Raw genomic sequence first — 55208 nt, forward strand, 5'->3', positions numbered from 1 at the left:
CAAACAACAAACGATGGCCTACCTGTACCCCTTCGAATACAAGTAAAGCTTAAAGTGTTGCTGTCTTATCGACAGCTGTAACGTGGGCCGGGCGATTATAAGTGAAGTTGCCTTAAATATCACCTGCTAATTTCACTGCCATGAAACCCGCAAATGTCGCCCGGCCCTACCTGCCGCAGATGCCCATCCGACTGGCAGGCGCGGTATTGTGACTAAGGAAGGTGCACTCTGGCAAGGTATTCGTGCGATTGCATTTCCTGAAGCCGCGAAAGACAGCGTTGGAATTCGAAATTCAGCAGCCCTTCGCCGTAGAGTTCTGTCATGGGAACCGCCGCCGACATGATGAGTTTGACGTGCCGTTCGTAGAACTCATCGACCATGGCAATGAAGCGGCGAGCCGCGTCATCTGTGCCTGTGCCCATTGGCTGAACATTGGCCAGCAGAATGGTATGGAACAGTCTGGCCAGCTCGATATAGTCGTTCTGGGAGCGGGGAGTACAGCAAAGTTGCTCAAATTCCATATAGAGCACCCCTTCCCCCATCCCGAGCGACCTCAGCTGACGATGATTGACCTCGAACGCCCCCTCGCAAGCCGTGTGCCCACCGGTTAATTGCTGAAAATAGTGGTCAAGATTGGCTTTTGCCTGCAAGTCCAGCGGGCAGTGATAAATCTCCGCTTGTTCCAGCGTACGCAGGCGATAGTCGATACCGCCATCCACGTTAAGTACCTCGCAATGACGCTCGATAAGCTCGATAGCAGGCAGAAAACGGGCTCGCTGCAGCCCGTTGCGATAAAGATCCTGCGGCGGAATATTTGAAGTGGCGACCAGCACGACACCGTGACCAAACAGCTCCTGGAACAGCGTACCCAGCAACATGGCATCGGTGATGTCGGAGACAAAAAATTCGTCGAAACAGATGATGTCTGTCTCGCTGGCAAGCTTGCTGGCCACCAGCTTGAGGGGATCGGACTGCCCGCTCAGCCCCTGCAGTTCATCGTGAATGCGGTGCATGAAACGGTGGAAATGGCTGCGCATCTTGCGCGTCCCAGGCAGGCTGTCGAAAAAAGTATCCATCAGCCAGGTCTTGCCTCGGCCCACTCCGCCCCACATATAGATACCGAGGACGGGCTCCGGCGGCTTGGGCTTTTGCAGCCAACCCAGCAGCCCTCGAGATCTGGTCGGAGTCGGGCGCCGTAGCAAATCCTGATACAGTCGCTCCAGCCTGCTAATGGCCATACCCTGCGCGGGGTCGGCCACAAAGCCGGGGCGCAGCAGATCCTGCTGGTATTTTTGCTGCGGTGTCATCCTTGAGCGCCTCTCCAAGTCCCTGAATCGAGGACAAAATGGTATCACGGCCTCAGGACGCACGGTATAGTGCCATCAAGGCATGGCGGTTATGACGACCGCATAAACCCACTCTGTTTTAGCTGTAACAAGGAGCATCTATGAGTCTGTTAACTGGGATCCTGCTGGCTGTCGCGGCCTTGATTATCGGTATCGTTCTCGGCCGTTTTTCGGTGCGTAGCCGCGATGCTGGCCGTCTGGAACAGGAACTGAAGAAGGCCCACAAGGAGCTCGAGAGTTATCAGGGCCAGATCAACACCCACTTCGCCGACAGCGCCGCCCTGATGGAGCAACTGGCCGAGCAGTATCAGACCCTCTATCGCCACATGGCCGAGCAGAGCAAATTCCTGGCCAAGGCACAGGAACCGCTGTTCCGCGAGTCATTGGTAGAAGAAGCCCCTGCCAATGTGGCAGAAGAGCCGGGCGTTCCGCCTCGCGACTATGCTGGCGCCTCTTCCGGACTGCTCAAGCAACCAAACTAGTTCCTCGCGGAACTAATTGGCCAATCCCGTGGTCTGACCTTGACGATTGCAATGCAACTTTTTCTGGGAGCTGTTTTTCATATGCGTAAACCTCTTTCCATGCTCAGTGTGCTAGCCCTCAGTGTCGGTATCGCCATGTCTGCGGCCCCTGCTCAGGCTGCACTGCCTTCCCTGTTAGGTTCAAATCAGGAGATGCCAAGCCTGGCGCCTGTTCTCGAACAGGTCACCCCGGCGGTGGTCAATATCTCGGTTTCTGGCAAAAAAATTACCCGTCAGCGTCTGCCGGAACAGTTCAAGTTCTTCTTCGGCCCCAACATGCCCGATGAACAGGTGAGCGAGCAGCCGTTCCAGGCGCTCGGCTCCGGTGTCATCGTCGATGCCAAGAAGGGTTACGTGATCACCAACGCCCACGTGGTGCACGAGGCGGACGAGATCAAGGTCAATCTGAAGGATGGTCGTGAGTACGCGGCCAAGAAGATCGGTGAAGACAAGCAGTCCGACATCGCCCTGCTGCAAATCAAGGCCGAGGATCTGGTGCAGATCAAGTTCGCCGACTCCGATGAGCTGCGGGTGGGTGACTATGCGCTGGCCATCGGCAACCCGTTTGGTCTGGGCCAGACCGTCACCTCCGGTATTGTCAGTGCGCTGGGTCGCAGCGGCCTCAACATCGAGAATCTGGAGAACTTCATCCAGACCGATGCGGCCATCAACTCCGGTAACTCCGGAGGAGCCCTGCTCAACCTGCGTGGCGAGCTGATCGGTATCAACACCGCGATTCTGGGCCCGAATGGCGGCAACATTGGCATCGGCTTTGCCATCCCTTCCAACATGGTGCGGGATCTGACCGAGCAGATCGTCAAGTACGGTGAAGTGCGTCGCGGCCAGCTGGGTATTACCGGCACCGAGCTCACCTCCGACATCGCCAAAACCTTCGGTTACAACAAGAAGGATGGTGCCTTCGTCAATCAGGTCATGCCTGATTCGGCGGCCGACAAGGCGGGCATCAAGGCCGGCGATATCATCGTCAGCATCGATGGCAAACCGGTTCGCTCCTTCGGCGAGCTGCGCGCCAAGATTGCCACCATGGGCGCTGGCAAGCAGGTCGAACTGGGGCTGATCCGCGATGGCAAGTCACAAACTGCCAAAGTGACCCTGAAGCAGGCCGATGACAGCGAAGTACGCGCCAGCGCGCTGCATCCGGCACTGGAAGGGGCCAAGCTGAGCACCACTACCGACCCGGTCTCCGGTGTTGCGGTGGCTGACATTGATCCTCGCTCTCCGGCTGCCGCTTCCGGCCTGCAGAAGGGTGATATCATCATCGGGGTCAACCGCCTGCGCATCAACACCCTGGGCGAGCTGACCAAGGCGCTCAAGAACAAGCCTGACGTGCTGGCGCTCAACATCCAGCGTGGCGACTCCTCGCTCTATCTGGTGATCCGCTAACACCCGGGTTGTTCGCCAACACCTCTATCACCCGCGGCCTTCACCGCGGGTGATTTTTATCCATCGATAGTGTTATTCTCTGCGCGCAGCCTGTACGGATGAGAATGACATGAAAATCCCCCCTTTAGTCAGTTACTTGGGCAAGTCTGTCGGTTTTGGATTGACCGTCGCGGCGCTGCTGTTGCTGCTGTTTCCCCATTTTCGCGGTGGTGCCCAACTGCCCGGCATCATCACCAATGCCCGTGAACTGAGTTTCTCCTATGCCGCCCATCGGGCAGGCCCTGCCGTCGTCAACATCTACACCCGCAGCTTTGCCCCCAATCAGGGCAATCAGGGGGAACTGCGCCCGCAAGGGCTGGGTTCTGGCGTCATCATGAACCAGCGCGGCTATGTACTGACCAACTACCACGTCATCGCCGATGCCGACCAGATCATCGTCGCGTTGCAGGATGGCCGGGTCTTCAGCGCCGAACTGGTCGGCACCGATCAGCTCACCGACCTCGCCGTGCTCTATATCGAGTCAGACAACCTGCCGGTGATCCCGCAGGATCCCGAACGACTGCCAGAAGTGGGAGATGTGGTGCTCGCCATCGGCAACCCCTACAACGTCGGCCAGACCATCACCCAGGGCATCATCAGTGCGACCGGCCGCACCGGCCTCTCCAGCATGGGGCCCGACAGCAATGGCCGTCAGGATCTGCTGCAGACCGATGCCGCCATCAACGAGGGCAACTCTGGTGGCGCGCTGGTCAACGGCCGTGGCGATCTGGTGGGTATCAACACCGCTACCTATCACCTCAACGGTAATCAGGAGAGCTACGGCATCAGCTTCGCCATCCCCTACCGGCTGGCAAAACGGATCATGGATGAGCTGATCGCCAACGGCCGGGTGATCCGAGGCTACCTCGGGATCTCCAGTGTCGAGATCAACCCCATAGTCGCGCGGATGATGAACCTCGGCGACCTGCGTGGTCTGGTGGTGGAGAGTCTGGATCCCAACGGCCCGGCGGCCAAAGGCGGCCTGCAGCGAGGGGATGTGCTGCTCAAGATCAACGGAGAGGCCATCAGTGGCGTACGCAGCGCCATGGACAAGATTGTCGAGAGCCGCCCCGGCACCAAGCTGACCATCTCGGTATTCCGCTCCGGCAAGCCGCTGGAAGTGGTGGTCACTATAGAGGAAGACCTGCGCTATCAGCAGAGAACGGCCAGCTCGAGCGCAGCATCGGCCAGCTAGCGTCACTCCTTTTAATGAGAAGGGCGGGAAACCGCCCTTTTCCATATCTGCCCTCTCGGCAACGTCTCTTACCGTGAGATGACTCACAGTTTCCCGCAACGCTTGCCCTGCCCCCGCCCCCCGATTTGTGCGCTACCGATCACACAAAACCAGCTTCAATAAGCACTCTTTTTGCCTTTTCAGTATCCAAACGATCACTTCGGGGCCATTTCCTCAGGAATTTCCGCTTCGAATCGGAAAAACGCTGCCTCCTCCACATCGACGCGCAGGCTTAGGGTAACGCCATACCTTCTGCCAGCCTTGGAGAGCAGACATTGCAAACAGAGACTCACGACCAGACCCTGACCCCGAACAGCCCGGAGTTGCTGCGCCAGACCGATCATATCCTCGCGCGCATTTATCCCCTGCTGGCCGAACAGGGCATCATCCCCAACGAGGTGCAACGGCAGATGCTGGCCTCCCATGTCAAAGCCATGGTGTGGCGCTCCCACAGCGGCGAGCCCCTGCCGGAGGTTGACCTCAGCCTGTTTGAAGAGATCTCCCCCCTCTCACTGCGTCTCGCCGAACAGGTCGTCAGCTGGCTGGATCAGCTTGCTTATGAGGAGGCACACCTCTTATCCGTCCATTTTGAAGTCGCCAAAGAAAACGAACTCAGCTCGGTGCAGAACCCGTAACTCAAGGAGAAATCGATATGACAGCCATCAAACTCGTGATTGGAGACCGTCTCGGCAAGGGTCAGAAAGTGGGCGCAGGCGCGGAAGCAGCCGGGGCCAGCGTGACCATCATCCCCGGCATGGCCGCTGACATGAAGCTCGGCGATGTGATGAACAAGGAGCAAGCGGATCTCGGCATCTCCTTCTGCGGCAGCGGCGGCGCCGGGGCGATCACCGCCCAGACCAAATACGGCTACAAGTGCCGCTACGGCATGCGCTCTGTTGAAGAGGGCGTCACCGCCATCAACGAAGGTTGCGTGGTGCTGGGCTTCGGTTTCATGGACAAGGAAGAGCTGGGCCAGAAGCTGGTCGAAGCCTTCGCCAAGAAGCACGGACGCGCCTGATGAAAGAGAACTTCACCACCCAGGTCATCGTCAACGGCAAGGGGACGACCCGCCAGCAGGCGTTTGCCTCCGCCCTCAGCCAGGTGCAACCCACACTGCTCAAGGACAACCAGCAGGTACTGCTGCGTATTGAGCCGGTCGATGTACAGGTGCTCAAAGCCGAGGAGTCGGTCCGGGTGGAGAAGTTCCTGTTCTTCTTCCTGCCGCGCCAGCGCTGCGAATACCGCGTCCAGCTGGAGATCAAGGTTCAGGTCACCAGTCTGGATGTCGCCAAGGTGACGTTCACCCAGGTGTGATGCAGGCACAACCCCACAAGAAGGATACGTTGGATGTTTCTAATCATTTTTATCAAGTCACTCATCATTGGCGGCCTGGTTGGCGTCGGGGTGGGGGCCGGCGCGGCGCGGATGTTCCACGCCCCGACCGTACAGGGCATGGGTGCCTTCCGCACCCTGGGCGAACTCAACTCCTGCGAGGGGGATCCCGCTTCCCACTTCTCGTTTGGTCTGGGCTTCTTCTTCAACGCCTGGGCCTCGACCGTGGCGGCTGGCGCCTTCACCCAGGATGTGGATCACCGCATCATCCCGCACTGGGCCACGGCGGCACTGCTGTTCAAAAATCGGGATCTCGCCACCACTCTGCACGACCCGAAAAAGATGGCCATCGCCGGCGGCATCATAGGTGCCATCGTGGTTGCCTTCCTCAACAGCACGGCCGCAGCCGTCCCGGCCGCCCTGCAGGTCACTGCGGTCAAGGTGCTGGTACCGGCAGCCAACCTGCTGGTCAATACCGTCATGCCGGTGATCTTCTGGCTGGCTGCCATCGAAGCGGGCAAGAAATCCGGTTTCTGGGCCACCATCTTCGGCGGTCTGGCACAGCTCATCATGGGCAACGCGGTACCGGGTCTGGTGCTCGGCATCCTGATCGGCAAGGGTGTGGAAGAGAGCGGTTGGAACCATGTCACCAAGGTGATGATGGCAGCCATCGTCCTGCTGTTCGTGCTGAGCGGCTTCTTCCGCGGCTTCGACATGAAACTGATTGAATCCTTCCATATGGGCGTCCCCCTGTGGCTGGAAAACGTCCATAACCTGCTGAGCGGCAAATAAGGGGTCACACCATGGATGAGAAATTGAAAAACAACTTCTGGTATGCCGACTGGTCATTCCCCATCTTCGTCGGCCTGCTCTCGGCCGGGGTCTTTGCCGGTACCCACATGTTCTATCTGTACGGGGTCGGGGCCTTCAACGAGGTAGCCTTCGTCGCCATGCTGAAAGCCGGAATGGACACGGGTGCCTACGGCGCAGTAGCCGCCTTCGGTGCCAGCTTCCTGTTCGCCCGCATCATCGAGGGATCCCTGGTGGGGATCCTGGATATCGGCGGCGCCATCCAGACCGGGGTCGGCCTCGGAGTGCCAGCCCTGCTGCTGGGGGCTGGCATCGTCTATCCGGTGGAGAACTTCGGCGCCTCGTTGGCAACTGGCATGGGGATTGGTCTGGCCATCGGCTACGTCATCATTCTGGCGCGCAAGTTCACCATCAACCAGAGCAACTCCACTTACGGTGCTGACGTGATGATGGGTGCTGGCAACAGCTCTGGCCGCTTCCTCGGCCCCCTCATCATCCTCTCCGCAATGGGCGCTTCCATCCCCATCGGTATCGGTTCCCTGCTGGGTGCACTGCTGTTCTACGTGTGGGGCAAACCCATCACCGGCGGTGCCATTCTGGGAGCCATGCTGCTGGGTACCTTCTTCCCGGTCGCCCTTGTGTAAGTACCAGCCGCCCTGCGGGGCGGCTCGCCAGAGGTTATCAGCATGTACGACATGATCATCAGAGCCGGGCGTCAGGGAGATGGCCAGCTCGTCGATATTGCCATCAGGGAGGGCAAAATCGCCGCCATCGGCTCCCTGCCGGAGACGGCAGCGGCGCAGCAGACACTGGATCTCGGCGGCCGGGTGCATATGAGCGCTGGCTGGATCGATGGCCACACCCACTGCTACCCCGCCTCCCCCATCTATCACGATGAGCCGGACAAGGTGGGCGTAGAGTCCGGCGTCACCACCGTCATCGACGCCGGCAGCACCGGAGCCGATGATGTGGATGACTTCCAGCAGATCGCTGCGGGCTGCAAGACCCGGGTGCATGCCCTGCTCAACATCTCCCGCATCGGTCTGCTACGCCAGAACGAGCTGGCGGATAGCCGGGACCTCGATATGGATCTCGCCTCGGCAGCCATTCGCCGCCACCCCGACTTTATCGTTGGCATCAAGGCGCGAATGAGCGGTAGCGTGGTCGGTGAGAACGGCCTGCAACCGCTGCGCATGGCCAAGGCCCTGCAACAGGCTCACGGCCAGCTGCCGCTGATGGTGCACGTGGGTAACACACCGCCGAATCTGGACGAGATCGTCGCCCTGCTGGGGGATGGCGATCTGCTGACCCACTGCTTCAACGGCAAGCCGAACCGCATCCTGACTCCGGCTGGCGAGCTGCGGGTCGCGGTGCGCGAGGCGATGAAACGGGGCCTTTTGCTCGACATCGGCCACGGCGGCGCCAGCTTCAGCTTCGAGGTGGCGGAGCTGGCTATCCGACAGGGGATCCTGCCCCGCACCATCAGCTCCGACATCTACTGCAAGAACCGCATCAAGGGGCCGGTCTACAGTCTGGCTCACGTGATGTCGAAGTTTCTCGCCATCGGCATGACGCTGGAACAGGTGCTCGCCTGCGTCACCCATCAGGCCGCTGATGCCCTGCGCCTTTCCGGCAAGGGGCGGCTCGAGGTGGGCGCCGATGCCGATCTGACCCTGTTCGAGGTCACCAGCGGCCCGACCCTGTTTATGGATACCGAAGCCCAGTCCCGCAGCGGTGACCAACAACTGCAGCCTCTCGCCGCCCTGGTCGGTGGCGAACTGGTTCTGACTCACTATGGGAAATCACACCATGCCTTCTGTTTATGAGAAATATCAGCTCAAACCGGTGATCAACGCCTCCGGGCGCATGACCATTCTCGGCGTCTCCACCCCCGAGCAGGAGGTGGTCGATGCGGTCAATTTTGGCCTGGGCCACTACTTCGAGGTCAAGGATCTGGTCAACAAGACCGGCGCCTATCTGGCTGGTTTACTGGATGTGGAAGATGCAGTAGTGGTCTCCTGTGCCAGCGCCGGCATCGCCCAGTCAGTCGCCGCCATGATAGTACGCGGCGATCCCTATCGCCTCGAGCACCTGCATGCCCATCACCATGAGGTGCCGAGTGAAATCGTGCTGCCCAAGGGGCATAACGTCAACTTCGGCGCCCCGGTCGGTACCATGGTCAATCTGGGTGGCGGCAAAGTAGTAGAAGCCGGTTACGCCAACGAGTGCTCCCCTTCCCAGCTGGCCGCCGCCGTCAATGCCAACACAGCAGCCATCCTCTACATCAAATCCCACCACTGCGTGCAGAAGAGCATTCTGTCGGTGGCAGAGGCCGCCGAGGTCGCCAAGACCCATGGGCTCCCGCTCATCGTCGATGCAGCTGCCGAAGAGGATCTGCGCCTCTACTACAACCAAGGGGCGGATCTGGTCATCTACAGCGGAGCCAAGGCCATTGAAGGGCCCACCAGTGGGCTGGTGCTCGGCAAGCGTCAGTACGTGGAGTGGGTCAAACAGCAGGCCAATGGCATCGGTCGCGCCATGAAGGTGGGCAAGGAGGGGATCCTCGGCCTGACCCACGCTATCGAGCGCTATCTGGCCAAAGAGAAAGAGAGCGGCGCCGCCATGGTCGCCAAGATGAGCCCCTTCATCGAGCGCCTCAACCAGCTGCCCGGCGTCACCGCCAAGGTGGTATGGGACAGCGCAGGACGTGACATCGCCCGCACCGATATTGCCTTCGACCACCAGCAGATCGGCATGACCACGGTACAGGTCGTTAGCCGCTTGCAGCAGGGTAATCCTGCCATCTACTGCCGTGGCTACAAGGCCAACGAGGGGCACATCGAGATCGATGTGCGCAGCGTCACCGTGCCCCAGCTCGACCAGATCCATGCCGCCATTACCAACCTCGTACAGGAGAATCGCTGATGTCCCTTACCCCCAACTACTACCGTGATCGGGTCTGTCTCAACGTGCTGGCTGGATCCAAGGAGAATGCCGTCGAGGTGTACGACGCAGCCGAAGGCCACGTGCTGGTCGGAGTGCTCTCCAAAAACTACCCGGATATTCCCTCCGCAGTTGCCGATATGAAGGAGTACGCCAAGCTTATCGACAACGCCCTCTCCATCGGACTGGGCGCCGGCGATCCGCGCCAATCCGCCATGGTGGCCGAGCTGGCCTGCCAGCTGCAGCCCCAGCACGTCAACCAGGTGTTCACCGGTGTCGGCGCCAGCCGGGCGCTGCTCGGCCAGTCAGAGACACTGGTCAACGGGCTGATCTCCCCTACCGGCATGCCGGGCATGGTAAAGATCTCCACCGGTCCACTCAGCGCCGGGCAGCCCGATGGCATCGTGCCCATCGATACCGCCATTGCCCTGCTCAAGGACATGGGCGGCAGCTCGGTCAAGTTCTTCCCCATGGGTGGGCTGGCCTGCCGCGACGAGTATCAGGCAGTGGCCGAGGCTTGTGCCCGCCACGGCTTCTGGCTGGAGCCCACCGGCGGCATCGATCTGGAGAACTTCGAGGAGATAGTGCGGATTGCGCTGGACGCCGGAGTCGAGAAGGTGATCCCTCACGTCTACAGCTCCATCATCGACAGCGCGAGCGGGCACACTCGCCCCGAGGATGTGCGCACTCTGCTGGCCATAGTGAAACGACTGTTGGCCTGATGGCAGCCACGGGCACCGGTTCAATCACTGACCGGTGCCTGGCTTGTTGATGACCCACTTGTTAACATCGACCCTTTATCTCGCAACAGGAGTCTTGCATACCCCCTATGATCAAGCTGCCACACCCCAGGCTCCATCAACTGCTGATCCAGCTCCATGCCGAACCACTGCCACAGGAGGAGCTGGCTCGCCGCCTCAATGTCTCCACCCGCACGGTGCGCACCGATGTGGCGACCCTCAACGAACTGATCGCCACACACGGCGCTCACCTGATCCACCAACGTGGCAGCGGCTACCAGCTCAAGATCTACAATCAGGGACTGTTCGACGCCCTGCTGGCTGCCCAGGGTCAGGATAGCGGCCTGCCACGCACCAGCCGCGAGCGGGTGCTGCACCTGCAGATCCTGCTATTGACGGCAGAGCAGGGGATCAAGCTCGATGAGCTGGCTGATACCTGGTATCTGAGCCGGGCGGCACTGCAGGGGGATATGGCGGAAGTCCGTGAACAGCTCAGCCACTTCAGGCTCAGCGTCGAGAGCAAACCCCGCCTGGGGATGCGCATTCAGGGAGAGGAGACGGCGATCCGTGCCTGTTTGACCCAACTGCTCTATCAGGAGTTGCTGCACAACAACCAGTTGCAAACCCTGTTGCCCAACCTTTGCCCCAGCAAGACGATGGAGGTAGTGGGCAATCACATCCATGCCCAGCTTGCCCGACATCAGCTGCGTCTCGCTGACGAGAGCTTGCAGCAGCTCGCCATCTACTGCGCCGTTGCCCTGCTGCGTCAGGCATCCGGTCACGAGTTGCGCCACTTCGCCAGCGAGGATCTGACTCTGCCGCTGCTGGCAGTATCTCGCGATATTTATGCGGTATTGCCAACCCTGACGCCCCCCGTAGAGGACGAGATCGCCGGTCTCGCCATCCAGATCCAGGCGCGCCTGATTGCCGATACTCCCCAGCTCAGCCCGGCGATGGCCGCCGAGAGCGAACAGCTGGTGGAGCATCTGCTGACCTACATTCATCAACACTACCCTTACGACCTGCGAGGCGACCAACAGCTGCGGGCCGACCTGCAAACCCATATCAGCGCCATGCTGCTGCGGGTCAAATACCAGATTGGCAACCACAACCCGCTGGCCGATCACATCAAGCAGTACTACCCGCTCGCCTATGACATCACGTTGGCGGCCATTTCGGAGTGGATCAAGCAGACCCCCTACAGACTGACCCACCACGAGATCGGCTATCTGGTGATCCATATCGGGGTCGGGCTGGAGCGCCACTACGATATCGGCTACACCAGACGCCCGCAGGCGCTATTGCTTTGCGATGCAGGAAACGCCACCTTCCGGGTACTGGAAGCACGCATCAAACGTGAATATCCCCAGTTGCAGCTGACCACGCTTGAATCGGTGCGGGATTACGAAGGTCTGGCGCAGATCGCGCAGGACTTTGTCATCAGTACCGTCAAGGTGAACGAAAAAAACGCCCCCGTGGTACTCGTTGCCCCCTTCCCGACCCAATACCAGCTGGAGCAGCTTGGCAAGCTGGTGCTGATCGACCGCACCCGCCCCTACATGCTCGACAAATATTTCGATGCCGACCACTTCATGGTGGTCAAAGAGCACCTAACCCAGGCCGAACTGTTTGCCCGTATCTGTGATCAGCTGGAGGCGGAAGAGCTGGTGGCAAGCGGCTTCAGAGCCTCACTGCAGGAGCGGGAGCGGATCGTCTCCACCATGCTGGGAGAAGGGATCGCCCTGCCCCACTCCCTCGGTCTGCTGGCGCGCCGCACTCTGGTTTACACCGTACTGGCCCCGCAGGGGATCGACTGGAGCAACGGGGAAATCGCGACGCTCATCTTCGTGCTGGCCATCAGCAAGGCCGATTACGAGGAGGCGATGGGTCTCTACGACCTGTTTCTGGCACTGATGAACGAAAAAGCCAGCAGGAATCTGCTGGCTTGTCGGGATTTTGCCAGCTTCAAAGCGCTGGCGCGCACCGGTTCATAACATAAAACGAGGAGTGACTACTCCTCATTGAAGCCGGAGGTGAACAGCTCCACTACGGCTGCCAGGGCCTCGACCTCTTCGGGCCCCTCAACCTGTACTTCCACCTGCCGCCCTTGCGCCGAATCCAGCATCAGCAGGCCGATGATACTGTCAGCATCGGCCTCGACACCATCTTCATTGCGCAGCAGCACGTGAGCATCGAAACCCTGCACCAGCTCGAACAGCATCATGGCAGGTCTGGCATGAATACCCAGCTTGTTTTTCACTTCAACCGAGGCGGAAACAGTCATCGGGTCGTCCTATTGGTCCGTCAGGATTGGGAAGCACTCTTGTCGAGAGTGCGGTGGCGGATCTGCACGTTCTTGCCAAGCAAACGGAATGCACTGGCCAGCCGCTCTGCAATAAAGACCGAGCGGTGCTGACCGCCGGTGCAACCGATGCCGACCGTGAGGTAGCTGCGATTGTTGCGCTCCAGATGGGGCAACCAAGTCACCAGCATGTTCTCGATCTGCTGGGTAAACAGCATCACGTCAGCCTGCGCCGAGAGGTAGTTGGCGACCGGCTCATCCTTGCCGGTAAATGGCTTGAGCTCGGGGATCCAGTGCGGATTGGGCAGGAAGCGGGCATCGAACACGAAGTCGGCATCCTTGGGAATGCCGTACTTGAAGCCGAACGACTCGAACACCAGCACCAGCTCGTTCTCTTTCTTCCCAAGCACCCTGGTCTTGATGAGCTCGCTCAGGTCGTGAATGCTGAGGGTAGTGGTGTCGATGCGCAGGTCAGCGGTCGAGGAGATGGGCGCCAGCAGGTGGGTCTCCTCCCGAATCGCCTCATCCAGCGACAGCTTGTTGCGTGAGAGGGGGTGCAGGCGGCGGCTCTCGCCATAGCGCTTGAGCAGGGTGCCGTTGTCGGCATCGAAGAAAAAGCTGGAGAACTCTACCCGCCCCTCATTGCGCACCTGAGCCAGCAGATTTTCCAGTTTCTCCGGCTCGCTCGGCAGGTTGCGCACATCGATACTGACCGCCAGCTTGTCGTACTGGCTCTCCACCGAGACAATCAGCTGGGGTAGCAGATTGACCGGCAGGTTGTCCACACAGTAGTAACCCAGATCTTCCAGCACTCGCAGGGCTACCGTTTTACCGGAGCCCGAACGTCCACTTACCACGATTAACTGCATCTTGTTCCCTCACGCCAAAACGGGTGTCTCATCCTTGGCCTGCTGTCAGGCCGAGGTCATGATCTGATAGAGCTCTTCGTCGCTGGTTGCCTGACGCAACTGGCGGCAAACCGCCTTGTCACCCAGCTTGGAAGCCATCAGAGAAAGGGTCTTGAGATGCTGCTTGCACTCGCTTTCCGGCACCAGCAAGGCAAACAGCAGGTCAACCGGTTGATTGTCGATGGAGTCGAAAGGAATAGGGTCGGCAAAGGTCATCAGGATCGCGGTTGGCGGGAACTCATCGTCAATGCGACCGTGGGGGATCGCAATACCGGCACCGATCCCGGTACTACCCATTTTTTCGCGGGCCAGCAAGCATTCAAACAGCGCCTGACGGGAGGTGCCAAGGCGTTCGGCGGCCAGCTCGCTGATGATTTCGAGGGCGCGTTTCTTGCTGGTACAAGGGACTGCACTCTTGGTGCAGTCCCGACTCAGTATGTGTTCAAGTTGCATGGTTATTTTTTATTTAACTTATCTTTGTGCTTGATGATCTGCCTGTCCAGCTTGTCGAGCAAGGTGTCTATCGCAGCATACATATCGGCATGTTCAGAGTTGGCAAACACTTCGCCACCGCTGACGTGCAATTTGGCTTCCGCTATCTGGTTCAGTTTTTCCACGCTAAGCACCACATGAACATTGTTGATGTGGTCGAAGTGACGCTCGAGTTTGGCAAATTTGTTATTCACATAATCACGCAGAGCTTCGGTGATCTCGACATGGTGTCCGGTCAGGTTAATTTGCATAACATCATCCTTTTGTTTGCCTAAACCAGGCGTTTGCGCTGATTGGAAGGTGGGATAAACAAGGATTCGCGATACTTAGCGATCGTGCGTCTCGCCACCATAATACCCTGTTCGGCCAGCAAATCCGCGATCTTGCTATCACTTAACGGCTTGGCAGGATTCTCTGCCGTGACCAGCTTCTTGATGAGCGCGCGAATTGCGGTCGATGAGCACTCTCCTCCTCCTTCGGTGTTCACATGGCTGGAGAAAAAAAACTTCAATTCGAAGATACCACGGGGGGTATGCATGTACTTCTGGGTCGTTACCCGGGAGATGGTCGACTCATGCATCTCTACCGCTTCGGCGATGTCATTGAGCACCATGGGCTTCATCGCCTCTTCACCATACTCGAAAAAGCCCTGTTGCTGCTCGACAATGCAACTGGCCACTTTCAGCAGGGTGTCATTGCGACTTTCCAGGCTCTTGATGAACCACTTGGCTTCCTGCAAATGGGAGCGGATAAACTGGGTGTCGGTGCTGCTGCGGGCGTTGCGGGCCATGGCGGCATAGGTCTCGTTGACCCGGATGCGGGGGGCAGAGTCGGGATTGAGCTCGACCACCCACTTGCTGCCCTTCTTGACCACGGAGACGTCGGGGATCACGTACTGGGAGTCGCTCTGGATGATGCCATTGCCGGGGCGCGGCTCCAGCAGCTGGATCAGATCCAGCACCTCCTTGAGGTCGCTCTCCTTGAGTTTTGTCTTGCGGGCGAGGGTGCGGTAATCCCGGTTGCCGAGCAGCTCCATGTGCTCGAGGATCACCTCTTTTGCCTCGTTGAGCCAGGGGGTCTGCGGGTCATACTGATCCAGCTGGATGAGCAAACACTCCTGCACAGAACGGGCAGCAATGCCGACCGGATCGAAGTGCTGCACCCGCTTGAGTACCGCCTCGACCTCATCGAGTTCCACCTCTACGTCATCGCTGGTGACGGCAGCCTGGATATCCTCCAGCGCAACGGTCAGATAACCGGATTCGTCGATGGCATCGATGATGGCAAGCGCGATGGCGGCATCCACATCGCTGAAAGGTGTGAGCCGCATCTGCCACAGCAGATAATCCTGCAGGTTTTCGGTAGTTTCACCCTGATAGACGCTATCTTCCCCATCGTGGATGGGGCCCGCGCTTTGGGCGGTGCCGGCAGAGTAAACCTCGTCCCAGGTGGTATCCACCGGCAACTCGTCCGGCATCTGCTCCTGAGCCATGGCATCGCTGGAATCCAGCTGGCTGGCATCGACCGGCGCTTCCGGACTGGTCTCTTGCGCCTCGCTCTCTTCCTGCTCCAGCAGAGGGTTGTTTTCGAGCGCTTGCTGAATTTCCTGCTGAAGTTCCAGAGTGGAGAGCTGGAGCAGACGAATCGCTTGTTGTAATTGCGGCGTCATGGTCAGGGACTGACCGAGACGCAACTGTAATGTCGGCTTCATCTACGTCGGGATATCCTTATGTTCAGCGAGGCACTCGTCAAAGGAAATGAAGGCATGCCCCCTTACTATAGACTGAATTGATCGCCCAAATAGACGCGCTTGACCTGTTCATCGGCAAGGATGTCAGCCGGTGCACCTTCGGCAATCATCTTGCCGTGGCTGACGATATAGGCCTTCTCACATACGTCCAGAGTCTCTCTGACGTTGTGGTCGGTAATCAAGACGCCAAGGCCTCTATCTTTCAGATGCTGAATGATCTTCTTGATGTCTATCACAGAAATCGGGTCAACCCCTGCAAAGGGTTCATCCAGCAGAATAAAACGCGGCTCGGCCGCCAGCGCACGGGCGATCTCGACCCGACGGCGCTCACCGCCGGAGAGGCTCTGCCCCAGGTTGTCGCGAATGTGGGTGATGTTGAACTCTTCCAGCAGTTGCTGAACCTTGTCCTCACGCTCCTCACGGCTCAACCCCTTGCGGGTCTGCATCACTCCCATCAGGTTGTCGAACACCGACAGGCGACGGAAGATGGAGGCCTCCTGCGGCAGGTAACCGATGCCATTGCGCGCCCGCACATGCATGGGCTGCAGGCTGATGTCCTGATCGTCGATGGTGATGAGACCGGCATCGCGCTGCACCAGCCCCACGATCATGTAGAAGGAGGTGGTCTTGCCCGCCCCGTTGGGGCCTAGCAGGCCGACAATCTGGCCGGTGCCCACTTCAAGGCTGACGTCACTCACCACCATGCGGCGCTTGTAGCTCTTCTGCAGGCCCACTGCTTTCAACACTGCCATGGCTTATTTTCCCTGCTTCTTCTGGTCGGCGGGCTTGTCGAAATTCTCTACCTGATCCGGCAGGAACACGGTTTTGACCCGCTGGCTCGGGCTCTTGCTCTCGGCAATCATCTTCTGTTTGACGATGTCGTAGCGGATCAGATCGCCATTGACCTGGCTATCTTCCTGCTTGAGCTGACCGTTGCCGGTGATGGTCACCAGACGGTTCTTCAGCTCGTAGCGGATGGTATTGCCGTGGGCATTGACCGGCTTGCCGTTATCCAGGATCTGGAAGAAGGTGGCGGGCTTGCCGTAGGCAGTCATCACCTCGGCCCCTTTCTCGCCGGAACGGGTCACTACCACCTTGTCAGCCTTGATCCGGATGGTGCCCTGATTGATGGTCACATCCTCTTCGAAGGTGATGCGGTTGTCCTGCATCTCGGCCACCTGTTTGACGGCATCGACGTAGACCTTCTCGGCAAAGTCGGACTCTTTTGCGGCCACCGCACCACACAACAACAGGGCTGCGAGGGCCAAATTAGCGTTTTTCATTGAAATAGATGGCATGGCCTTGATCCAGTAACTCAAAATATTTGCGGTCCAGATGGCCCTTGAGGCCAACCCCTTGGGTCTGGAAATCCCGACCCAGAATGTTCACTTCCCGGTTGCTGCGCACATCCTGTGTCACCAGATCCAGCTCCAGATAGGGGGTATCCAGTGTGGAGATAAAGGAGGTGGGCAGCAGACCATCCAGATGCACCTTGTCCCGCAGGATGACGTTGTCGCCGGTGTTGAGCACGCCGGTTTCGGCGGTCACCTTCCACTCGGCGGCACCCTGATCGTCATACATGTAGACCACCGGCTTGTCGAAGGTGGCCTGCTCGAGGATTTGATAATACTCGGCGTAGGTCGACTCCAGCCGCTCGGTGCGCTTGCCATTGATATCAAAACGGGTGGTCACCAGACCTTTGGCGACAAAATCCGGCTGATAGTTTTCGATTTTGACGGCGCTCTCAGGCACCAGCTCAACCTTGCCCAACTGCCAGGCAACCAGCGCGACCAGAAACAGCAGGGCAAACAACAGGGTCTGTCTGCTCATACCGAAGCCTCGGGCTGATAATCGTCATGGCCCTGCGCCTGCAAAATGAGGTCACACACCTCGCGCACCGCGCCCATGCCACCGCCAAGCCGGGTCACCATATCGGCACGGCTCAGCACCAGCGGATGGGCATCGGCCACCGCGATACCCAGGCCGCAAGCGGCCATCACCGGCAGATCGATGGTGTCATCGCCCATATAGGCGGCCTGCTCAGCAGTCAGCCCCAGCTTGGCCAGCAGCGCTTCGAAGTGAGGCAGCTTTTTATCAGCCCCCTGCACCACATGAGCCACCCCCAGGCTTTTCATCCGATCGCTGACGATACGGGAGTTGCGCCCGGTGATAATGGCGATCTCGATCCCGGCATTGAGCAACGCTCGCATGCCCGCACCATCGCGAGTGCAGAAGGTTTTCAGCTCTTCGCCGTTGTTTCCCATGTAGATGAGGCCGTTGGAGAGCACCCCGTCCACATCGCACACCAGCAGGCGGATTTGCGCCGCCTTCTCAAACTGGCTGCGCGTCACCGGACCATAGAGGGTCGGTACGTTTTGCATCAAATTACTCCGGCTTTCAGCAGGTCGTGCATATTGAAGGCGCCGAGCGGGCGTTGCTCTTCATCCACGACCAGTAATCCGTTGATTTTTCTCGTTTCCATCAGCTTGACGGCTTCCGCAGCCATCATCTCTGGACCTACGGTAACACAGTTGGCCGTCATCACACGGCTGATGGGGGTGTGATGGATATCGATCTGCTGGTCGAGAATGCGGCGCAGGTCGCCATCGGTAAAGAGCCCGGCCAGCAGGCCATTGCCATCGACCACAGCTGTCATACCGAGCCCCTTGCGGCTCACTTCCAGCAGCGCCTGGCTGATGGTGGCATCTATCCCCACCCGGGGCAACAGCTCGCCGCTGTGCATCAGATCGCCAACCCGCAGCAACAGACGCTTGCCAAGGGAACCGCCCGGGTGAGAGAGGGCGAAGTCATCGGCGGTAAAACCGCGTGCTTCCAGCAGGGCGACCGCCAGGGCATCGCCCATGACTAAGGTTGCCGTGGTGCTGGAAGTGGGTGCCAAACCCAGCGGGCAGGCCTCTTTCTCCACCTTGATACACAGGTGCACGTTGGCCTCTTTGGCCATGGTGGAGGCAGGATTGCCGGTCATGCAGATGAGCGGTATGCCGCGGCGCTTGAGTACAGGCAGCAGGGCCAGGATTTCGTCGCTCTCGCCGGAGTTGGAGATGGCGATGATAAGGTCGCCGCTGGAGATCATCCCCAGATCGCCGTGACTCGCTTCCCCCGGATGGAGGAAGAAGGCCGGTGTGCCGGTGCTGGCGAGGGTGGCGGCGATCTTGCTGCCGATATGGCCCGATTTACCCATGCCGGTGACCACTATCTTGCCACCGCAGCGCAGCACCATTTCGCACGCCTTGTCGAAGGCGTCATTCAGATACTGATAGAGTCCATCAATGGCTTGCTTTTCTGTGTCCAGCACCGCGCGGGCACTGCGACGAAAATCGAACAGTTCAGACACTTTCTCAGGCTTTACAGACATAAAGACACAGCTCCGGGCCGAAATTAGCTGCGGGATTATAAAAAAGTCTGCCCGGATAAGCGAATCGGATGGCAAGTCCCGCTCTCAATGACGCACTTTGTTACAGAAAACTGTCGTGCAAATGGGCTTGCAGCCTGTTCAATAGTTGTTCCTTGCTGTTGCTTAGACCTAGACTACCCCATAAAATTCGCACCTCATTTACACCGGATGGACAATTGTTTGAACAATGACCTGATCACCATCTCCGACCTGACCTTCAGTCACGGAGATCGGCTGTTGTATGACGGGATCAACCTGACCATTCCTCGTGGCAAGGTAACCGCCGTCATGGGCCCGAGCGGCATCGGTAAAACCACCCTGCTGCGGCTGATCGGTGGCCAGCTCAAGCCGGAGTCCGGTCACATTCTGTTTGACGGGGAAGATATCCCCACCCTCTCCCGTTCGCGCCTCTATGAAGTGCGCAAGCGGATGAGCATGCTGTTCCAGAGCGGCGCCCTGTTTACCGGCATGACGGTCTACGACAACGTGGCCTTCCCGCTACGGGAGCACTCCGGCCTGCCGGAGGAGCTGATCCACACCATCGTCATGATGAAGCTGCAGGCGGTGGGCTTGCGCGGCGCAGCGAAACTGATGCCCTCCGAGCTCTCCGGCGGCATGGCGCGCCGGGCGGCGCTGGCTCGGGCCATCGCCCTTGACCCCGACCTCATCATGTATGACGAGCCGTTTGTCGGGCAGGACCCCATCACCATGGCGGTGCTGGTCAAGCTGATCAAGGAGCTGAACGATGCCCTCGGTATCACCTCCGTCATCGTCACCCACGATGTGAAAGAGGTGCTGAGCATCGCCGATTACGCCTACATCATTGCCAATCGCAAGGTGGTGGCGCACGGTACGCCGGATCAACTGCGCGAGGAGCACAATCCCGAAGTCGAGCAGTTCCTCAAAGGATTGCCCGATGGTCCTGTTCCGTTTCATTTTCCGGCAGGCGATCTGCTACAGGATCTCTGATGTTGATAAGTCAAATAAGCAAGCTGGGGCGGGTCGGAGTGCGGTTTATCAGCTCCGTCGGTCGCGCCACCATCATGTTGTTCCATGCGCTGGCGGGCAAACCCGAGCCGCGCAAGCACTTCCCGCTGCTTGTCCAGCAGTTGTATGTGGTGGGCGTACAGTCGGTGGCTATCATTCTGGTCTCCGGCCTGTTCATCGGCATGGTGCTCTCGCTGCAGGGTTACAACGTATTGAAGGATTTCGGCGCCGAGCAGAGTCTGGGACCGCTGGTCTCCCTCTCCCTGCTGCGGGAGCTGGGGCCTGTGGTCACGGCGCTGCTGTTTGCCGGCCGTGCCGGTTCGGCCCTGACCGCTGAAATTGGCCTGATGAAGGCCACCGAGCAGCTTTCAAGCCTCGAGATGATGGCGGTCGACCCGCTGCGCCGGGTGGTTGCCCCCCGCTTCTGGGCTGGCGTCATCAGCATGCCGCTGCTGGCCTTTATGTTCAGCCTGATCGGCATCTTCGGCGGCAAACTGGTCGGTGTGGACTGGCTCGGCGTGGACGAAGGGGGCTTCTGGTCTGCCATGCAGGCCTCCGTCGACTGGCATGAAGACATCATGCAGGGCGCCATCAAGAGCCTGATTTTCGCCCTGGTGGTCACCTGGATTGCGCTCTTTAACGGCTATGATGCCAAGCCGACCTCGGCCGGGATCAGTCAGGCCACGACCCGTACCGTGGTCCACTCATCCCTCGCCGTGCTCGGCCTGGATTTTATACTCACTGCAGTCATGTTTGGATAAGGTAAAGATGAAGTTCAGCAAAGTAGAATTCCTGGTCGGCACCTTCATGCTGGCTGGCATCGGTGCCATTCTGGCACTGGCCCTGCAAGTGGCCGGTTTGAGCTTCAAACCGGAAGGAGAAACCTATACCCTGCGCGCGCATTTCGATAATATCGGCGGCCTGAAAGTCCGTTCGCCGGTCAAGGTCGGCGGCGTTGTGGTCGGTCGGGTCAGCGACATCGTACTGGACCCGAAAACCCAGGTGCCCGAAGTGACCCTGATGATGCAAAAGAGCGCTGGCGAGTTCGCCGATACCAGCTCCCTCTCCATCCTCACCTCCGGTCTGCTCGGCGAGCAGTACATCGGTCTGGCCCCCGGCTTCAGCGATGAGGAGATGGGCACCGAGATGCTCAAGGATGGCGACCTGATTGAAGACACCAAATCCGCCATCGTGCTGGAAGATCTGATTGGCAAGTTCCTCTACAGCCAATCCTCCGACAGCAAATCAGACAGCAAGAAGGAGTAACCATGTTCAAGAAGATCGCCCTGCTGCTGGGTCTGATGACCAGCATGCTCTTTTCCCTGTCTGCCCAGGCCGCAGTCGATGCCACCGACCCCAATGCGCTGGTGGATCAGGCTGCCAAGCAGACCTTTGCCCGCCTGAAAGCCGATCAGGCCCAGGTGAAGAGCAATCCGGATCACCTGCGGGTGATCATCCGCGAAGAGCTGCTGCCCTATGTGGACAACCGCTTCGCCGCCTACAAGGTGCTTGGCAACCAGATTAAAGAGACCACCGAAGCGCAGCGCAATGCCTTCGTCGAGGTGTTCACCGAGTACATGGTGAGCTCCTACGCCGATGCGCTGGCCCATTTTGACAAGCAGACCGTCAAGGTCGAGCCGGGCAAAGCTCCCAGCGGCAACATCACCGCCGTCAACGTCAGCGTGAAAGAGGCCGGCAAGCCGGACATCTTCCTCGAGTTCAAGCTGCGCAAGAACAACAAGACCGGCGAGTGGAAAGCCTTCGACATGGTGGCAGAGGGGATCAGCCTGCTCTCCGCCAAGCAGAGCGAGCTCGGCGGTTTGATCCGCCAGAACGGCATCGATGCGGTGATCGCCCAGTTGCGCGAACACAACGCCAAGCCGCTGGTACTCAAACCATGACCCTCAGCGGTGAGCTGCAGGCGCCACAGGTCAATGACCTGTGGCAACGCCGCGCCGAATGGTGGCAGGACGACCAGCTTGAGCTCGGCGGCGTCACCACCCTCGACTCTGCCGGACTGGCCCTGCTGGTCAAATGGGCCAAAGCCGTATTAGCGCGAGGCGCCACACCGCAACTGGTGGGCGCCTCCAGTGATTTCTATACCCTGGCCAACCTCTACGGGGTGGCCGGGCTGTTTCAGTCAACCCCGCTCACAACTGAGGACGCATAATGCAAGTCTCTGAAATTGAAGCGATACTCCTTGAGGCTCTGCCATTGTCCGAAGTCCATGTCAAAGGGGACGGTAGTCACTACCAAGTGATCGCCGTCGGTGACATGTTTGACGGCATGAGCCGGGTCAAGAAGCAGCAGGCCATCTATGCCCCGCTGATGGACAAGATCGCCAGCAACGCCATTCACGCCCTCTCCATCAAGGCGTTCACCGACGCCGAGTGGAAACGCGAACGTAAATTCCTATTGCCCTCCTGATTTGGTAACGAAGTAAAAATGGACAAATTCAAAATCGATGGTCGTTGTACTCTCAACGGCGAAGTGACCATCTCCGGCGCCAAAAACGCCGCGCTGCCGATCCTGTTCGCGACCCTGCTCTGTGATGAAGAGGTACACCTCTCCAACGTGCCGCGCCTGAAAGATGTGGGCACCACCATCAAGCTGCTGGAGATGCTGGGCGCGACCACCAAGGTCAACGGCAACGTCACCGTGCTGACCGGTGCGGTGAACAACCATGTCGCTCCCTACGAGCTGGTGAAGACCATGCGCGCCTCCATTCTGGCGCTGGGCCCGCTGGCCGCCCGTTTCGGCGCCGCTGACGTCTCCCTGCCCGGCGGCTGCGCCATCGGTGCCCGTCCGGTCAACCTGCACGTCCACGGCCTGGAGCTGATGGGTGCCAAGATCACCATCGAAGATGGTTACATCAAGGCCCGTGTCGATGGCCGCCTGAAAGGCGCCCACATCCTGATGGATATGGTCTCCGTGACCGGTACCGAAAACCTGATGATGGCTGCGACCCTGGCTGATGGCCGCACCGTGATCGAAAACGCCGCGCGCGAGCCGGAAGTGGTCGATCTGGCCAACTTCCTCAATACCCTGGGTGCCAAGATCCAGGGGGCGGGCACCGATACCCTGACCATCGACGGTGTCGAGCGTCTGCACGGCGGCAACTACAGCGTGCAGCCTGACCGCATCGAAACCGGTACCTTCCTGGTGGGCGCAGCGGTCACCGGCGGCAAGATTACCTGCCGCAAGACAGACCCGACTCTGCTGGAAGCGGTACTGGTCAAGCTGGAAGAGGCTGGCGCCCTGATTGAGAAGGGTGAAGACTGGATCACCCTCGACATGACTGGCCGCACCCTCAAGCCGGTCACCATCAAGACTGCCCCCTACCCGGCCTTCCCGACCGACATGCAGGCACAGTTCACCGTGCTGAACGCCGTTGCCAAAGGCACCGGCATGGTCACCGAGACCATCTTCGAGAACCGCTTCATGCACGTTCCCGAACTGGTACGGATGGGCGCAGACATCGAACTGCAGGGCAACGTAGCCATCTGCCGTGACACCGAGCAACTCAAGGGTGCCCAGGTGATGGCGACCGATCTGCGCGCCTCCGCCAGTCTGGTACTGGCCGGCTTCGTGGCCGAAGGCTCCACCATCGTCGACCGTATCTATCACATCGACCGTGGCTACGAAGACATCGAGCAGAAGCTGCAAGGTCTGGGTGGCCGCATCGAGCGTATCAAGGGCTGATAGCCCACTGATCGCTAGCCGATAAAAAGGCCCCCTCGCGTTGGCGAGGGGGCCTTTTTTATGGTTTCGGTTCTGTTGAAACCGGGATCAGTGGCCCGCCAGCTTCATATTCTCTACCAGCACCGAGCCGGTCTTGAGACTGGAGCGCTCATCCTCGTCACGACCTACCGCCACGATATGGCTGAACATCTCGGCCAGATTGCCGGCGATGGTGATCTCTTCGACCGGATAGGCTATCTCGCCATTCTCGACCCAGAAACCGGCAGCACCGCGGGAGTAGTCACCATTGACGATATTGACCCCCTGCCCCATCAGCTCGGTCACCAGCAGACCGGAGCCCATCTCTTGCAGCATGCCTTGAAAATCCTGGCCGGTATTGGAGACCTGCCAGTTGTGGATGCCACCGGCGTGACCCGTAGTGGTCAGCCCCAGCTTGCGCGCAGAGTAAGAGGTAAGCAGCCAGCTCATCAGCTCACCGTTACGGATGATATCCATGTCGCGGGTACGCACCCCTTCCCCATCGAACGGGGTACTGGCGAGCCCGCCCAACAGGTGGGGGAACTCCTGAATGGTGAGCCACTCGGGCAGGATCTGCTTGCCCAATTTGTCGAGCAGGAAGCTCGACTTGCGATAGAGGTTGCCACCGCTGATGGCCATCACCAGATGGCCCCACAGACCGGAGGCTGTGTCAGGGTGGAACAGCACAGGCGCATGACGGGTAGAGATCTTGCGGGCGCCGAGGCGGGAGACGGTACGCTCAACGGCTTCGTCGGCAATGCGCTGCGGGCTCCAGAGCCCGTCGAGGGTACGGCTGGAGGAGTAGCCGTAATCACGCTGCATATCGCCATCCTGCTCGCCGATCAGCACGCAGCTCAGTGAGTTGCGCGACGCCGCGTAGCCTTTGACGAAGCCGTGGCTGTTGCCATAGACCTTGATGCCGAGATGGCTGGAGAAACCGGCACCGTCGGAGTGCTTGATGCGGGCATCGCGACCCAGAGCGAGTCGTTCGCACTCGATGGCCAGTTCGATGCCGCGCTGGGGATCCAGTTCGATTTGGTGACACAGTTGCAGATCGGGGGCATCCCAGGCCAGCAGCTCGGCGTCCGCCAGACCGGCGCAATCATCGGCCGAGGTGTGGCGGGCAATCTCGATGGCCGCTTCAACAGCGGCACGAATGGCGGGTTTGCTCAGATCGGTGGTCGAGGAGGATCCCTTGCAACCATCGCGATAGACGGCGATACCGAGGGCGCCATCCTTATTGAATTCAATGCTTTCCAGTTCACAACCCCGGGTGTTCACCGACAACCCGGTCTGCTTGCTGATGGAGACTTCGGCCAGCGAGGCGCCCAGTCCTTTGGCTATCTCCAGGGCTTCGGCAACCACGGCCTCGAGATGGGCTTGATCCTGGCGGATTTGGTCTTGCTGATCCATAACTCACATCTGTATGAAAGAAGGAAAGGGGGGTAAGCATATCAGACCCCTGCGCCCAGCGGGAGAAGCTGGTAACATATCCGGCAAACGTGAATGACAGGAATCAAGAGACCGATGAGTCAATATCAAGACGACAACGAGTTCGAAGACTGGGGCCCCAGCAAGAGCCAGCTCAAGCGCGATGCCGAAGCATTGCAGAAAATGGGGGAAGAGATCGTCTCCCTCAGCCACAGCGAGCTGGAAAAAATCCCGTTGGATGAAGAGCTTGCAGAAGCTGTCGAGCTGGGTCGCAAACTCAAGCCGAAGAAGGATGAGTCCTTCCGTCGCCATCTGCAGTTCATCGGCCGCCTGATGCGCAGCCGCGATATCGAGCCGATTGCCGAAGCACTCTCCATCATCAAGAACCGTCACTCCACCGTGAATGCACGCCTGCATCGGCTGGAGCAGTGGCGCGAGCGCCTGATCACCGAAGGTGACAGCGCCCTCAACGAGCTGATGTCCCAGTTCCACGAGCTGGATCGCCAGAAGCTGCGCCAGCTGATCCGCTCCGCCAACAAGGAGCGGGAGCTGAACAAGCCGCCGGTCGCCTACCGCGAGATGTACCAGTATCTGCGCGGCGAGATCGAAGACCTGCTGTGATCCCCGAAGCACGCCTCCCCTCGGGGAGGCGTGCTTCTATTGATGCCTTTTCCTCTCCACATCCCCCCGCCATCCCTGCGCGTTTAATATATCCACCATTTTGCTACCCCAGCCATAACGGCCCATCTCAACAGCCCCGTTAAATCGCCCCTTCAGAGCAGACCAAAATAAAGCCGTTAACAACTTTGCATCATTTTGTTTGACATATTGAACGGCCTTGGCAGACTGAAGAGAGGATCCATGCCGTCGCTGCCCAGGCTGACCAACGATTCTGTCACCCGGCCCGACGCGGGATCCCATGACCATGCCTTGAGGCATGCCCTTGCCCTACCGGTTTGCAAGGGCCTGCCCAAGGCGCAGGATGAGACTTCAACGCCAAGGATAATCAAGGTGCCCTATGCCAAATCCCCAGCCTCCCGCCACCCGTAAACCTGTCGTGCTGATGACCATGGGCGCCCAGCCCCGCAACGGCCACGCCTATCAGGTGATGACCCACAAATACATCATGCCGCTGGTGGAGATAAGCGGCTGCGTCCCGCTGCTGGTACCCACCTGCTGCGGCACCGCCGATCTGGAGCAGTATCTGGATCTCGCCGATGGGGTCTATCTGAGCGGCGCCGGCTCCAATATCGATCCGGCCCTCTACGGCCAAGAGAACCTCACGCCGGAGAAACAGCAGGACAGGGATCGCGATCTGTTCGATCTGCCCCTCATCAAGGGGGCGCTCGCCCGTGGCTTGCCGCTCCTCGGGATCTGCCGCGGCATGCAGGAGATCAACGTGGCGCTGGGGGGAGACATCCATCAGAAGGTCTACAGCGAGCCGGGTTATGACGATCACCGGGAGGATGCCGACGATCCGGTCGACGAGCAGTATGGGCCAAGCCATCAGATCAAACTGCTGCCGGGCAGCTGGTTTGCCGAACTGATGGGGGAAGAACAGATTCCGGTCAACTCCCTGCATGGACAGGGCATCAACCGGTTGGGGAAGGGTCTGGAGCCGTTGGCCCACGCCGAAGATGGGCTGATCGAGGCACTTCATGCTCCCGCACTGTCACCCTTTTTGCTGGCAGTGCAGTGGCATCCGGAGTGGAAAGCCAATGAAAATCCCCACTCCATCAAGATCTTTCAAGCCTTTGGCGATGCCTGCCGCCAGCGCTGTGCATTGATGGCAGCGAGTTAACCCCTCATCGATTCAGTCGCCAAACCCGCGCGCCTTGAGCTTGGGCAGTCCGCCCCGCTCGGGGCGCAAGGTGCGGCAGATATCCATCCCCTTGAGCCCGCGCTGGATATGGTCAGGCGAATGGCCAAACACCATGCCGTTGCTGCGGTAGAGGTTGTTGTCATCCAGCTCGAACTTCTCGCCACCGATCAGCAACTGCTCGCGGCCATTGACAGTGTCACCCCGCTTGATGGGCACCTTCATGTCGCTCAGCACCTCGCCGGTGGCACACCCCTCACGCCAGCGCGCCTCGCTGGAGAAGGGGGTAATGGCTATTTCACGCCAGGAGCCATCCCGGAATTCGACCCGATACTTCTCGGCCAGCAGGTCGCAGCCAGCCAATGGCAACAGGGCCATCAAACAGATGATTTTCTTTGAAAATTTCACTCAATCGCACTCCTTTGCCCGGTTCTGCACAGGATAAATAAATTGCCGCCCCAACGCACCATTTCCCCGCGCCGCAACAGCTATGCTGGAAATAAAACCACAATAAGGTGCTGCTATGGCTGGCGAAAACCTCACCGCGCTACCGACGCTGATCTGGATTGGCGAACACCCGTTCTGGACCCTGCTCACCCTCTCCCTGATGCTGATCCACTTCTGGCGCCGTCCGGGACAGCGACGGGAGCTGCTCTCCGAGCTCAGTTTCGTGATGATTAGCGCGGTGGTGATCCTGCTGATCCAGCTGGAAGGGGGCTGGTTCAAACTGCCGCTGCCCCATCAATTGCTGATCGAGATCTCCACCCTCTTGGCCGGCCTGATACTGGTCAAGATATGGGGGATCCTGCTGTTCGAGTTTCTGCTCCCCCTCTGCCATGTGCGGATCCCGCGGATCATCGCCGATATCGTCATCACCATCGGCTATATCGGCTGGGGTCTGTTTCGCCTCTACGCCTCCGGCATGGCGCTCGGGGAGATAGTCACCACCTCGGCGGTCATCACCGCGGTCATCGCCTTCGCCATGCAGGACACCCTTGGCAACCTGCTGGCCGGGGTCTCCATTCAGCTCGACAACTCCATCGCCATCGGTGACTGGCTGCAAGTCGACACCACCCAGGGCCGGGTGGTGGAGATCAACTGGCGTGCTACCACCATCGAGACCCGCAACTGGGAGACTGTCGTCATCCCCAACAGCCACCTGCTCAAACAGCGCTTCACCGTGCTCGGGCGCCGCCGTGGCGAACCCTTGCAGTGGCGGCGCTGGGTCTGGTTCGATCTGACCCTGGATACCCTGCCGACCCAGATCATCGCGCTGATCGAGAAATCCCTGCGGGAGACCAAGCTCCCCTGTGTCGCCAAGCATCCGCAACCGGACTGCCTGCTGATGAACGTCGAAGGAGGGATTGCCCGCTATGCAGTGCGCTACTGGCTCACTGACCTGGCTCGCGACGATCCGACCGACTCCATGGTGCGCAGCCTGATCGATGCCGCCCTGCGTCGCAACGATCGCCGCCTCACCCCGCCGATCTTCAACGTCTTTATGGCCAAGGAGAAGCAGCATCTGGATGCCCGCCACAAGCGCCACACCGCCGAACGAACCGATACGCTGCGCAAGCTGCCGCTGTTTGCCATGTTGCAGGAGAACGAGCTGCTCCAGCTGGCCGATCAGGTGAAGTTCGCCCCCTTCGTCAGCGGCGACATCATGCTGGAGCAGGGGGATGTCTCCAGCTGGCTGTTCGTGCTGGTCAAAGGGGAAGCCGAGATGGTGGTCAATGTCGAAGGGCGAGAGCTGAAGCTTGGTACGCTCAACGCGGGAGACTTTTTTGGCGAACTGAGCCTACTCACCGGCGAGCCCAGCTCCTTCACGGTACGGGCGGTGGCCACCGTCGAAACCTATCGCATCAATCAGGCAATGTTTCAGGAGCTGGTGATGCAGCGTGAGGCGCTGGTCGAGCCCCTCTATCAGGTGCTGAGCGACCGCCAGCAGGAGCAGCAGGCGCTGCTGGAGCGGGAAGCGGAAGCCATGAAACAGCCACCACAACAGCTTGATCTGCTTGATAAGCTGATGAAGCTGTTCGGCGGAAGATGACGTAGCATGGCACGATATTGAGGACGTGAAGAGAGAACCGCAGCCATGTTACTGACCACCCTGGCCCTTGCCGCCAGCCTGCAATTTGATTGTCCCGCCACCATCGAGACTCGCCAGCAGCTGCTGACTCCGCAGCAGGGCTGGCAGGCGTTCACTCGCAATGACGATGGCAAACCGGACGAAACCCTCAGCCACCGGCTCGATAATCTGGCCCTGTTCGACGGAGATCCTGCCGAGCTGGCCCAGCTCAAACCGGATAATGGCGACAGCGACGAGATCCACTACTGGAGCCAGCTCGATAGCAGCCTGCGCCCCCTCTATCTGGTTTGCCACTATCGCAACAGCGCCATCACCCTGCAGCAGGCGCTGCCCGCTGGTATCAGCTACTGCCGCGTCAACCAGCGCGATCGCTACACCCTGCTCGGGTTGGTTTGTCGCAAATAGCGGGCGTAACCCCTTGCCATATATCGCTATTCGCTGACAGCCATTACCGTCTGAGCCGGGCAACCCGCCAGCGCCATCAGAGCAGCAGCTCGGCCAGCTCCTCCAGTGCCGTCAGCTCCACGTCCGGCAACAGTTGCAGCTGTTGCCACGGTTGCTGCCGTTCGTTGAGCCAGGCGGCGCGAAAACCGTGCAAACGGGCCCCCAGCACATCGGTCTCGGGATGATCCCCCACATGGAGGATCCGCTCCGCTGGCAGCTTGAGGGCGCTGCGGGTCTGCTCAAACATATCCGGCGCCGGTTTCATTCTGGCGCCCGCCCCCGCCTTGCAGACCAGCGTGAAGTAGCAATCCAGCCCTGCCTGCGCCAGATCCAGATTGCCGTTGGTGATGACCACCAGCGGATAGCGTTCGGCCAGTCTGGCCAGCAGCTGATGAGTGGACTCGCTCACCTCGATCTTCGAGCGCTCTGCCAGAAACGCGGCAAAGACCTGCTCCGCCTCGCGGCTGGCCTGCTGGTCGGCCATCCCCCCCTCGACCATGGCGGTACGGATGGTCTGCTGACGCGCCAGGCTGACATCGTGGCGCAGCTCGGGCCAGGCCAGCAACACGGCGCGTTTTAACTCCAGCCAGCGCGGCTTGTCGAGCATGGCGGTGGCCAGATATTCGCTGCGCAGATGGCTCAGCATCCACTGCTCGGCGCGCACGATGGCGGGGCCGTTGTCATAGAGGGTGTCATCGAGGTCAAACGAGATGGCAGCAACCGGCTGCCAGCGGCGATAGAAGTGCATGGACTCTCCTCTGCAACGGGGCTCAGGGCCCGCTATTCATCGTCCTGCGCATCCGGGTCACGCTTGGCCCTGGGGTGGGCACTGTCGTAAACCTTGGCCAGATGCTGGAAGTCGAGGTGGGTATAGATCTGGGTGGTAGAGAGGTCGGCATGTCCCAGCAGCTCCTGCACCGCCCGCAGATCGCCGGAGGACTCCAGCATATGGGTGGCGAAGCTGTGGCGCAGCTTGTGGGGATGGACGTGGGCGTTGAGCGCCTGCTTGTTGCCCCAGCCATCAAGGCGGGCCTGCACCGAGCGGGCCGACAGCCGCTGCTTGCGGCTGGAGACAAACAGCGCCTCGCTCTCGTCCCCGGCCAGCAGCGGGCGCACCTTGAGCCACTTCTGCAGCCACTCGACCGCCATCCGGCCGATGGGCAGCACCCGCTCCCGCGCGCCCTTGCCGGTCACCTTGAGCTGGCGGTCGTCGAGCTTCAGATCCACCAGATTGATCCCCACCAGCTCGGCCAGACGCAGCCCTGAAGAGTACATCAGCTCCATGATGGCGCGATCCCGCACCGCCAGCGGATCCTGCTCGTCGGTGATGTTGAGCAGCTGGTGCATCTCGTCCACATCGAGGTTTTTCGGCAGCGGCCTCCCCTGTTTGGGGGTGACGATGCCACGGGCCGGATTGGCGGTCAGTCGCCCCTGCCGCACCTGCCAGTCGCAAAAGCTGCGCAGGGCCGAGACCTTGGTGGAAAGGGAACGAGGAGCAAGGCCCGCCTTGTGCATCCGGGTCACCAGAGTGCGCACCTGACTCGCCTCGAGCCGACCCCAGTCAGTGAGCCCCAGGGCTACCAGCTCGGCTGTCATCGCCTCCAGATGGGCTTGATAGTTATTGCGGGTATGAGGGCTGAGCTGACGCTCGACCCTCAGGTATTCGATAAAGGTCGCCAGCTCGTCAGCCAGTGCCGCAGGCAGTGGCGGTGCGACGACGGGAGCGTTGGCGGGCACCCTGGCCGGTGTTCTAGCCATGAGTCAACTCGGGCAGACGCAGTTGCAGCAGGCGCCCCAGTTGGCCCAGCAGCAGGGTGTCGTTGTGGGGAGTAAAGTGGCCGGGATCCGAGCTGGCGAAGGCCAGCAAACCGAGATCGCCGAGCCGCATCAGGGCCACCGAGTTGACCAGCACATCGTGGCCAAACAGTGCCTGCTTCTCGCTCTGGCTCAGGCGGCCAAAGTAGTAATCCTGCCCCGGTAGACGCTGACCCAGCAGGGATTCGAGCTGCTTGCCCTGTGCCAGAAAGCGCTGCTCGGGCCCGCTCAGGGCAAACTTCTTGGGGTTGAGCCAGAGTCGCAACCCAGTCAGGCGCAGCCGCTGGACAAAGGCCTTGCCCATCACGGCACTCACCTCGAACAGGGTCTGGCAACCGTACAGCTCGCCGTAGAGATCGGCATAGACCCGGAAGATCCGCTCGTTCTCGCTGGCGATCCCCATCAATTCGGTGATCTCCTGCTCCAGCTGTTCGATCCGCTCGCGCTGACGCTCCAGCTGGCGCTCGACCAGCGAGACCGACCCTTTGCGTTCATGGGGAATGCGGATCCGGTCCAGCACGGCGGCATGGCGTTGGAAAAACTCGGGATAACGGGCCAGGTACTCCAGCACAGTGGCTTCATCCACCGATTGCTCCTGCCGTTTGAGTTCGCTCATAAATTGGTTGATCCATCAGAGAAATGGGGCTCGCTGCCCCGACATCATGGGCAAAGGGGGCCAACGCCCCCCGTACCTGAACCTTTATCGGCTAAACCTCTATCTGGCCGTCAAACACATGCTCGGCGGGGCCTGTCATATAGACCGGCTGGCCCGGCCCCTTCCAGGCGATGGTCAGCTTGCCGCCCGGCAGACTGACGGTGACCCGCTCCTTGAGCTTGCCCTGACTGATGCCAATCACCGCCGCCGCACAGGCACCGGTGCCGCATGCCAGGGTCTCGCCACAGCCCCGCTCGAATACACGCAGTTTGATCTCGGTGGCATTGACCATCTCCATGAAACCGACGTTGACCCGCTCGGGAAAACGCTCGTGGCGCTCCATGATGGCACCGAGCGTCTCGACCGGCGCATCGGCGACCGAAGGCACCTCGATGACGCAGTGGGGATTGCCCATGGAGACCACGCCACACATCACGGTATGCTCCTGCGCCCGCAGCAGATAGGTTTTCTCTGCCTTCTGAGCCCGGAACGGGATCTTGCCCGGCTCAAACTGGGGAACACCCATGTTGACTGTGACCTGATTCTCCCCCTCCAGCTGCAACACGATGCGACCCCGGGCGGTACTGACCGCGATGCGATCCCGGTTGATCAGCCCCTTGAGGCGCACGAAACGGGCAAAACAGCGGGCGCCGTTGCCGCACTGCTCCACCTCGCTGCCATCGGCATTGAAAATGCGATAGTGAAAGTCGAGTTCAGGGTCATAGGGCGGCTCCACCAGCAGCAGCTGGTCAAAGCCGATCCCGAAGTGGCGATCTGCCAGCTTCTTGATGACGTCATTGCTGAAAAATACCTTCTGGGTGACGCCATCCACCACCATGAAGTCGTTGCCCAAGCCATGCATCTTGGAAAAATCTATCAACATCGTGCATTCCTGTGCTGTTAGGGCTGTAAAAACTCACCGTCAACCACTATGAAGTCGTTGTCCACAGCCCCATGCATCCTGGAACAATCTATCAACATCGTGCATTCCTGTGCTGTTAGGGCTGTAAATACTCACCATCAACCACTATGAAGTCATTGGCCACAGCCCCATGCATCCTGGAACAATCTGTCCACATCGCGCACTCCTGTGCTGTCAGGGCTGTAAAATTCTGTCATCTCTATCTACTGCATCAGGGCAGCAGGTGCTCACCGCGCCAGAGATCGGCCAACTGCTCACGCTCGCGGATCAGGTGCGCCTCGGCACCATCCACCAGCACTTCGGCGGCACGGGGACGAGTATTGTAGTTGGATGACATGGTAAAGCCGTAGGCACCAGCCGAACGCACCGCCAGCAGCGACCCCTCGGCAATCGCCAGGGTGCGCTCCTTGCCGAGGAAGTCACCGGTCTCGCACACCGGGCCCACCACGTCATAGAGCGCGGGAGCATGACCGGCACGGCTATCCACCTCGATGATGTTCATCCAGGCGCCGTAGAGCGAAGGGCGCAGCATGTCGTTCATGCCAGCATCGATCAGCGCGAAGTTGCGGGTCTCGCCCGGCTTCAGGTACTCGACCCGGGTCAGCAACACGCCGGCATTGGCGACGATGGCACGGCCCGGCTCGAACAGCAGGGTCAGATCCCGGCCTGCCAGCTTCTGCTTCAGCGCTTCGGCATACTCGGTCGGATGGGGTGGCTGCTCGGAACCATAGTTGACCCCAAGGCCGCCCCCCACGTCCAGATGGTGGATATGAATGCCTTCTGCAGCCAGACCGTCGATCAGCCGCAGCAGCTTGTCAGCCGCTTCCATAAAGGGATTCAATTCAGTGAGTTGCGAGCCGATATGGCAATCGACCCCGACGATCTCGATGTTCGCCATCGCGGCCGCCTTGCGATAGATGGCAGGCGCCAGCTCGATGGGAATGCCGAACTTGTTCTGCTTGAGGCCAGTGGAGATATAGGGGTGAGTACCGGCATCGATATCCGGATTGACCCGCACCGAGACACGAGCTTTCTTGCCCATGCTGCCCGCCACCCGATTGAGGCGCTCCAGCTCGGCTTCCGACTCCAGATTGAAGCAGAGGATCTCTTTATCCAGCGCCAAGCGCATCTCGGCCTCGCTCTTGGCAACGCCGGAGAAGACCACCTTGGCCGGATCACCGCCCGCCGCCAGTACCCGCGACAGCTCGCCACCGGAGACGATGTCAAACCCCGAGCCCAGTCGGGCCAGCAGGTTGAGCAGCGCCAGGTTCGAGTTGGCCTTCACCGCATAGCAGATCAGATGGGGAATATCGCCAGCGGCCTTGTCGAAGGCGTGCCAGTGGCGCTCGAGGGTCGCACGGGAGTAGACGTAAAGCGGGGTACCGTACTGCTCGGCAAGCTGTTGCAGCGAGGTTTGCTCGGCCTGAAGCTGGCCGTCGGCGTCGTAGTTAAAGTGATCCAAGGGGGCGGTTCCTTCCTAGAATGGGTGCGGCATTAGTGCGGCGCGGCCTCGGTGGCAGCCTCGGAGGTCGCAGGCGGTGCTGCTTGCGGTGTACTCTGGCTCTGTGGCTGCTCGGGGGGCGGCATATAGAGCGGCCCCTTCAGACCGCACGCGGCCAACCCGAGGGACAGAAGAGTGGCAAGCAGACACTTGGTGAACTGGGTGATCATAATGGTTCGCTGCGAAAAAATTTTTGGCCCTCTATAATCGCACTCACATTGTTAAAAGCAACAGGATAAACCGATGAAGGATCACGAGTATCACGCCCTGACCGACGCCTTTTTCCAATATGTGGAAGACACCCTCGACGAGGGGTATCCGGATATCGACTGCGAACGCAGCGGCGGCGTATTGACCCTCTCTTTCGAGAACAAGACCAAGGTCATCATCAACAAGCAGGAGCCACTGCATCAGATTTGGGTCGCCACCCGCGAGAACGGCTTCCACTTCGAACTGCAGGGTGACACCTGGATCGACAACCGCTTCGGCCACGAGCTCAAGGCACTGCTGAGCCAATCCTGCACCGCCCAGGCGGGCGAAGATGTGGTGTTCCCATGATTGACCTGCACCCGCAGGGCGCCCGTCACGCGGTGATCTGGCTGCACGGGCTGGGTGATTCCGGCGCCGGTCTCGCCCCGCTGGTGGACGCGCTGGACCTGCCCGCCGAGCTACCGGTGCGTCACCTGCTGCCGGATGCCCCCGAGCGCCCCATCACCATCAACATGGGCTACAAGATGCGCGGCTGGTACGACATCAGGAGCTTCGAGGATCCCGCCGAGCGGGCCGTGGAGTCCCATGTCCGTGAATCAGCCGACCAGATTGCCGCATTGCTCGATCAGCTGGTGGCCGACGGGTTTGCCCCCGAGCATATCGTGCTGGCAGGTTTCTCTCAGGGCGGGGTGATTGCCTCCTTCACCGCGCTGCGCTATCAGGCAACGCTGGCGGGCCTGCTCTGCATGTCCACCTATCTGGCCGCCCCCGACAAGCTGCTCGGCGAGATGAGCGAGGCTGCTCGCACTCTGCCCATCTGCTACATGCACGGCATCTACGACGATGTGGTGAGCCTGTCGCTCGGTTGGGATGCCAAGAACCGGCTGGAAAGCGCCGGACTCACCCCCGAGTGGCACGAGTACCCGATGCGTCACGAGATCTGCCGTCCTCAGCTCGGCGACATTCGCAGCTGGCTGCTGGCTCGTCTCGGCGCATGAACAACCGCAAAAGCAAACGGCCTGCATCTGCAGGCCGTTTTTTATGGCGATTCCAACTGACGGATCAACCCACTTCTCGAGCGGGCGGCACCTGTTCGCGCAGAGTGCCCTGACTGCGATAGGGGATCACATCCAGCTCGCCATTCACCTGTACTATCTCGTAGTACTGGGGCAGGTTGAAGTTGATGAACTGCCCATCATCGCTGAACCGCTCGTGATTGGAGGTGTAGAAGCGGTTGACCCCCGCCACCAGCTCATCCTTGTTGCCGGCAAAGTGCTGGTAGATCTCCACCCGGTTCGCCTCATCGAGGATATAGATGTTGGTGCCCGCATCACGGGTATCGAAGAAGAACTGCACCAACCCTTCGCTGGCGTAGGCATCGACGATGCTCGGCAGATGCTGGCTGTGGGTCTTGTCGAGCCGCAACGGCAGGTGATCCAGCTTGTTGTGGGAGATGTGACGGTAAAAATCGATGGCGTTTTCCAGCTTCTTCACCGACACACCGCGCCGCTCGAAGAAGATGCCGTACTTCTCGCGGCCAAGGGCCATGGTCTTGACCAGCTGTTGCTTGTCGCGGGCAAGGCGCAGGTCGATGCACTCCGCCACCAGAGTCTGGAAGCGGGAGCGCACCAGAGAGCGGAAGTGCTGGCTGTAGCAGAACACCTCGATCATCTCGGGGGCGGCGGCATCCTGATGCATCTTGCCGAGGATGGTGGTGAGGGCATCGACCACGGCTTCATCCCCCTGGAAGTGCAGGGTGCGGATCTCGCTCCAGGAGTTGCGATAGACCAGATCCACCGAGCCGACCAGACACTCCTGATTGCGGCCGAACGAGAAGACATCCACGGTGTTGGCATCAAATTCGATCACCTGACCTACCCAGTGACTGGTCGGGTCCATCTCCAGATTGAGGAAGATGGAGAGCTGGCGAATTTCGCACGGTCGGCTGAGCGCCAGATTGGTGGCCAGCGGGTACTTTTCGGGGAAGCAGCCGGAGAGATCGCGGCAGAACTGGTGCAGATTGTCGATGTGCAGATCCGACCCCTGATTGAACAGGTGCACCCGCGACTGGGGTGTCAGCAGATCGTTGAAGTAGGCCCAGGAGACCAGCTTGCTGATGTAACCGTTGAACTCCAGCGGCGCGCGGCCAATGATGTCCACCGGCTCCAGCGAATGTTTGTAGAGATACCAACCGGCGCGGTTGAGGCGACCGTGAGGCACCTGCACGAAGCTGAGATCCGGCTCGCTGAGATCCGGCGCGATCTTGAGGTTGATGCGCTGCACCTTGCCCGGCAGGCTCTCGAACGCGGCGTAGAGTTTGCGCGACAGAATGCCGATATCTTCCGGGTTGATCGACTCGCTGATGTTGTTGCGGCGAGCGAACTGGATCAGGTTGCGGTAGCTCTGCATCAGGGCTTCCAGCAGCTCGGCGTGAGCGATCTTCACCTCTTCGATCTTCCACTCATGGCGATGATCGAGTTGATAAAGTTTGTCCTGACTCCAGCCCCAGTAGGAGACCAGCTGGCTCATCTGCTCGCGGCGCCACTCGGGGGAGTGATCATCCTTGGGATGGCTGAGACCGTCGCACACCTTGAGGTAGAAGCAGCGGCGCACCAGATCGAGCCGCGCCATGTCGCCGATGGACTTGAGGTAGTTGGTCACCTTGTCCAGCATCAGACAGTAGTTGTCGAGCCGGTAGTGCATCCCCTCGTTGTGCTGGAACCAGTCGCGACCAATCATCGACAGCAGGCGGGTGTTGGGATACTCGTGGGAGTAGGCTTCCATCAGCACCGACTTGAGCACCGCCTTGTAGGGAGAGTCGATCCCCTTGTAGAGCTGCCACAGGGCGGAGCCGAAATACTCTTCGGCCGGAATACGGTCAAAACTGCCTAGATCGAGCCAGTCGTCCTGCTTGAGCTTGCCGCTCTCGAACAGCTCGTTCACATACGCATCGTAGTGATCATCACACTCGGTGGGCACCAGATACCAGATCAAGCGTTTGCCCGCGATACGCATGGCACTGCGGTAGAACTCGTCGAGCAGCAGCAGGTGCTGGGCACTGCCGCAGCTCTCCCCCTGCATCTGGGCATCGTTGGTCTGGCGGAACTTGTCTTCCGGGATCAGGAAGAAGTTGAGATCGACCCCGCGCTGTTCGGCCCACTTGGAGAGTTGCTGGCATTTCAGCTCCAGCAGATCGAGCCGCTCCTGCGACAAACCGGCCACGTGGCAGACCCAGATATCGAGATCGGAGTGACAGCACTGACCGATGGAGGAGGTGCTGCCCATGGAGTAGAGCCCCTGAATAGCTCGATCATGGGTGGCCAGACCACTCTGGCAGTTGGCGTTGCGGCAGAGGTCATCGATAAAGGCTTGCTGCTCGGCGGTGGCGCTGAAGCTCCAGATGCCATGAGGGACATCACCGGAGACATAACCGGGCAGCAGGGGATGATTGAAGTGCAGCATGACAGGCAGCAGTTGGAATACCTGCTGCCCATAGCGACTCATGAGGCCTAACGCCCGTTGCGTCTTGAGACGGGTAATGTCGTCATAACGCGCAACCAGCGTATCGATGTGTTCCTGCAATGCCCTGCCTATCACCTAAGTGAAAATGACGCACCAAAAGGGGGATACGTCAAAAAAGTGTGATCATGTTAACAATGCAAACAGCGGTGGTAAACAAGCCTTCAGCTAAACGCCAGATTATTTCTGGTATGACCACATCAAGTATCAGGGGAAATCATTAAATTCCAATACATTCAATGAATTAATCAACACCAATTGCTTAATGAAAATCATTTTCAGCATGCATTTTTGAGCTTGGCCCCGCTTTTGCCGGCTCCGCCATGAAAGCCCGGGCAAAGGGTGGTAATATCGATTTCCTTCTAAAAATGAAACAACTGATTGATATGGCAGCCCGAACCCTGAAAATTGCCACTCGCAAGAGCCCGCTGGCCCTGTGGCAGGCCAACTTTGTCAAAGACCGGCTCGAAGCCCTGCACCCGCAGTTGCAGGTCGAACTGGTGCCCATGAGCACTCAGGGTGACAAGATCCTCGATACCCCGCTGGCCAAGGTCGGTGGCAAGGGGTTGTTCGTCAAGGAGCTGGAGACCGCCATGCTGGAAGGACGGGCCGATATCGCCGTTCACTCCATGAAAGACGTGCCGGTGGAGTTCCCCGAGGGGCTCGGTCTGCACACCATCTGCGAGCGGGAAGATCCCCGCGATGCCTTCGTTTCCAACCGCTTCAAGGCCATTGCCGAACTGCCGCAAGGGGCCGTGGTCGGCACCTCCAGCCTGCGCCGCCAGTGCCAGCTGCGCGCCGCCCGCCCGGATCTGGTGATCCGCGACCTGCGTGGCAACGTCAACACCCGCCTCGCCAAGCTGGATGCCGGTGAGTACGACGCCATCATCCTCGCCGCCGCCGGTCTGAAACGACTGGAGATGGCGCACCGCATCACCGCCTTTATCGAGCCGGAGCAGAGCCTGCCGGCCAACGGTCAGGGGGCTGTCGGCATCGAATGCCGCCTCGACGATACTGAGCTGCACGCTCTGCTGGCGCCGCTGGAGCACGCCGAGACCCGCGCCCGGGTGTTGACCGAGCGAGCCATGAACCGCGCTCTGCAAGGGGGATGTCAGGTGCCTATCGGTGCCTACGCACTGGTCGAAGGCGAGCAGATCTGGCTGCGCGGTCTGGTGGGCAGCCCGGATGGCAGCCAGGTAATCCGTGACGAGATCCGCGGCCCGCTGGCCGATGGTGAGGCCCTCGGCGAGCAACTGGCCCAGCGCCTGCTGGCTGCCGGTGCCGACGAGATCCTCGCCGAGGTCTACCGCGCATGACCCCGCTGGTGGTGCGTCCGGCCGCCCAGGCCGCCGAGCTGGTGCAGTTGCTGCGCCAGCACGGTCATGCACCACTCTGCTGCCCGCTGCTGGAAACCGTAGCGGGCAGTGAACTCCCTCTCCTGCCCGACCTGCTGCGCAGTGCCGACGCGGTTATCGCCGTCAGCATCCATGCCGTTCATTTTGCAAACGATTTTCTGTTGCAAACTGGTCAGACCTGGCCACATATTGAGTACTTTGCGGTGGGTCAGGCCAGCGCAGATGCGTTTGCCGCCATCGGCATCACGGCAAGCTGCCCGGATGACCCGCGCAGCGAAGGGCTGCTGGCCCTGCCCGCCCTGCAGCAGGTAGCAGGCAAACGGGTGCTGATCCTGCGCGGCAATGGCGGGCGGGATCTCATCGCCAGCACACTGGCCTCACGCGGTGCTCTGGTGCACTATTGTGCGGCCTATGAGCGCCACTACCCCGAGCTGGACGGGGAGACATTAACCCGCCACTGGCAGGCAGCTGGGCTGGACAGCCTGCTCATTACCAGTGGTGAACTGCTGCAACGGCTGCTGGAGCTGGTTCCCGACCACCAGAGGCCCTGGCTTTTTGACCGCCTGCTGGTGGTCCCCAGCCCGCGCGTGGCCGAGATGGCCCACTCCGCGGGCTTTATCCATATCACGATTGCCCAAGGTGCATCCAACCAGGCCCTGACGGCCGCACTGGAACTGAGGAAGATGGAATGACAGAACAACAAGAATCCCAGGTAAAACCCCAGCCGACCGCTGCGGTCAATGGCAGCAAGAGCCGCTCCGGTGCCGTACTGGGAGGGGTTGCCATCCTGCTGGCCCTTGGCCTGACCGGCGGTCTCTATCTGCACGGTCACAAGAATGCCGTGGCCCAGCAAGCCGAACTGGCACAGCTCAAGCAGCAGCTGGCAAGCGCCCTGAGCAAGATCGACCAGACCAGCAGCAAGGATGCCGAGCAGCTGGCCGCGCTGGATCAAACCCAGCAGCGGCTGCAAGGGGAAATGCAGGGTCTGCAGAACCGGGTACTGGATCTCAACGACAAACGTCCCAACGACTGGATGCTGGCCGAATCCGAGTATCTGGTTCGGATGGCGGGCCGCAAACTGTGGCTGGAGCATGACCTCGTCTCCGCCATCACCCTGCTCGGCAACGCTGACGAGCGCATCGCCGCCCTCAACGACCCCAGCCTGATGCCGATCCGCAAGGCGCTGGCCGAGGACATCGCCAAGCTCAAGGGGATGCCGCGCATCGACCGCGAGGGGCTGACCCTCAAGCTGGCTGCACTGTCCGACCAGATCGAGCTGCTGCCCCTCTCCACCGTCAGCATGCCGGAAGCCAAGGCCGAGCCGGATCAAGCGGTCAGCACCAATCCCGACGAGTGGGAGAGCAACCTGAAGAAGAACTGGGTCAAGTTCACCGAGAACTTCGTCACCATCCGTCGCCGCGATGGCGCGGTCGAGGCGCTGCTCTCGCCGCAGCAGGAGATCTTCCTGCGTGAAAACCTCAAGACCAAGCTGTTGCAGGCCCAGCTCTCCGTCTATCGCGAGCAGCAGGCGCTCTACGAAGACAGCTTGGACAAGGCCCAGCGCTGGCTGACCCAATATTTCGACACCGACAACAGCGCCACCCGCTACATGCAGGGCGAGATCGACAAGCTAAAGGGTGAGCAGATCCAGATCGACTATCCGGCCCAGTTCAAGACCCAGGCCATGCTGGAGCAGGTGCTGACCGAACGCCTGCAACGCATTCTGGCCAGCAGCTGAGGAGGGCACCATGATCCGTATAATCATTCTGGTTGCCGTGATGGTCGCAGGGCTGATCTTTGGCCCGCAAGCCTCCGGTAACAAGGGCTATGTGCTGATTGCCTTTGGCAATTACACCATCGAATCTTCCGTCACCAGCGCGGTGATCCTGGCCGTGCTGTTCTACGGCGCCCTGCTGATCGTCGAGTGGCTGCTGGGTCGGGTATTCGGCCTGCGCCGCAAGACCCTAGGCTGGTACGGCTCGCGCCGCCGCCGCAAGGCCAATCAACAGACCGTCGCCGCCACCCTGGCAATGGCCGAAGGGCACTACAGTCAGGCTGAAAAGCTGATGATCAAGGGGGCCAGCAACAGCGACACCCCGCTGCTCAACTACCTGAGCGCCGCCAAGGCGGCACAGGCCCGTGGTGACGACGCCCGCCGGGATCAATACTTGCAAAAAGCGCAGGAGGAGAACCCCAAAGCCGAGCTGGCGCTCACCCTGACCCAGACCCAGTTGCAGATCGAGCAGGGCCAGTACGATACCGCGCTGGCGATGCTGGAGTCGGTCTACGCCCTCAACCCGCGCCACCCCATGGTGCTGGATCGGCTGCGTCAGGTACATCTGGCCCGTCAGGACTGGAGCGCCCTGTGCGACCTTATTCCCAGCCTGCACAAGGTGGGCAAGCTGACCCCGAAACAGGAAGAAGATCTGCTGCAACAGGCTTGGTCTGGTCGCCTGCAACAGGCTGCCGGCAGCCTCGAGACCCTCAAGGCGGTGTGGCAGGATCTGCCGCGCAAGCTGCGCCTCGAGCCAGAACTGCTGGCCTGCTACGGCGATCTGCTGCGCCAGCTGGGTGCCGACGGCGAAGCCGCCACCCTGTGGCAGGAGGCGCTGCGCAAACAGCCGATGCCGCAGTTGCTTGCTCGTCTGCCCAAGCTGAAACTCGACAGCTACCAGCCGCTGCTTGCTCTGCTGCAAAAACAGCAGGGGCAACCGGAGGTGGACACCGCACTGGCCCAGCTCTATCTGCTGGCCGGTCAGCTGGACGATGCCCAGAAGCTGCTGGAACAGGAGGTGGAGCGGGCGCCGAGCGCCGCCGCCTATCACGCTCTCGGCCAGCTGATGGACAAACGCCGCCTCACCAACAAGGCCAACGAGTACTATCGTCAGGCACTGGAGCTGGCGGGAGTCTGATCCCCGGCAAACAGAAACGCGAGAGGCCGCATGATGCGGCCTCTTTTTTTATCTCTTCGCCCTGCCCTCGTCAGGTGGTGAGCCGCTCCAGCTCGCCGATCAGCCAGATGGCCTCGGCACGGTGGCTGCCGCACACATCCATCATGGGGCGGAAACCGCCGCACACCGCTGGCCGCTCTGGTTGACCGAAGATCTTGCAGCCAAGGGCGCTATCGAGCTGGATACAGGGGACGCCAGCCGGTTTGCCATCTGGCATACCGGGAATGGCACTGCTGATACTGGGGGCGATGCAACAGGCAGCGCAGCCGCTACGACACTCCATAGACTCCACTCCTTTGGGACGGTCTGAGCCACCATAGCCGAAGCGGCGGCACAAACGTAGCTGGCGCACAACAAAAAGCCCGACCGCACGGGCGATCGGGCTTCAGACACAGCCGGTTCAGCGAGCCATCATCACAGGATGATATCGCGAACCACGCTGTCTTTACGCTCAAGGTAATGGATCGACTTGATACGACGAATGGTGCGGGATTTACCACGGATCAGCAGGGTCTCGGTGGTCGCCATCACGCCATCGCTGGTGATGCCATCCAGCAGATCGCCCTTGGTGATGCCGGTGGCGGAGAAGATGACGTTGTCATTCTTCGCCATGTCTTCCAGCTTGAGCACCTTGTTGACATCGATACCCAGCGCTTCGCAGCGGGCAATTTCCTGCTCGCCCAGTACACGCACTTCCGGGCTGTCGCCCTTGACGCGATGACGCGGCACCAGACGGGCCTGCATGTCGCCATCCAGCGCGCGGATCACCGCCGCGGAGATCACCCCTTCCGGTGCGCCGCCGATGCCATACAGCATGTCGACTTCGCTGTCCGGCAGACAGGTGAGGATGGAGGCGGCAACGTCACCATCAGGAATGGCGAACACCCGCACGCCCAGACCCTGCATCTCCTTGATTGCCTTGTCATGACGCGGCTTGGCCAGGGTAATGACGGTCAGACGGGAGAGCGGCTTGCCCAGCGCCTTGGCCACGGACTTCAGGTTCAGCTCGAGAGCCTGATCCAGGTCGATGGCGCCTTTGGCCTTGGGCCCGACGATCAGCTTTTCCATGTACATGTCAGGCGCTTTCAGGAAAGAACCCTTGTCGCCCACCGCCAGCACGGCCAGCGCGTTGGCCTGACCCATGGCAGTCATGCGGGTACCCTCGATGGGATCGACCGCGATATCCACCGCGTCGCCGTGTCCGGTACCGACCTTCTCACCGATATAGAGCATCGGCGCTTCATCAATTTCACCTTCGCCGATCACAATCTCACCATCGATCTCGATCTGGTTGAGAATGTGGCGCATGGCCGCTACGGCCGCCCCATCAGCGATATTCTTGTCACCACGTCCGAGCCACTTGTAGCCAGCCAGTGCAGCCGCTTCCGTCACTCGGGAAAACTCGATTGCCAGTTCACGTCTCATCGCATATCCAACCTATGGAGCTCGAAAACGGGCGGCATTCTACCACAAGGGCAAACCTTTGCGCACAAAAGTAGCCGCTGCGAGCAAGAATGTAGCCAATTCATCCAATTGCAACCCAATTGCCATCGACTCTTCATCCAACTGTCACCCCGCTGTCATCCCCGCTGCCTAGCATGACCCCGTTTTCAAAACAAAAGCTTGCAACACCACAAGGGATTAAGATGAAAAAGCTGACTGTAGTGGCACTGGCTCTCACCGCAGCCTTCCAGGCTCAAGCCGTTGAAGTGTACAAAAATGACACCTCCATGCTGGATCTCTATGGCCGTATCTACGCCGGTCAATTCTTCGGTGACAAGAAGGAAGGGGTCGATACAACAAACCCGAATACTATCAATGGCACCAAGGATTACAGCGCCAAGCAAGGGGCCAACCAGTTTGTCCGCTTCGGCGCCAAGGCCGAGACCCAGATCCAGAGCGGTCTGAAAGCATTGGCCCAGTACGAAGTGCAGATGTACATCAACGACAGCGAAAAGACCTTGGGTAAAGATGGAAGCACAGACAACCTGCGCACCCGTCTGGCCTTTGCTGGTGTCGGCGCTGACTGGGGTACCGTGACTTTCGGTCGCCAGAAAGGGGCCCCGGGCTTCTTGGCCGACTGGACTGATGTCTCCCTCTCCGACGGCTACGGCAACGAAGCGCTGGGCGCCAAGACTGATACCTTCGCCACCAACCGCGCTGGTTCCGTGTTGAAGTATTCCGGCCTGTTCAATGGTTTCCAGTTTGATGCCAGCTACAAATTTGATGGCGGCCAAGAAGAAGACAAGAGCAGCAACAAGACCTCCGCAGCTGACCCAGCCTATGGTGCAGCCGTGGCTTACACCTTCCCGTTCAATCTGTCTTTGGGTACCGCCTACAACGTTGGCCAACGTCAGGAAAAGAATACCGAAGACGCCAAACTGTGGCTGATCTCCGCCAAGTTCGACAACAAGGCGGCCTATGCGGCTCTGAGCTATGCCGATGGCTCTGACTTTGTCCAAAGTGGCACCGACCATACAGGCTGGGAAGCCGCGCTGGGCTACAACTTCGAGAACGGTTTCGGTCTGATGGCTCTGTGGAACAAACAGGAGCAGGAAGTCACTGGCGGCAAGAAAACCGATGCCATTGACTACTACACCCTGGGTGCCCAGTACAAATTCAACAAGAACCTGCGGGTGATTGGCGAGTACCGCATCAACAATCTGGACAGCGTTGCCGGCAAAGCGACAGCCAACAAGGATGACTTCCAGCTGGCTGCCCGCTACGACTTCTAATCGAGGTTTTGCGGATCCCCAAAGCGCGATGGCTTGCCATCGCGCTTTTTGCTGGGCGTCGCTCACGACCGGAGAAAGTGGCCTAGGCTCAACAGTAGATGTATCGCCGGAGAGATGATCATGGTCAGGCTGCCTTTCGTCCTGCTGTTGCTGCTGGCTCTTCCCGCTCACGCCCTCTCTATCGCCATGGTGCTGTGGCGCGGTGAAACCGCAGCCGAAGCGGGCTTTCGGGCAGAGCTGACCCGTCTTGGCTATCAGGCCACCATCACCACCTATAACGCCGATCAGGATCGCACAGCGCTGGCAACCATGCTGCGCCAGCAGATGCTGCCGAAACTGGCCGAGTACGACTACATCTACACTTTTGGCACCACCGCCACCACCATGACCAAGAGTCTGGTGGCCAACCGCAAGCCTCTGATTTTCAATGTGGTTTCCGATCCGGTCGGGGCAGACATCCTCTCGGAAGACAAAGCCCAGAACAGCATGGTAGCCGGGGTAAGCAACATGGTGCCGATGGCGCTGCAACTGGCCAACGCCAGCGAGCACCTGGCCACCGGAAAACGGCTGCTGCTACCCTTCAACCCCCGTGAGCAGAACACCCTGCTGGTGGCCGATATGTTGCTCAATGAAGCGAAACGCTACCAGTGGCAGATGGTCACCTGGCGAATGGCCCCTGACCCACGGCGGCTGGACAACGAACTGAAGCGACTGCAACAGGATGCCAAAAACGACATCGTCTTTCTGGCCGCAGACAGCTATCTGCTCTCCATCGCCCCCCGTTTGCTGAATGCACTCAACGCAGCTGCCATCCCTACCATCTGCAGTGCCGAGCTGTTCGTTGAACACGGCTGCAGCGTTGGCACCATCAGCAGCTACGAAGCGCTGGGCAAGATGGCCGCCGGGATCATCCATCGCCATCAGCAGGGAACAGAGTTGCATGATATTCCGCTGCAGACCGACCCCCATCCCAAACTGGTGCTGGGGCAGCTGGGTAACGCCACCACGCAGGAGGCGAGCCCCGAAAAGCCGAAGCCTTGATAAAGATCTCGGCCAATCAGGCTCCGGGCGGGTATGCTGTTGACCCCCATCGCCCGAGAGCCCTTTCCCATGAACACCACCGTCTTTTTTGCCGTCCTGCTGGCCGCCCTGCTTCACGCCAGCTGGAATGCGCTGGTCAAAATTGGCGAAGAGCGGCTGGTGGGCGTGTCACTGGTGGCGATCTTCTCAGGGCTTATCGCCGCCGTGGCGCTGCTGCCCATGGGGCTTCCCTCTGCTACCGAGCTGCCCTGGCTCGGCCTCTCAGTCCTGCTCCATATCGGTTACTGCCTGTTTCTCAGTCATGCCTACAATCAGGGCGATTTTGGCCAGATCTATCCGTTGGCCCGTGGCAGTGCCCCGCTGCTCGCCATGGCGTTAAGTGCCATATTGCTGGGGGACTACCCCGGTTACAGCGGCCTCATCGGCGCCTGCATGCTGATCATGGGGGTCTTGCTGATGGCCTGGCGAGGTGGGCAGCAGCGCCTTGACAGCAAAGCGGTTCGGGCAGCACTGATCACGGCCATGTTCACGGCGACCTATACCCTCTCGGATGGAGCCGGCGCCCGCGCAGGGGGTGAACCGGTACGCTACACCCTCTGGCTCTTTGCCTGTACCGGGCTGGCGATGCTGCTGGTGTTGCTCGTCCACCAAAAGCGCAACGCATGGCGCCAGATCCGCCAATATGCACTGGTTGGCGCCACCGGAGGTGCCATGTCACTGCTCGCCTACGGGATTGTTATCTGGGCCATGACCCAAGCCCCCATTGGCGTGGTTGCGGCTCTGCGCGAAAGCAGTGTGCTGTTTGCCATGCTGCTCTCGGTCTGGCTGCTGAAAGAGCCGCTCGGGCGCATGCGGCTGACGGCGGCGGCCATTATCACTGGCGGCGTGCTGCTGACCCGGCTGGGAGGATAAGCGCTGTCGCCATTGGTGCGTATTTATTAGGCAGGATGGCGTAATTCACTCCGCCAAATATGCCGAATACCAATAATGGAAATAAGTGTCGGCCCGGGCGTAAATGTTTACATCCGCAACGTATCAATTAACTGGCAGGTCTGTTTATTTCAACCACAGCTTCATTCGGAAAACTTACCTGCCCAGCAGCATTAATGATAAAATCGTTCACAGTTAATTTTCGGCAACGCTGACCAATACCGCGCATGGCACAGACCATGCCGCTCCGCCCATACATTCATTGACCGCCTGACGGGTAAGCCAGCCCGGTCAGAGATGACCCGATCGCGCCCGCCACAGCAGGATGGCATGGCGCTACCGCGTTATTAATGGGTTCGGTTTCGTCTGTTTAATTTTTGATTATTTTAAATCCAGCACCATCAGGGAGTTTTTAATATGTCGGCAAAAAAGCTGAAGTTGGGTGCCTTTATATTGATGATATTAACATCGGTATTTGGCGTCACTAATATCGGGATCGGTTTTTACCGAATGGGATATGCCGCCATTCCGATGTTCGTGATCGGCGGTCTGTTTTTCTTCATCCCGTTCATTTTGATGATGATTGAGTTTGGTACCGGCTTTCGCAAAGAGGCGGGCGGTATCTTTACCTGGATGCGCCACTCGGTCTCGACCCGATTCGCCTTTATCGGTCTGACCATGTGGTTCGCCTCCTACGTCATCTGGATGTTTGGCAAGGCGCTCTCCATGTGGGTGCCCCTCTCCTTCATGCTGTTTGGCCGCGACATCACCGTCATCCCGGTCACCCTGGGCACCGGTATCGACTTCGGCCCCTTTATTCTGGGAGTGGTCGCCATCGCACTGGTTGCCATCGTCACCAAGCTCATCACCCTGGGTAGCGCCCGCTTCGCCAAAGTGGCGGCCATCGGCGGTCTCTCCGTGGTGGCACTCAACGTGTTGCTGCTGGTCGGTGGCGTCTTCACCTTCGCGGTGAGCGGCATGACTCTGCAGGAGCCCTTCACCCAGGCATCGCTGACGGCGTCTCCCAATGCCGCTTTCAACGACATCATCCCCTTCCTCGGCTTTATGGTATTCGCCATCTTCGCCTACGGCGGGGTCGAGGCGATGGCCGGGGTGGCTGACGAGCTGGAAGATCCCGAGCGCGACCTCAAGCGCGGCATCTTCCTCTCCGGCGCCTTCATCGTACTCTGCTACATCATCGGCTTTCTGGCGGTCGGCTCAATCATGCGCTGGAGCGACTTCCCGGCCGAGGGGATCACCTCTCTCTCCGCCCTCTTCATCATCATGCTGGAGCTGGGGCGCCATCTCGGTGGCGAGTGGCTGGGACAGGTGTTCATGCGCTTTGCTGGCCTTGGCATGTTCCTGAGCTATCTGGGCGCCTTTATCGCCCTCTCATACGCGCCACTGCGCCAGTTCATCACCGGCACCCCGAGTTACTTCTGGCCGGAGCGTTTCCAGCGCGAGAACGAGAATGGCGTGCGGATTGAAGCCCTCAAGGTGCAAGCCTGGGTGGTCTGTCTGTTCATTGCCGCCAAATCCATCTTTACCCTGATCAACCCGGAAGGGGCCGCCGCCCTCTATGAGCTGATCATCACCATGACCAACGTCGGCATGACCCTGCCCTACATGTTCCTCATCTACGCCTGGTATCGCTATCGCAACAACCCGGCGCTGGGCAAGGACCTGATCTTCTTCAAGAGCGCGGGCTCGGTACTGCTGGCCACCATCATCAGCCTGATCCTGGTCGCCTTCGGCAACGTCTTTACCGTGGTCGCCCCCTTTATCTCCGGCGATATCTCCACCGGCGTCTGGACCATCATTGGCCCGCTGCTGTTCGTGGTGATCGCCATGCGCTTCAAGATCATGCAGGAAGATGCCCACTAAACGGTAAGCAATGCTCCATGCCAATCGGGACTGTTCTGGTCCCGATTTTTTTTAGCGCCGGCTTCCGCTCGCCATCACGACCAGCCCATATTGTTAATGCAGAAAAGACTCTATGGAGACCCTTTTTACGTTCTCCTCGCCGCCAGAGCGCGCTCAACGCCGTAAATTATCAATATCAAGGTGAGAATGATTGTGAAGCGCCAGTTCACGACATATAACTTAGCGAGATATCCCTGTATTTCGTCCGGTAGAGCTGATCATGATGATGCGTTCCCTCCTTCCCCTGTTGCTTGGCGCAGTAATGCTGCCGGCCACTATGGACAGTGCCCATGCCAACCCCTTTTCCGCCAACAGCAAGAGCAGCAGCGGCTTTCTCGAGCGACGGGATGTGCCCAACCTCAGCTCGGCTGCCTTCGTGGTAGCCAACCACAGAACCGGCGAGGTGATCTCCGAGCGCAACGGCAACCGGGTAATGCCCATCGCCTCACTCACCAAGCTGATGACGGCGCTGGTAGTGCTGGATGCCAACCTGCGCCTCAACGAAATGCTCACCGTGACCAATGCCGACATCGACCGCATCAAGGGAACCGGCTCGCGCCTGGCCATAGGTTCCAGGCTCAGTCGCGCCGAAATGCTCCATATCGCCCTGATGTCCTCTGAAAACCGCGCCGCCTCGGCGCTGGCCCGCCACTATCCCGGCGGCCAGCGTGCCTTCGTCGAGGCGATGAACGCCAAAGCCCGCATGCTGGGGATGTGGAATACCCGCTACGCCGACAGCACAGGGCTCAACCCGCGCAACGTCTCCACCGCGCAGGATCTCGCCAAGCTCGCCGCCGCAGCGGCCTCCTATCCGCTGATCCGCCAGTACTCCACCGACGAGCAGAGCTATGTGCGCACCAACAAACGCCAGCTGCACTACCTCAACTCCAACCGGCTGATCCGCGAAGGGCAATGGGAGTTCACCCTCTCCAAGACTGGCTATATCCGCGAAGCGGGCCGCTGTCTGGTGCTGGGTACCAAGGTCAATCGTGAGCCGGTTATCATGGTGCTGCTCAATGCCGAGACCACCAACGATAGGGTCGCCGATGCCAAGCGGATCAAAACCTGGCTGGAGAGCTCGGGCAGAACCACCCTGGCAGCCAACCAGAGCAGCATGCTGACTCACCAGTAAGCTCGAGATCCCCAACCAAGCGAGGCGCCCGCCTCGCTTTTTCTGCGTGACCGCGCCCAAAAAACGGGAGCCCGCTCCCGTTACAGGTAACACCTTCCACCATCCCGTTACAAAACGTAACTACTCAACAGCGTGATTCACACTAATAGAATCAATTGGTTGTAACCTAGCAGCAAGAATTTTAGCGTGCCATCACAACCCCTGTAACGACGAGCCACCATGCGTATTTCCAGTATCGAGTGCGGGCGGGTACTGGCCATTCTGGCCGTGATGACCATTCACGTATCCCCCTTCGCCAATCCGTTCAATCCCGCCCTGTGGGGAAGTGGATCCTGGCTCTGGCTGAGCGGCGCCATCAACCAGTTATGCCGCTTTGCCGTGCCGCTATTTTTCCTCTGTGCCGGTTACTTTCTGCAGCCGAGGCTGAGTCACGAAGCGCCGCTGACCGTTGCCTGGCGCTACTGCCACCCCTTGCTGCTGCTCTGGCTGGTATGGAGTCTGGTCTACCTGCTGGTGCCGTTCAATCCGCTGGATGCCGTGCAGCAAGGCTATCTGGCCTCCCTGCGCGGTCAGTGGCAATTCCAGCTCGGCGACCCCCTCAATGGCTGGCTGGTGGGCGGCATGATCCACCTCTGGTTCCTGCCTGCCCTGGTCATGGCGGTGGCCCTGCTGGCACTCTGTTACCGGCTTGGCAGACCATCGCTCGCCATCTGGCTGGGTCTTGGCCTCTACTTGCTGGCGCTGCTGGGGGGCTCCTATGCCAAGCCGCTGCTAGGTGCCGAGTGGCCACTGCTCACCCGTAACGGCCCCTTCTTCTCCCTGCTGTTTGTGGCGCTCGGTGCCCTGCTGCGCCAGCGTCAGTGGCAGCCCGATGCCCGCACCGGCTGGCAACTGCTGCTGGCGGGCGTGGCGCTCTATGGCTGTGAAGCTTGGGCGCTGCAGCACTTTGCCGGGGTGCCACTCACCCGCCACGACTTCCTGCTCGGCTCCCTTCCCTGGGCTATCGGCCTGTTTGGCCTGCTGCTGGCCAACCCCGAGTTGGGCAAGGGCAGCTGGCTTGAGCGCCAGGCCCCCAAAGTGCTCGGGATCTACTGCCTGCACATGATGCTGGTGGTCTGGCTCTTCGTGTTTGGTCCGCAGGACGCATCCATCCTGTGGGAGATCACCAAGGTGCCGCTGCTGCTGGGATCATCTCTGCTGGCCTATCGCCTGCTGGCGGCCCAGCCCCTCACCCGCCGACTGCTGCGTACTCGCTGAGTCCGATATCCGGCCCGTCCTATCGGGCCGGATGCCTATTCACGTTTTGTCCCTTTCTCTTCCGCTACGCCCTTTTTCCCTTGCTTCATTCGCGCGGTTTGCTGCAATGGCTCTGCTTTTCAGCCGAGCTCCCCCGACCGCACAACACGCACCCAAAGCCCCCTCCATTTTCACCTTGCCAGACAAATGAAAATCAATATCATTGGCATCCCGCTTAAGCGGGTCAGGCTAATTTATAATTAAATCAATATGTTCGAGCCGTCAGGTCGACATCCAAAGAGTCAATATTGAATATGCAGCACCCTCACTTTCGCAGAACGCTGGTCTCGCTGGCACTGCTGGGCACCGGCTTCACTGCCCAGGCCGCCGATGAAACCATGACAGTGGTTGGCAAACGATCCCAGCATCAGGAAGTTGCCACCGCAACCCGTACCAATACGCCAGCCAAGCTGGTTCCCCAGACCATCGACAGCGTCAAGGTCAGCGAGCTGACCGCCTTTGGCCAACCCACATTGAGCGAAGCTCTGGTCGGCATTCCAGGTGTTGATGCAAGCGGTGATACCCGCTTCGACGGCGTCACAATCCGCGGCTTTAGCGCAGGCACGGATTTCTATCTCGACGGATTCCGCGACGACATGCAGTACACCCGGGATCTCGGCAATATCGAACGGGTAGAAGTGCTAAAGGGCCCGGCAGCAGTACTCTACGGACGTGGTAGCAGCGGCGGCATCATCAACCGCATCAGCAAAAAACCGCAGAAAGGGCAGGAGTCCAGCGTCACAGTACGCGTGGGCAGTTACGATTACCAACGCATGGCCGCAGACCTGAGCGCCGAGCCGAGCGAGGCGGTGCAACTACGACTCAACGTCGCTCAGGAAGACAACGACAGCTTCCGTAATGGCGTGCACGGCAGACGTACTATGGTGGCACCAGCCATGAACTGGGATATCACTGATCGATTGAGCTGGCTGCTGCAATACGAACGCAATGAATCGCACCGCACGCCGGACCGCGGTATCCCCGGCCTTAACGGTCGTCCAGCAGATGTGCCACGTGACGCCGTCTATAGCGATTTACGGCGTGACTACATCAATGATCTGGCACAGTCGGCACGCTCTCGCTTCACTTGGGATGTAAACGACGACTGGCAGGTGCGCCAGCAACTGAGCCTGATCGATCTCTCGAGCCAGTTCGACAATACCTACATAACCAAAATGGAAGGTGAGCAAATAACTCGAACTCGCTGGCAGCAAGATTTACAAACCCGCAATCTCGCCTCCAGTCTTGAGGTCGAAGGACACCTGCAGAGTGGCCCCATTGCCCACACCCTATTGGTCGGCACCGATCAGGGGTGGCAGGAGCGTTATCCCAAACTATGGAGAAGCCCTGAACTTAAATCTTTCAACCTTTACAACCCTGAGGCCCTACCGACCTATGACGGCAAGATGTCCCCCTCCTCGGACAAGCGCAGTAAAGTGCGTAGCACTGGCACCTATGTGCAGGACCAGCTGACTCTAGGCGACTGGCAACTATTACTGGGTCTGCGTTATGACCACTTCGAGGTCAATAGCCGTGATAACATCAAGAGTTCTGAAGAGACCATTACCAACAGTGCATTGAGCCCACGTGCCGGCTTGGTATGGAGCCCAGTAGAGGAGCACGCCCTCTATGCCTCCTACAGCAAGAGTTTTATGCCTAACGGCGGCGCCCTGATCGGTCTAAATGATGTTGGAAACAAAAACAACAACCTCGATCCCGAGTTCACTCGTCAATATGAAACTGGCGTTAAGAGCGACTGGCTGGATGGTCATCTGGCCACTACTCTGTCGTTCTACCGCCTCGAGATGTACAACAAGCGTCGTACAGACCCCAACGACAACAAAACAGTTCTCCTGACTGGCCTGCAACGTACCGACGGTATCGAACTCAGTACACGAGCTCAGCTGAACGACGAGGTTTATCTCCGCGGCGGCATAGCTCTGCAAGATGCAGAAATGGTGGAAGACTCCATCAATAAGGGTAATCGCCCAAGCAGCGTATCACGCCTAAATGGCGAACTGTTTGCCGGTTATCAGCAAGGAAAGCTCGGCTGGTTCGGCGAGAGCGGTGTTACCGCTGTGGGTGATCGCTTTGCTGACAATGCCAATACCACGGTGCTCCCCGGCTATGCTCGCGTTGATGCCAGAGCAGGTTATCGCTGGCAACATTGGGAAGCGCAGTTCGGTATGGAGAACCTGTTTGACACTCACTACTACGTAAGTGCTACCGGCGCCTCTCAGATCATGCCCGGCTCCCCACGGCAGGTTAATTTGACTACGTCCTACCGTTTTTGATCCAGTGACAACCACCCCGACTGGCCAGCCCTTGCTGGCCAGTTTTTTTATGAAGCAACCAAGATGAAACGCAGAAGAGTTCCCCTTCACAACAACAAATGGGTACGCCGCCTCCATGCCTGGGCCGGTTTTTTTACCCTCGCCCTGATGCTGATGTACGGCATCACCGGCCTCTGGCTGCAACACCGTGCCGTGTTGCCCATCCCCGGCCCCCACACCGACAAATCGAGTGAAAAGATAGTGCTGGAGGCGCCGTTCGCCAGCCCGGAGCAGCTGAAAAGCCTGCTGCAACAGCGCTATCCCGATACCTTTGCCGACGGACGAACCATGATCACCCCGGCCCAGACCCTGCCCACCCCGAACGGCCCGCTCACCCTGCCCGCCAAGTGGGAGATGCGCGGCGTCACCCTCAGTCAGAGCGTGGCCGCCAGCTATGTTGAGGGTACCCTGCTGGTACATACCGACCTGCAGCAAGCCAACTTTGCCGCCAGCCTAAACCGGCTGCACCGCGGCATGGGTACCGGCCTCGGCTGGCAGCTGTTTGGCGATATCGCCGCCCTGGCTCTGCTGCTGCTGGCCCTCACCAGCCTGTTTATGTGGACCAAGCTGCACGGCACACCCAGAGCCATCATCGCGCTGACACTCGCTGGCAGCCTCGGCACCCTGCTGTTTGCCCTGCTGGGGTAACGCAGCAACCATGATCTGATGCAGCAAGGTTTGGAAAGAAAACCGCAATAGAAACAGGCCGCTGGCGGTGATGCCGGCGGCCACATCAAGAAAAGGAAATAACGGAGAGCGGGAAAAGAGAAGGGATATCAAGAGGTAACGGGAAGTACTGCCAGCTCAACAGCAACGCTCCAACACGCAGGAACGCCAAAAAACAAAAGGCCATCATTGCTGATGGCCTTTTGTCATGAATTTGATGGTCGGGGTCGGACTCGAACCGACACGGTTATTCACCGGCGGATTTTGAATCCAGAAACTGCGGTTTCACAAGGATAGTACGAGTCGTAATACCTTGAATCAAGAGGCTTTGAGTTATCTCTAGTTTGCTGTGAGTGAGGCGGGTTTTCACACTTTGCACATTTTTACCCACCGAAATCACATGAACACTACTCCCAAGCTCAGCGTCTCGTCGAAATGGCCAAAGGAGCCCTCTCGGCGAAGTGTGCGTACACGCCAGAAGTAGAACTGCCGTATATC

Annotated in this window: 60 protein-coding genes (1 of these 60 running past the window's edge); 37 read left to right on the forward strand and 23 right to left on the reverse strand. The window is 59.6% G+C overall.

Going from position 1 to position 55208, the window contains the following annotated elements; genetic code table 11:
* Window positions 1-212: 212 nt before the first annotated feature.
* Window positions 213-1307 (reverse strand): cell division protein ZapE, encoded by a 1095-nt coding sequence (gene zapE, locus ACTG2S_RS20525; protein ID WP_107684351.1) that lies wholly within the window; start codon window positions 1305-1307, stop codon window positions 213-215.
* A 140-nt stretch (window positions 1308-1447) separates the two neighbouring features.
* Here zapE and ACTG2S_RS20530 point away from each other — a divergent pair, with 140 nt between their 5' ends.
* The 12 genes from ACTG2S_RS20530 to ACTG2S_RS20585 all read left to right on the forward strand — a co-directional run bounded on the left by ACTG2S_RS20530 (window position 1448) and on the right by ACTG2S_RS20585 (window position 12363).
* Window positions 1448-1828 carry a YhcB family protein gene (locus ACTG2S_RS20530; RefSeq protein WP_005356646.1) on the forward strand — a complete coding sequence of 127 codons (381 nt, stop codon included), beginning with the start codon at window positions 1448-1450 and terminating at the stop codon, window positions 1826-1828.
* Between the two features lie 81 nt (window positions 1829-1909).
* Window positions 1910-3271, forward strand: coding sequence for a Do family serine endopeptidase (locus ACTG2S_RS20535; RefSeq protein WP_005336295.1), 1362 nt, complete (start codon window positions 1910-1912; stop codon window positions 3269-3271).
* A gap of 109 nt (window positions 3272-3380) precedes the next feature.
* Window positions 3381-4505: an outer membrane-stress sensor serine endopeptidase DegS gene (gene degS, locus ACTG2S_RS20540; RefSeq protein WP_005336297.1), complete on the forward strand. Its 1125-nt coding sequence runs from the start codon at window positions 3381-3383 to the stop codon at window positions 4503-4505.
* A 314-nt stretch (window positions 4506-4819) separates the two neighbouring features.
* The gene (locus ACTG2S_RS20545) at window positions 4820-5179 is read left to right on the forward strand and encodes a transcriptional regulator (RefSeq protein ID WP_005355140.1); all 360 of its coding nucleotides are present in this window, start codon (window positions 4820-4822) and stop codon (window positions 5177-5179) included.
* A 17-nt stretch (window positions 5180-5196) separates the two neighbouring features.
* Complete coding sequence (locus tag ACTG2S_RS20550; protein ID WP_064339248.1) at window positions 5197-5562, forward strand: SFCGS family glycine-rich protein; 366 nt, start codon at window positions 5197-5199, stop codon at window positions 5560-5562.
* Window positions 5562-5858, forward strand: coding sequence for a DUF4312 family protein (locus ACTG2S_RS20555; protein ID WP_100652517.1), 297 nt, complete (start codon window positions 5562-5564; stop codon window positions 5856-5858). Before ACTG2S_RS20550 ends, ACTG2S_RS20555 begins: the two co-directional genes overlap by 1 nt.
* Before the next feature lie 33 nt (window positions 5859-5891).
* Window positions 5892-6668, forward strand: coding sequence for a DUF4311 domain-containing protein (locus tag ACTG2S_RS20560; RefSeq protein ID WP_005341754.1), 777 nt, complete (start codon window positions 5892-5894; stop codon window positions 6666-6668).
* An 11-nt stretch (window positions 6669-6679) separates the two neighbouring features.
* Complete coding sequence (locus ACTG2S_RS20565; RefSeq protein ID WP_005355144.1) at window positions 6680-7330, forward strand: DUF4310 family protein; 651 nt, start codon at window positions 6680-6682, stop codon at window positions 7328-7330.
* Between the two features lie 42 nt (window positions 7331-7372).
* On the forward strand, window positions 7373-8512 hold the full coding sequence (locus ACTG2S_RS20570; RefSeq protein WP_274160640.1) for an amidohydrolase/deacetylase family metallohydrolase: 1140 nt from the start codon (window positions 7373-7375) through the stop codon (window positions 8510-8512).
* Window positions 8496-9611 (forward strand): DgaE family pyridoxal phosphate-dependent ammonia lyase, encoded by a 1116-nt coding sequence (locus ACTG2S_RS20575; RefSeq protein ID WP_274160641.1) that lies wholly within the window; start codon window positions 8496-8498, stop codon window positions 9609-9611. The genes ACTG2S_RS20570 and ACTG2S_RS20575 overlap by 17 nt, the downstream gene beginning before the upstream one ends.
* Entirely contained in the window at window positions 9611-10351 is a 741-nt protein-coding gene (dagF, locus tag ACTG2S_RS20580; protein WP_139411572.1) for a 2-dehydro-3-deoxy-phosphogluconate aldolase, read from the forward strand. The genes ACTG2S_RS20575 and dagF overlap by 1 nt, the downstream gene beginning before the upstream one ends.
* Window positions 10352-10458: 107 nt before the next feature.
* The gene (locus ACTG2S_RS20585) at window positions 10459-12363 is read left to right on the forward strand and encodes a BglG family transcription antiterminator (protein WP_274160642.1); all 1905 of its coding nucleotides are present in this window, start codon (window positions 10459-10461) and stop codon (window positions 12361-12363) included.
* Between the two features lie 17 nt (window positions 12364-12380).
* Here the strand turns inward: ACTG2S_RS20585 and npr are convergent, their stop codons facing one another.
* The 10 genes from npr to ACTG2S_RS20635 all read right to left on the reverse strand — a co-directional run bounded on the left by npr (window position 12381) and on the right by ACTG2S_RS20635 (window position 19197).
* A complete protein-coding gene (gene npr, locus ACTG2S_RS20590; RefSeq protein WP_005336318.1) occupies window positions 12381-12653 on the reverse strand; it encodes a PTS phosphocarrier protein NPr in 273 nt (90 codons plus the stop codon).
* A 20-nt stretch (window positions 12654-12673) separates the two neighbouring features.
* On the reverse strand, window positions 12674-13540 hold the full coding sequence (gene rapZ, locus ACTG2S_RS20595; RefSeq protein WP_439983194.1) for an RNase adapter RapZ: 867 nt from the start codon (window positions 13538-13540) through the stop codon (window positions 12674-12676).
* 45 nt (window positions 13541-13585) lie between these two features.
* Window positions 13586-14032: a PTS IIA-like nitrogen regulatory protein PtsN gene (gene ptsN, locus ACTG2S_RS20600; protein ID WP_005336322.1), complete on the reverse strand. Its 447-nt coding sequence runs from the start codon at window positions 14030-14032 to the stop codon at window positions 13586-13588.
* 2 nt (window positions 14033-14034) lie between these two features.
* A complete protein-coding gene (gene hpf / locus ACTG2S_RS20605) occupies window positions 14035-14322 on the reverse strand; it encodes a ribosome hibernation promoting factor (RefSeq protein WP_005336323.1) in 288 nt (95 codons plus the stop codon).
* A gap of 20 nt (window positions 14323-14342) precedes the next feature.
* Window positions 14343-15782, reverse strand: coding sequence for an RNA polymerase factor sigma-54 (locus ACTG2S_RS20610; RefSeq protein WP_005336331.1), 1440 nt, complete (start codon window positions 15780-15782; stop codon window positions 14343-14345).
* A 65-nt stretch (window positions 15783-15847) separates the two neighbouring features.
* Window positions 15848-16573 (reverse strand): LPS export ABC transporter ATP-binding protein, encoded by a 726-nt coding sequence (lptB, locus tag ACTG2S_RS20615; protein ID WP_005336333.1) that lies wholly within the window; start codon window positions 16571-16573, stop codon window positions 15848-15850.
* A gap of 3 nt (window positions 16574-16576) precedes the next feature.
* Window positions 16577-17104 (reverse strand): lipopolysaccharide transport periplasmic protein LptA, encoded by a 528-nt coding sequence (gene lptA, locus ACTG2S_RS20620; protein ID WP_439983266.1) that lies wholly within the window; start codon window positions 17102-17104, stop codon window positions 16577-16579.
* Window positions 17091-17651, reverse strand: a complete 561-nt coding sequence (lptC, locus tag ACTG2S_RS20625) for an LPS export ABC transporter periplasmic protein LptC (RefSeq protein ID WP_439983195.1) — start codon at window positions 17649-17651, stop codon at window positions 17091-17093. The genes lptA and lptC overlap by 14 nt, the downstream gene beginning before the upstream one ends.
* Window positions 17648-18202 (reverse strand): 3-deoxy-manno-octulosonate-8-phosphatase KdsC, encoded by a 555-nt coding sequence (gene kdsC / locus ACTG2S_RS20630; RefSeq protein ID WP_101530526.1) that lies wholly within the window; start codon window positions 18200-18202, stop codon window positions 17648-17650. The genes lptC and kdsC overlap by 4 nt, the downstream gene beginning before the upstream one ends.
* Window positions 18202-19197, reverse strand: coding sequence for a KpsF/GutQ family sugar-phosphate isomerase (locus tag ACTG2S_RS20635; RefSeq protein WP_058058615.1), 996 nt, complete (start codon window positions 19195-19197; stop codon window positions 18202-18204). Before ACTG2S_RS20635 ends, kdsC begins: the two co-directional genes overlap by 1 nt.
* A gap of 207 nt (window positions 19198-19404) precedes the next feature.
* Here ACTG2S_RS20635 and mlaF point away from each other — a divergent pair, with 207 nt between their 5' ends.
* The 7 genes from mlaF to murA are packed head-to-tail and all read left to right on the forward strand — an operon-like array spanning window position 19405 to window position 23925.
* Window positions 19405-20205: a phospholipid ABC transporter ATP-binding protein MlaF gene (mlaF, locus tag ACTG2S_RS20640; RefSeq protein ID WP_005336343.1), complete on the forward strand. Its 801-nt coding sequence runs from the start codon at window positions 19405-19407 to the stop codon at window positions 20203-20205.
* Window positions 20205-20984, forward strand: a complete 780-nt coding sequence (mlaE, locus tag ACTG2S_RS20645) for a lipid asymmetry maintenance ABC transporter permease subunit MlaE (protein ID WP_005336345.1) — start codon at window positions 20205-20207, stop codon at window positions 20982-20984. Before mlaF ends, mlaE begins: the two co-directional genes overlap by 1 nt.
* Window positions 20985-20991: 7 nt before the next feature.
* Window positions 20992-21489: an outer membrane lipid asymmetry maintenance protein MlaD gene (gene mlaD / locus ACTG2S_RS20650; RefSeq protein ID WP_005336348.1), complete on the forward strand. Its 498-nt coding sequence runs from the start codon at window positions 20992-20994 to the stop codon at window positions 21487-21489.
* Between the two features lie 2 nt (window positions 21490-21491).
* Window positions 21492-22124 (forward strand): MlaC/ttg2D family ABC transporter substrate-binding protein, encoded by a 633-nt coding sequence (locus ACTG2S_RS20655; RefSeq protein ID WP_005336350.1) that lies wholly within the window; start codon window positions 21492-21494, stop codon window positions 22122-22124.
* Complete coding sequence (locus ACTG2S_RS20660) at window positions 22121-22393, forward strand: STAS domain-containing protein (protein WP_005336352.1); 273 nt, start codon at window positions 22121-22123, stop codon at window positions 22391-22393. The genes ACTG2S_RS20655 and ACTG2S_RS20660 overlap by 4 nt, the downstream gene beginning before the upstream one ends.
* Complete coding sequence (gene ibaG, locus ACTG2S_RS20665) at window positions 22393-22650, forward strand: BolA family iron metabolism protein IbaG (RefSeq protein WP_005306001.1); 258 nt, start codon at window positions 22393-22395, stop codon at window positions 22648-22650. Before ACTG2S_RS20660 ends, ibaG begins: the two co-directional genes overlap by 1 nt.
* An 18-nt stretch (window positions 22651-22668) precedes the next feature.
* Complete coding sequence (murA, locus tag ACTG2S_RS20670; protein ID WP_005336355.1) at window positions 22669-23925, forward strand: UDP-N-acetylglucosamine 1-carboxyvinyltransferase; 1257 nt, start codon at window positions 22669-22671, stop codon at window positions 23923-23925.
* Between the two features lie 87 nt (window positions 23926-24012).
* On the opposite strand, the gene pmbA is transcribed toward murA, so the two are convergent.
* Window positions 24013-25356, reverse strand: a complete 1344-nt coding sequence (gene pmbA / locus ACTG2S_RS20675) for a metalloprotease PmbA (protein ID WP_279498798.1) — start codon at window positions 25354-25356, stop codon at window positions 24013-24015.
* 114 nt (window positions 25357-25470) lie between these two features.
* On the opposite strand from pmbA, the gene yjgA reads away from it, so the two are divergent.
* Window positions 25471-25995: a ribosome biogenesis factor YjgA gene (gene yjgA, locus ACTG2S_RS20680; protein WP_005336359.1), complete on the forward strand. Its 525-nt coding sequence runs from the start codon at window positions 25471-25473 to the stop codon at window positions 25993-25995.
* A 397-nt stretch (window positions 25996-26392) separates the two neighbouring features.
* Window positions 26393-27175, forward strand: coding sequence for a gamma-glutamyl-gamma-aminobutyrate hydrolase family protein (locus ACTG2S_RS20685; RefSeq protein ID WP_279498799.1), 783 nt, complete (start codon window positions 26393-26395; stop codon window positions 27173-27175).
* 12 nt (window positions 27176-27187) lie between these two features.
* Here ACTG2S_RS20685 and ACTG2S_RS20690 read toward each other — a convergent pair whose 3' ends face one another.
* A complete protein-coding gene (locus ACTG2S_RS20690; RefSeq protein WP_040069030.1) occupies window positions 27188-27571 on the reverse strand; it encodes a hypothetical protein in 384 nt (127 codons plus the stop codon).
* A gap of 145 nt (window positions 27572-27716) precedes the next feature.
* On the opposite strand from ACTG2S_RS20690, the gene ACTG2S_RS20695 reads away from it, so the two are divergent.
* Window positions 27717-29243, forward strand: coding sequence for a cyclic nucleotide-binding domain-containing protein (locus ACTG2S_RS20695; protein ID WP_274160646.1), 1527 nt, complete (start codon window positions 27717-27719; stop codon window positions 29241-29243).
* 45 nt (window positions 29244-29288) lie between these two features.
* Window positions 29289-29687, forward strand: a complete 399-nt coding sequence (locus ACTG2S_RS20700) for an STY0301 family protein (protein WP_274160647.1) — start codon at window positions 29289-29291, stop codon at window positions 29685-29687.
* Between the two features lie 76 nt (window positions 29688-29763).
* Here ACTG2S_RS20700 and ACTG2S_RS20705 read toward each other — a convergent pair whose 3' ends face one another.
* From ACTG2S_RS20705 to lptM, 6 genes are all read right to left on the reverse strand, one after another.
* A complete protein-coding gene (locus ACTG2S_RS20705; protein ID WP_201990609.1) occupies window positions 29764-30474 on the reverse strand; it encodes an HAD-IA family hydrolase in 711 nt (236 codons plus the stop codon).
* Window positions 30475-30506: 32 nt separating this feature from the next.
* Entirely contained in the window at window positions 30507-31484 is a 978-nt protein-coding gene (gene xerC, locus ACTG2S_RS20710; protein WP_439983198.1) for a tyrosine recombinase XerC, read from the reverse strand.
* A complete protein-coding gene (locus tag ACTG2S_RS20715; RefSeq protein WP_439983200.1) occupies window positions 31477-32157 on the reverse strand; it encodes a DUF484 family protein in 681 nt (226 codons plus the stop codon). Before ACTG2S_RS20715 ends, xerC begins: the two co-directional genes overlap by 8 nt.
* Before the next feature lie 91 nt (window positions 32158-32248).
* The gene (gene dapF / locus ACTG2S_RS20720; RefSeq protein ID WP_005336371.1) at window positions 32249-33079 is read right to left on the reverse strand and encodes a diaminopimelate epimerase; all 831 of its coding nucleotides are present in this window, start codon (window positions 33077-33079) and stop codon (window positions 32249-32251) included.
* A gap of 250 nt (window positions 33080-33329) precedes the next feature.
* Window positions 33330-34580, reverse strand: a complete 1251-nt coding sequence (lysA, locus tag ACTG2S_RS20725) for a diaminopimelate decarboxylase (RefSeq protein WP_064335261.1) — start codon at window positions 34578-34580, stop codon at window positions 33330-33332.
* Between the two features lie 32 nt (window positions 34581-34612).
* On the reverse strand, window positions 34613-34789 hold the full coding sequence (lptM, locus tag ACTG2S_RS20730) for an LPS translocon maturation chaperone LptM (RefSeq protein ID WP_074045189.1): 177 nt from the start codon (window positions 34787-34789) through the stop codon (window positions 34613-34615).
* Window positions 34790-34862: 73 nt separating this feature from the next.
* On the opposite strand from lptM, the gene cyaY reads away from it, so the two are divergent.
* Together cyaY and ACTG2S_RS20740 are read left to right on the forward strand one after the other, a co-directional pair.
* Entirely contained in the window at window positions 34863-35177 is a 315-nt protein-coding gene (gene cyaY, locus ACTG2S_RS20735; protein ID WP_047438752.1) for an iron donor protein CyaY, read from the forward strand.
* Window positions 35174-35827, forward strand: a complete 654-nt coding sequence (locus tag ACTG2S_RS20740) for an alpha/beta hydrolase (RefSeq protein WP_279500642.1) — start codon at window positions 35174-35176, stop codon at window positions 35825-35827. Before cyaY ends, ACTG2S_RS20740 begins: the two co-directional genes overlap by 4 nt.
* 64 nt (window positions 35828-35891) lie before the next feature.
* Here the strand turns inward: ACTG2S_RS20740 and ACTG2S_RS20745 are convergent, their stop codons facing one another.
* Window positions 35892-38411, reverse strand: coding sequence for a class I adenylate cyclase (locus ACTG2S_RS20745; RefSeq protein ID WP_123172211.1), 2520 nt, complete (start codon window positions 38409-38411; stop codon window positions 35892-35894).
* 323 nt (window positions 38412-38734) lie between these two features.
* On the opposite strand from ACTG2S_RS20745, the gene hemC reads away from it, so the two are divergent.
* The 4 genes from hemC to ACTG2S_RS20765 are packed head-to-tail and all read left to right on the forward strand — an operon-like array spanning window position 38735 to window position 42615.
* On the forward strand, window positions 38735-39664 hold the full coding sequence (hemC, locus tag ACTG2S_RS20750; RefSeq protein WP_136501663.1) for a hydroxymethylbilane synthase: 930 nt from the start codon (window positions 38735-38737) through the stop codon (window positions 39662-39664).
* On the forward strand, window positions 39661-40395 hold the full coding sequence (locus ACTG2S_RS20755) for a uroporphyrinogen-III synthase (protein ID WP_274160650.1): 735 nt from the start codon (window positions 39661-39663) through the stop codon (window positions 40393-40395). The genes hemC and ACTG2S_RS20755 overlap by 4 nt, the downstream gene beginning before the upstream one ends.
* Entirely contained in the window at window positions 40392-41441 is a 1050-nt protein-coding gene (locus tag ACTG2S_RS20760) for a uroporphyrinogen-III C-methyltransferase (protein WP_005336380.1), read from the forward strand. Before ACTG2S_RS20755 ends, ACTG2S_RS20760 begins: the two co-directional genes overlap by 4 nt.
* Window positions 41442-41451: 10 nt before the next feature.
* The gene (locus ACTG2S_RS20765; protein WP_439983203.1) at window positions 41452-42615 is read left to right on the forward strand and encodes a heme biosynthesis HemY N-terminal domain-containing protein; all 1164 of its coding nucleotides are present in this window, start codon (window positions 41452-41454) and stop codon (window positions 42613-42615) included.
* Between the two features lie 70 nt (window positions 42616-42685).
* Here ACTG2S_RS20765 and ACTG2S_RS20770 read toward each other — a convergent pair whose 3' ends face one another.
* Both ACTG2S_RS20770 and glpX read right to left on the reverse strand, forming a co-directional pair.
* Window positions 42686-42937 carry a YkgJ family cysteine cluster protein gene (locus tag ACTG2S_RS20770; RefSeq protein ID WP_005336384.1) on the reverse strand — a complete coding sequence of 84 codons (252 nt, stop codon included), beginning with the start codon at window positions 42935-42937 and terminating at the stop codon, window positions 42686-42688.
* Window positions 42938-43068: 131 nt separating this feature from the next.
* Entirely contained in the window at window positions 43069-44079 is a 1011-nt protein-coding gene (glpX, locus tag ACTG2S_RS20775; protein WP_076495580.1) for a class II fructose-bisphosphatase, read from the reverse strand.
* A gap of 221 nt (window positions 44080-44300) precedes the next feature.
* On the opposite strand from glpX, the gene ACTG2S_RS20780 reads away from it, so the two are divergent.
* From ACTG2S_RS20780 to ACTG2S_RS20815, 8 genes are all read left to right on the forward strand, one after another.
* Window positions 44301-45389 carry a porin gene (locus tag ACTG2S_RS20780; RefSeq protein ID WP_042079640.1) on the forward strand — a complete coding sequence of 363 codons (1089 nt, stop codon included), beginning with the start codon at window positions 44301-44303 and terminating at the stop codon, window positions 45387-45389.
* Between the two features lie 120 nt (window positions 45390-45509).
* Window positions 45510-46430 (forward strand): ABC transporter substrate-binding protein, encoded by a 921-nt coding sequence (locus ACTG2S_RS20785; RefSeq protein ID WP_274160652.1) that lies wholly within the window; start codon window positions 45510-45512, stop codon window positions 46428-46430.
* A 33-nt stretch (window positions 46431-46463) separates the two neighbouring features.
* Window positions 46464-47342, forward strand: coding sequence for a DMT family transporter (locus tag ACTG2S_RS20790; protein ID WP_439983206.1), 879 nt, complete (start codon window positions 46464-46466; stop codon window positions 47340-47342).
* 435 nt (window positions 47343-47777) lie between these two features.
* Window positions 47778-49244 carry a glutamate/gamma-aminobutyrate family transporter YjeM gene (yjeM, locus tag ACTG2S_RS20795; RefSeq protein WP_274160654.1) on the forward strand — a complete coding sequence of 489 codons (1467 nt, stop codon included), beginning with the start codon at window positions 47778-47780 and terminating at the stop codon, window positions 49242-49244.
* Between the two features lie 259 nt (window positions 49245-49503).
* Window positions 49504-50415 (forward strand): D-alanyl-D-alanine endopeptidase, encoded by a 912-nt coding sequence (gene pbpG, locus ACTG2S_RS20800; protein ID WP_139428262.1) that lies wholly within the window; start codon window positions 49504-49506, stop codon window positions 50413-50415.
* Window positions 50416-50634: 219 nt separating this feature from the next.
* Window positions 50635-51672, forward strand: a complete 1038-nt coding sequence (locus ACTG2S_RS20805; RefSeq protein ID WP_274160655.1) for an acyltransferase — start codon at window positions 50635-50637, stop codon at window positions 51670-51672.
* Between the two features lie 293 nt (window positions 51673-51965).
* The gene (locus ACTG2S_RS20810; protein ID WP_274160661.1) at window positions 51966-54005 is read left to right on the forward strand and encodes a TonB-dependent receptor; all 2040 of its coding nucleotides are present in this window, start codon (window positions 51966-51968) and stop codon (window positions 54003-54005) included.
* 63 nt (window positions 54006-54068) lie between these two features.
* Window positions 54069-54692 carry a PepSY-associated TM helix domain-containing protein gene (locus ACTG2S_RS20815; protein ID WP_201947160.1) on the forward strand — a complete coding sequence of 208 codons (624 nt, stop codon included), beginning with the start codon at window positions 54069-54071 and terminating at the stop codon, window positions 54690-54692.
* A gap of 414 nt (window positions 54693-55106) precedes the next feature.
* On the opposite strand, the gene ACTG2S_RS20820 is transcribed toward ACTG2S_RS20815, so the two are convergent.
* A protein-coding gene (locus tag ACTG2S_RS20820; RefSeq protein WP_274160656.1) for a hypothetical protein crosses the window boundary here: on the reverse strand, window positions 55107-55208 show its final stretch. Its footprint extends 1275 nt past the window's final position; only the last 102 of its 1377 coding nucleotides appear in the window; the start codon falls outside the window, past its right edge; the stop codon is at window positions 55107-55109.

It is taken from the genome of Aeromonas sp. 82P (assembly GCF_051919365.1).
GTDB classification, from domain to species: Bacteria; Pseudomonadota; Gammaproteobacteria; order Enterobacterales; family Aeromonadaceae; genus Aeromonas; species Aeromonas veronii.

Bases quoted from the DNA above. Each gene is read 5' to 3' on its own strand.
- zapE (WP_107684351.1), bottom strand. From the start codon at position 1,307: ATGACACCGCAGCAAAAATACCAGCAGGATCTGCTGCGCCCCGGCTTT.
- ACTG2S_RS20530 (WP_005356646.1), top strand. From the start codon at position 1,448: ATGAGTCTGTTAACTGGGATCCTGCTGGCTGTCGCGGCCTTGATTATC.
- ACTG2S_RS20535 (WP_005336295.1), top strand. From the start codon at position 1,910: ATGCGTAAACCTCTTTCCATGCTCAGTGTGCTAGCCCTCAGTGTCGGT.
- degS (WP_005336297.1), top strand. From the start codon at position 3,381: ATGAAAATCCCCCCTTTAGTCAGTTACTTGGGCAAGTCTGTCGGTTTT.
- ACTG2S_RS20550 (WP_064339248.1), top strand. From the start codon at position 5,197: ATGACAGCCATCAAACTCGTGATTGGAGACCGTCTCGGCAAGGGTCAG.
- ACTG2S_RS20555 (WP_100652517.1), top strand. From the start codon at position 5,562: ATGAAAGAGAACTTCACCACCCAGGTCATCGTCAACGGCAAGGGGACG.
- ACTG2S_RS20560 (WP_005341754.1), top strand. From the start codon at position 5,892: ATGTTTCTAATCATTTTTATCAAGTCACTCATCATTGGCGGCCTGGTT.
- ACTG2S_RS20565 (WP_005355144.1), top strand. From the start codon at position 6,680: ATGGATGAGAAATTGAAAAACAACTTCTGGTATGCCGACTGGTCATTC.
- ACTG2S_RS20570 (WP_274160640.1), top strand. From the start codon at position 7,373: ATGTACGACATGATCATCAGAGCCGGGCGTCAGGGAGATGGCCAGCTC.
- ACTG2S_RS20575 (WP_274160641.1), top strand. From the start codon at position 8,496: ATGCCTTCTGTTTATGAGAAATATCAGCTCAAACCGGTGATCAACGCC.
- dagF (WP_139411572.1), top strand. From the start codon at position 9,611: ATGTCCCTTACCCCCAACTACTACCGTGATCGGGTCTGTCTCAACGTG.
- ACTG2S_RS20585 (WP_274160642.1), top strand. From the start codon at position 10,459: ATGATCAAGCTGCCACACCCCAGGCTCCATCAACTGCTGATCCAGCTC.
- npr (WP_005336318.1), bottom strand. From the start codon at position 12,653: ATGACTGTTTCCGCCTCGGTTGAAGTGAAAAACAAGCTGGGTATTCAT.
- rapZ (WP_439983194.1), bottom strand. From the start codon at position 13,540: ATGCAGTTAATCGTGGTAAGTGGACGTTCGGGCTCCGGTAAAACGGTA.
- ptsN (WP_005336322.1), bottom strand. From the start codon at position 14,032: ATGCAACTTGAACACATACTGAGTCGGGACTGCACCAAGAGTGCAGTC.
- hpf (WP_005336323.1), bottom strand. From the start codon at position 14,322: ATGCAAATTAACCTGACCGGACACCATGTCGAGATCACCGAAGCTCTG.
- ACTG2S_RS20610 (WP_005336331.1), bottom strand. From the start codon at position 15,782: ATGAAGCCGACATTACAGTTGCGTCTCGGTCAGTCCCTGACCATGACG.
- lptB (WP_005336333.1), bottom strand. From the start codon at position 16,573: ATGGCAGTGTTGAAAGCAGTGGGCCTGCAGAAGAGCTACAAGCGCCGC.
- lptA (WP_439983266.1), bottom strand. From the start codon at position 17,104: ATGAAAAACGCTAATTTGGCCCTCGCAGCCCTGTTGTTGTGTGGTGCG.
- lptC (WP_439983195.1), bottom strand. From the start codon at position 17,651: ATGAGCAGACAGACCCTGTTGTTTGCCCTGCTGTTTCTGGTCGCGCTG.
- kdsC (WP_101530526.1), bottom strand. From the start codon at position 18,202: ATGCAAAACGTACCGACCCTCTATGGTCCGGTGACGCGCAGCCAGTTT.
- ACTG2S_RS20635 (WP_058058615.1), bottom strand. From the start codon at position 19,197: ATGTCTGTAAAGCCTGAGAAAGTGTCTGAACTGTTCGATTTTCGTCGC.
- mlaF (WP_005336343.1), top strand. From the start codon at position 19,405: ATGGACAATTGTTTGAACAATGACCTGATCACCATCTCCGACCTGACC.
- mlaE (WP_005336345.1), top strand. From the start codon at position 20,205: ATGTTGATAAGTCAAATAAGCAAGCTGGGGCGGGTCGGAGTGCGGTTT.
- mlaD (WP_005336348.1), top strand. From the start codon at position 20,992: ATGAAGTTCAGCAAAGTAGAATTCCTGGTCGGCACCTTCATGCTGGCT.
- ACTG2S_RS20655 (WP_005336350.1), top strand. From the start codon at position 21,492: ATGTTCAAGAAGATCGCCCTGCTGCTGGGTCTGATGACCAGCATGCTC.
- ACTG2S_RS20660 (WP_005336352.1), top strand. From the start codon at position 22,121: ATGACCCTCAGCGGTGAGCTGCAGGCGCCACAGGTCAATGACCTGTGG.
- ibaG (WP_005306001.1), top strand. From the start codon at position 22,393: ATGCAAGTCTCTGAAATTGAAGCGATACTCCTTGAGGCTCTGCCATTG.
- murA (WP_005336355.1), top strand. From the start codon at position 22,669: ATGGACAAATTCAAAATCGATGGTCGTTGTACTCTCAACGGCGAAGTG.
- pmbA (WP_279498798.1), bottom strand. From the start codon at position 25,356: ATGGATCAGCAAGACCAAATCCGCCAGGATCAAGCCCATCTCGAGGCC.
- yjgA (WP_005336359.1), top strand. From the start codon at position 25,471: ATGAGTCAATATCAAGACGACAACGAGTTCGAAGACTGGGGCCCCAGC.
- ACTG2S_RS20685 (WP_279498799.1), top strand. From the start codon at position 26,393: ATGCCAAATCCCCAGCCTCCCGCCACCCGTAAACCTGTCGTGCTGATG.
- ACTG2S_RS20690 (WP_040069030.1), bottom strand. From the start codon at position 27,571: ATGGCCCTGTTGCCATTGGCTGGCTGCGACCTGCTGGCCGAGAAGTAT.
- ACTG2S_RS20695 (WP_274160646.1), top strand. From the start codon at position 27,717: ATGGCTGGCGAAAACCTCACCGCGCTACCGACGCTGATCTGGATTGGC.
- ACTG2S_RS20700 (WP_274160647.1), top strand. From the start codon at position 29,289: ATGTTACTGACCACCCTGGCCCTTGCCGCCAGCCTGCAATTTGATTGT.
- ACTG2S_RS20705 (WP_201990609.1), bottom strand. From the start codon at position 30,474: ATGCACTTCTATCGCCGCTGGCAGCCGGTTGCTGCCATCTCGTTTGAC.
- xerC (WP_439983198.1), bottom strand. From the start codon at position 31,484: ATGGCTAGAACACCGGCCAGGGTGCCCGCCAACGCTCCCGTCGTCGCA.
- ACTG2S_RS20715 (WP_439983200.1), bottom strand. From the start codon at position 32,157: ATGAGCGAACTCAAACGGCAGGAGCAATCGGTGGATGAAGCCACTGTG.
- dapF (WP_005336371.1), bottom strand. From the start codon at position 33,079: ATGTTGATAGATTTTTCCAAGATGCATGGCTTGGGCAACGACTTCATG.
- lptM (WP_074045189.1), bottom strand. From the start codon at position 34,789: ATGATCACCCAGTTCACCAAGTGTCTGCTTGCCACTCTTCTGTCCCTC.
- cyaY (WP_047438752.1), top strand. From the start codon at position 34,863: ATGAAGGATCACGAGTATCACGCCCTGACCGACGCCTTTTTCCAATAT.
- ACTG2S_RS20740 (WP_279500642.1), top strand. From the start codon at position 35,174: ATGATTGACCTGCACCCGCAGGGCGCCCGTCACGCGGTGATCTGGCTG.
- hemC (WP_136501663.1), top strand. From the start codon at position 38,735: ATGGCAGCCCGAACCCTGAAAATTGCCACTCGCAAGAGCCCGCTGGCC.
- ACTG2S_RS20755 (WP_274160650.1), top strand. From the start codon at position 39,661: ATGACCCCGCTGGTGGTGCGTCCGGCCGCCCAGGCCGCCGAGCTGGTG.
- ACTG2S_RS20760 (WP_005336380.1), top strand. From the start codon at position 40,392: ATGACAGAACAACAAGAATCCCAGGTAAAACCCCAGCCGACCGCTGCG.
- ACTG2S_RS20765 (WP_439983203.1), top strand. From the start codon at position 41,452: ATGATCCGTATAATCATTCTGGTTGCCGTGATGGTCGCAGGGCTGATC.
- ACTG2S_RS20770 (WP_005336384.1), bottom strand. From the start codon at position 42,937: ATGGAGTGTCGTAGCGGCTGCGCTGCCTGTTGCATCGCCCCCAGTATC.
- glpX (WP_076495580.1), bottom strand. From the start codon at position 44,079: ATGAGACGTGAACTGGCAATCGAGTTTTCCCGAGTGACGGAAGCGGCT.
- ACTG2S_RS20780 (WP_042079640.1), top strand. From the start codon at position 44,301: ATGAAAAAGCTGACTGTAGTGGCACTGGCTCTCACCGCAGCCTTCCAG.
- ACTG2S_RS20785 (WP_274160652.1), top strand. From the start codon at position 45,510: ATGGTCAGGCTGCCTTTCGTCCTGCTGTTGCTGCTGGCTCTTCCCGCT.
- ACTG2S_RS20790 (WP_439983206.1), top strand. From the start codon at position 46,464: ATGCTGTTGACCCCCATCGCCCGAGAGCCCTTTCCCATGAACACCACC.
- yjeM (WP_274160654.1), top strand. From the start codon at position 47,778: ATGTCGGCAAAAAAGCTGAAGTTGGGTGCCTTTATATTGATGATATTA.
- pbpG (WP_139428262.1), top strand. From the start codon at position 49,504: ATGATGATGCGTTCCCTCCTTCCCCTGTTGCTTGGCGCAGTAATGCTG.
- ACTG2S_RS20805 (WP_274160655.1), top strand. From the start codon at position 50,635: ATGCGTATTTCCAGTATCGAGTGCGGGCGGGTACTGGCCATTCTGGCC.
- ACTG2S_RS20810 (WP_274160661.1), top strand. From the start codon at position 51,966: ATGCAGCACCCTCACTTTCGCAGAACGCTGGTCTCGCTGGCACTGCTG.
- ACTG2S_RS20815 (WP_201947160.1), top strand. From the start codon at position 54,069: ATGAAACGCAGAAGAGTTCCCCTTCACAACAACAAATGGGTACGCCGC.